The organism is Bacteroidota bacterium, assembly GCA_008933805.1.
In the GTDB taxonomy this organism is placed as follows: Bacteria; Bacteroidota; Bacteroidia; order UBA8524; family UBA8524; genus SB11.
This window is the reverse complement of the sequence record WBUH01000018.1, coordinates 1-57,671: the sequence shown is the minus strand read 5'-3', so window position 1 is coordinate 57,671 and position 57,671 is coordinate 1. Positions and strand designations below refer to the sequence as shown.

The window sequence follows — 57,671 nt, the reverse complement described above, 5'->3', positions numbered from 1 at the left end:
CTACAATTGGATTCGCTAAAGACCTTAAAACATCATTTATTTGTTCTTTAACGTGGTATACGGTTTCTTTTTTGTCAATGTCTTTTAACGCAGCTTCACTAATGCTTTGTAAATTAACACCAAGTGTTGTTTGTATATGCGATAAAAAACCTCCCAACTTTATATCAGCCTTAATGCCTTTAGTAAAATGAAGAAGGTATTTTGCAATCCCCTTAACCAATTTTTTTCTTTTCCTTGCATCACTGGTTCCGCTTATAGATGCGACAAGAGTCTCAAACAAATGCTTAACCAAATCATCCTCATTGTTATACATCCAAGGATTGAACTGGGCTGTATAAAAAGAGTGTTTTAGTTTATTTTCTACACAACGGATAATGCTCGTTTTACCATATCCCCATTTTCCATAAATGCCTATTGTTAGAGGGTCTTTTAAATTACGATATTCAATTTTACCGTCCTTGTTTACTTCGGTTGCTTGGCTATTAATAAAGTCAGCAACAACATTTATAAATGACGTTCGTCCGAGTTTGTCTTCATCAATGATACTAATAGCATCACTTTTGTATAAATCAATTTCTTTGCGCATGAAAGCAATTTTTGGATAAAAATAACTAATAATAAGCGCAGTAGAAATAACAAGAATTCAAGATGTCAACATTAATCGACTTAGTAGGATTAACTCACCCTGCTCCAATTCACCCCGTCTTTGCGGCGGCTTTGCAAGAAATGAAGCAAGGGGCGGTGTTGGGGTAGTTGCAGGTGCATATCGGCTTCTATCAGCTTTTCGGCTGAGTGGCGAGTAATGGTTACCAGCTCTTTATCAGTACTCAGGTCGGTAAGTTTCAAATCGGCAATACCGCTTTGGCGCACACCTTCAATGTCACCGGGGCCGCGCAGTTGCAAATCCACTTCGGCAATCTCAAAACCATTGGTAGTGCGTACCATGGTTTCTAAGCGTTTACGGGCATCGTGACTAAGTTTGTGACTGGTCATCAAAATGCAATAGCTTTGTTCTGCACCGCGCCCCACACGTCCGCGTAACTGGTGCAACTGACTTAGCCCGAAACGTTCGGCACTTTCAATTACCATCACGCTGGCGTTGGGTACGTCTACACCCACTTCAATAACAGTAGTGGCAACCATTATTTGAGTTTCGCCGCGCTTAAACCGCTGCATTTCAAACTCTTTGGCATCGGGTTTCATTTGCCCGTGTACAATGCTCACTTGGTATTTTGGTGCCGGAAACGCCCTTGTAACCGATTCAAAACCGTCCATCAGGTTTTTATAATCCAGCTTTTCGCTTTCTTCGATCAAGGGGTATACAATGTAGGCTTGGCGGCCTTTGGCAATTTCTTCTTCAATAAACCCAAACACCCGCAAACGGTTGTTGTCGTATCGGTGGGCAGTGTTAATGGGCTTACGCCCCACGGGCATTTCATCAATAATACTGGTGTCCAAATCACCGTAGACAGTCATAGCCAGCGTTCGGGGAATGGGTGTTGCTGTCATTACCAATACGTGGGGCATACTGAGGCTTTTGTTCCACAATTTTGCACGTTGCTGCACGCCAAAACGGTGTTGCTCATCAATAATGGTAAGACCTAAGTTGTTAAACTTCACTTTGTCTTCAATCAAAGCGTGGGTACCTACCAATATGTGCAGGGTGCCGTTTTCAAGGGCGGCCAGCATCTCTTTGCGGGCTTTTTGTGGTGTACTGCCCGTTAGCAGGGCGGTATTCAGTCCCAAATCTTCGGCAAACTTGCGGATGTTGTTATAATGCTGCTGCGCTAATATTTCAGTAGGTGCCATCATGCAGGCTTGTGTGCCGTTATCAATGGCTATCAGCATGCACATAAACCCAACTACGGTTTTGCCGCTGCCTACATCGCCTTGCAGCAGTCGGTTCATTTGCTTGCCGCTGCCCATATCCTGCCGTATTTCTTTTACTACCCGTTTTTGGGCATTGGTAAGGTCAAACGGCAATACTTCGTTATAAAACGTATTAAAATAATGCCCCACCTTGCTAAACACAATACCGGGCACATCTTTACGACGCATTCCGCGTATGCGCAGCATTTTCAGTTGTAAAAAGAAAAGCTCTTCAAATTTCAGCCTGAATTGGGCTTTCCGTTGGTCGTTATCGTTAGTGGGGAAGTGGATGTTTTGAAACGCCGTATGTCGGTCAATTAGCCTGAATTCAGAGAGAATATCGGGCGGCAATATTTCCTCCATTTTAAACGCACGGTCATTCATCAGTACTTTAATGGCCTTCATAAGCCCCCTGCTGTCCAATCCCTTCCGTTTAAGTATCTCGGTAGTGCTGTACACCGGCTGAAATCCTGCGTTCCCTTCGGCCAAAAACTCCGAAGCGTCTTCCAGTTCGGGGTGAACGATGTTTAGCTTGCCCATAAACTCGTTGGGTTTGCCAAACAACACGTACTCCTTGCCGGGTCGCACGTATTTTTCAATCCAGTTAATGCCTTTAAACCATACTACTTCCATAAAGCCCGTACCGTCCGTAAACAAGGCTTTCAATCGCTTGGCTTGTTTCTCACCTTCAGTAGTAAAGGATGAAAACCTGCCTTTTACCTGTATGTGGGCAAAATCGCCTTTCAGCTCACCGATTTTATAGATGTGGCTGCGGTCGACATAACGGAAGGGGAAGTGGTTTAATAAATCGCCGTAGGTAAATATGCCCAGTTCTTTCTTTAGGGTATCGGCTTTTTGAGGCCCGATGCCTTTAAGGTATTCAATAGAAGTGTCTAAAAACTGCGGCACAATGCAATGTTAAGAATTTAATGGAACTAACTCAACTTATACAACGTATTAGAATGCGATAAAAGCAGCAAAGGCATTAAGACACAATTTGTTGCTGCCTCGGAAGTGAGTTTTATTGTTTTGCCACGACAGGTTAAAACCTGTCGCTTTTGTGATTACCTCTTGTGAAGGACTTAAGTCCTTCACAAGATGGTAATTGTAAGAGCGGGGGTTTTCAAACCCCTTATTACATCAAATTAATCTTTACACCGCCCCAAACCCAACGGCCGGGCATGGGCACAAAGCCCGCTTCGGTGTATTTAGTTGCTGTGATGTTGTTTACATCAACAAACACGCTGTGTTTACCCATTTTGTATTCGGCACGGGCATCCAACAAGTGGTAGGCACCCATGTTCAAACGTTCGGTATAGCGGTAGCCGGGGGTAATAAACAGATTTTTTACAGGCGATACTGTAAAGCGTGCTTGTAACTGATTTTTAATGTAGTTAAATGCGTAACGGCTGATATATCCCGCGGGTAATTTCAGCGAGGCTTCAATGGCGGTATAGTTGATGGTAATTTGTTTTATAGGCCCGACATTTTGTACCGATGCTTCGGCTTCTATTCCCTCAAAAACAACTTTGTGGAAGTTTTGGGGCTGGTAGGCGGCTGTCGGGGTTTCTTTTACCCAATCAATCAAGTTGTCCGATTGACGGTGAAAAACACCTGCTTGTGCAAACCAACGACCTTTACCGTATTTAACGCCCGCTTCGCTGTTCCAAGCTTGTTCGGGCTTCAAATCGGGGTTGCCGATGTTGCTGGGGCCTTTGTAGTACAAATCGGTATAGGTAGGTACGCGGTAGCTTTTGTTGGTGTTGGCGTAAGCCGTAAAGTAGCGCAAAAACTGTTTTGATACGTCGATACCGGGGAATGCCTGCCAGTTGTAGGTGCTTACGTAGTTAACGTTTACACCGGGATTGATAATAAACCCGTACACATTAAAGTGGTGTTCAAGGTGCAGGTTGTAGAAATTGCGTTTACGCTGGCCTAAATTGGTGCTGTATATTTCATCTTGTCGGGCATCTACTCCAAAACCTGTGATACCCAGCTTTGATTGATACGTGCCTTGCACTTCTGCATTTAGCACGTGGGTATGGTGGCGGTTTTGAAACGTTTCGGGCTTTAGACGAATGTAGATGTAATGGTCGTTGTTATAACGCCAGCTTACCGACCCGTTTAGGGTAAGGTTTTTATGTTTGTACCCCACTTTTGCGTAGGTGAGCAAGGTGTTGGTTTTTTCGTACTCGGTTGAGTTTAAAACGTAGTAGCCGGCTGCACCCATGTTGCGTTGTGAGCCGTTGGCCATAAAGTCAAAAGTTGTTTTGTCGTTCAGTTGGTGAGATAGTTTGTACAACAAACTGGCATTGCCAAAATCATTGCCCGGCCTGTAGCCCGATGAAAGGGTGTAGCCACCGGTAAGCATTTGATGCGTTTTCGAGTTTCCCATAGCAAGGCTTACATCCGCTCCGCCAAAACCGTAATCGCCCCCGAATAGTTTTGCTGAAACCGATTTGCCCTCAGTTTTCTTAGTTACAATGTTAATTACTCCACCAAACGCATTAGCACCGTAAATTTTAGCACCACCGCTGCGTATCACCTCAATACGTTCAATGTAGTCCACATTCAACGGAAGGTTCATCAAATGGTGGCCGGTTTGAGGGTCAATCACCTTCACCCCGTCAATCAAAACAAGGGTTTGGTCAAAGTTGCCGCCGCGCATACCAATATCGGCTTGTGAGCCGTTGGGGCCTCGTTGGCGAACATCAATACCGCCAACATAGCTTAGCAATCCGCTTACTGATTGAACAGGCAGATTGCTGATTTCTTTCGCACTGATAACTGATATGCTGTGCGCTGCCTGCGACAAGGGGACTTGAATGCGGGCGGCGGATACCGTTACCTCTGCTACTGAAACAGTAGTGTCTTTTTGGGCAAAAAGGCTGCTAAAGCAGCACAAAGTACCCACTAAGAGAGTTGTTTTTTTCATTATGTGTGTTTTAAAAAAAAGCGCGGCGAAAATATGAACCCATCTGATACGGCTTTCCACAATCTTGGTTTGGAGGGTATACCACCTATTGTGTATTTTTGGAAAAGCCCGAATAAAGCGCAATGGAACTACAGGAACAAATCAAATCGGTAATCAGGGATGTGCCTGATTTTCCCGAAGTTGGGATACTATTTAAAGACATTACCCCCGTTTTACAAAAACCACAGTTGTGTAGCGAAATGCTTGATTATTTGGCAGAGCAATGTGCAAAACTTAATGTGGATGCGGTAGCTGCTATTGAAAGCAGGGGATTTATGTTCGGGTTTCCGTTGGCCTTGCGTTTAGGCGTTCCGTTTATACCCATTCGCAAGAAGGGGAAATTACCTTATGATGTTGTAAGTCATGATTATACGCTTGAGTACGGCACGGCTTCCATAGAAGCTCATACAGATGCCATAGAAGCGGGAGCGAGGGTATTGATTCACGATGATTTATGGCTACCGGAGGCACAGCAGGTGCTGCTGCCGAATTGATACACAAACTGGGGGGTACTGTAGCAGGGTTTAGCTTTTTAATTGAGCTTGAATTTTTAGGCGGCAGAAACAAACTGTCGGCATATACACCCAGTATCACCACATTGATAGGGTACTAATCAATAAATTAGGTACTTACAAAAGCAGATTTTCTACATTTTGAAGCTAAGGAACCATGCCTGTTAATTTTTTTGTATCAAATATATGCAAGTACGATTATAGTACTAAACAATACGTTAATGCGTTTTAGTATGAATAACGACCTGCTTTTGTCAAAATTAGTACTCATATTATTTCTGCTGAATATCACCGCAGCGGTTGCACAGCCCAATCCTAAGCCCCTGTATAGTAAGCAGGTGTTTTTTGAGTTTAATAAATGGGATATCCGTGCTGAAGATGAAAAGACATTACTTACCGTAGTAAAGGCAATTAAAGCCCAGAAAGAGCCGTATTACATTAATCTTACAGGCCATACCGACAATGTTGACAACAACAAGTATAACTACGAGTTGGGGTTGAAACGTGCGCGCGAAGTAGCTGCCTTTTTGATAAAACGCGGTGCCGATAGTACTAAAATACACTTGTTTAGCAAAGGTGAGGAGTCGGTAAAAAACGATAATTCAACCGACTCGTTGCGAATGCTGAACCGCAGGGTTGAAATACAGCTGTTCAAAGAATCTACTGAAATTACTTCTACTGTAATAGAAAAGCCATCGACAACTGACACAGCAAGTGCTACCATGCAAGTGGTAATGGTAGATTCAGCTACCAGAGTCACTATCAAAGGGCAGTTATTAGTAACTAATAAAATAAGTGCAGCATCTCAGGTATTGATGGATACTTCTACTTTCAGAACACTCATAAAGAGTGGAGATGCCTTTGAAATATCATTCTCAGCAAAAGGCTACCGCACCCGCATCATCACCTATAGCTTCACCACTGATTTTATAAAGCAGAACAAAAACGCCATAAAAGTCTTCATTGTTAAACTTCAAAAAGCTAAGGTAAAGAGCAAAAAAAGCTTTGAAAAGATATATTTTTACGGCAACGAGGCGCGGTTTTTACCATCGTCGGACCCTGAGCTTAAAAGGTTGTTGGCATGGTCAAAATCAGCAGGGGTGAGTGCAATCGAGATAGTCGGACACGTAAACTATCCTTATCATTACAACCAAAACGATACAGGGATGATGCAGCACAACTTCAAACTATCGTATGATAGGGCGCGGGCGGTGTATGATTATTTGGTTGAAAACGGCGTGCCGGCCAATGTGATAACGTACAAAGGAGTGGGAAATACCGAGATGAAATTCCCGATGACGTATGAAGAAAGCGAAATGCAACAAAACCGAAGGGTAGAGGTATTGATATTAGAAGAACAAAAGAATTGAGAATCGTTGTACATATAATGCTGTTACTGCTTTGGGTACCGCTTTGGGCACAGAACGGCAAACCTGTGTACACACGGCAAGTGTATTTTGAATTCGGCAAATACGACTTACGTCCCGATGATAATAAAACATTTACGGCATTCCTCAAGGCTGTAAAAGCCCAAGGAGAAGGGTATAGTATTACATTAATAGGACATACTGATTTAATTGATAATGATAACTTTAATTCAAAGTTAGGGTTTAATAGAGCCAAAGCTGTTAAGGAGTTCTTAATTACCAAAGGCGTACCTGCTACTACTATTAAAATCGAATCAAAAGGTGAGAAATTAGCCCAACAAACAAAGGTTACTGATTCCATTAGGGCACTCAACCGTAAAGTTGAAATGGCTTTGTATGCCGGAAAAGGCGTAACATCTACCACTAATGGCCAAACTGCCGAAATAAAACTAGGTGGTCATATTTACGATGCTGAGACTAAAAAACTCATAAAAGCCACAATATCAGTAACTATTAAAAATCCCAGAGAGGTAGACAGGGATAAGATTAAAACCTACAAACAAGCCGATGAATACGAGCAGGTGGCTATTGCCGAAAGGACTTATAGTGTATATGTAACTGCTGATGGGTATCGTGCTGAAAATTATTTTATTACTATTCCTGCTAATCAAAAAAGCGGAACGATAATTCAGGATGCGTACCTCAAAAAACTTACCATTAAGCGCAGGCTCAGTTATGAGAAAATTTACTTTGTACCTAATAAGGATGAGTTTTTACCGACGGCTGCCGACGAGCTTGAAAAGCTGCTGAAGTTTATGCAGCACGATAGTACCATAAACATTGAGATTAGGGGACATATTAACTATCCTAAAAACCGCACCCCTATGACCCCGTTGGATGAATTCTTGTTTTACGACCTTTCTTTACGCAGGGCGATTGCGGTTTACAATCATCTTACTACAAACGGCATTAGAGCCGAACGTATGAGCTACCGAGGCATGAGCAATAGCGAAATGGTAATGCCCTACGCCCGCACCTTAGAAGAAAGCATGCGAAATATGCGGGTAGAAGTGTTAGTTTTGAACTAATCACTCACTTGAGTGTACAGTCTCTCCAAAACAACTTTGCATGAAAAAACTATTGTGCTTACTGTGTACTCTTTCTATTGTTATATCGGCCAAATCGCAGCATTTCGAATGGGCTGCCAGTATGGGGAAAGCCCAAACCGAGACATTATCAGCCGTTACTGATGCCGAAGGAAACATCACAATGGCATTGTCGTGGCTGGCAAATGGATTAAACCACGTGAAGTACGAAGAAATGTACTGTGTGTTTGATGCCTTTGGCGACACGCTTCGTTTAGAGAAAAGAAACCCAGCTATGTTGGTAATCGTTCAGTTTAATAAGCAGGGGAAGCTTAATTGGCATAAGTCTATTATTGGGCAAAGGAATGATTATGTAGCCGAAACAGCCTTTTTAACCTGCAACAAAAATGGCGACGTATCATTTTTTATGAATGCGGGAGGGTATTATTACGTGAGTGATTGGGCGTTTGAGTCGTTTTTAGAGGACGGTGATTACAAACGAAACGAAGCCACACCAAGTACAATTGGTGATGATGCAGATAAAGATTACGATGCTTTGCAGGACCAGTGGCGGGAAGAGTGGGAAGGGACTATTCAGGTTGATTTTACCAAAGCGGGTAAACTAAAACGTTTATCGCGCATTTTTTCTCACAATGATGTTGAGTTACAAAACGTTGTGGCCGATGCAAAAGGCGGAAATATACTGAGCGGGTTTGTATCTGAAAAATCAATCACAATCGGTAAAACAACCATTAGCGGCCTTACCGCCGGAGCGACCGTAATTATCAAAACGGATAGCATGGGCACGGTAAGTTGGGTGCAACCCATTAAATACTTGGCAAAAGGCTGCTGTACCATATACGATTCTAAATTAACGCAAGCTCCCAACGGTACGATTTTTCTTGCGGGAAGAAGCAATTACGGAATAGAGTTTACCAACGGCAAAAAAGAAGAGTTTGAGACAAAACCTGAGCATACACAATTCAACCCGCCATCGGCTGCGTTTATAACGGCGTTAGCCCCCGATGGTAAATACCTGTGGCACAAGCTGTCGTTCGGAAACAGTCACATCACTGCATTACTGGCTTCAAACGATAATGTGTATGTGAGCGGTGTTATTGGTACTAAAGCCGAAGTGTTTGAAAATAAAGCCGATACCGCTGTGGCCAAGCGGTCATTTATTATGGCTTTAGCGGCAAAAACAGGCAAAACGGTTTGGTTGCAAAGCAATACCGGCAATGGTTTTGTTTCGCTAACCAGCGATAATCAAGGCAATGTATACGGTTTAGGCAAGTACGAAGCCTACCGTTACGGCTATCCTTACGATAAACCCGCGTATTTTCATACCGACACCTTGCGCAGTCGTTGGAGCTCGTTAATTGTAGCCAGCTACGATGCCAAAGGCAATTACCGTTGGGTAAAGAGTACCACATCGGTGTTGTTTGAAAACTCACATTACTACCGTTTGTTCAACGATGGTTGCAATAACCTATTCGTTGCCGGTTCGGCATTTGCAGGACTTAAAATACCTACCCAATACCTTGACGGCGCTTTTATGAAAGGCGAAGCCTATGGAAGCATGGCTTACATCACCAAAATAAAAAACAACGTTAACAAGTTAGACACGAACGTTATTGCCTCTGATAGCAGCAAAAAGCAAGACAATGTATTATTTGCCTACCGCGAAGTGCAAGGAGACGCGATAAAAGGGCAAACAGGCTGTTCAGTTAGTCCCGGACCTTGGACACTTACCGTGTTCCCAAACCCCTTTAGTGCCGATGCTACGGTGAAAATAAGCACTACTTACAACGATGATAATGTGAGCGTATTGGTATTTGACCTGAAAGGCCAACTGCTGGGCACGTTATTAAACGCACAAAAACTTGAAAAAGGCACGTATGAGTATCCGCTCAATGCTTCGTCGCTAAACCTGCAATGGGGCACGTATTTAATAGTGCTGAGGGGCAGTGCTACTATACTTAGCGAGCGGGTTATTTACAAATAACAATCTTTACCGGCATGCAATAAAAAAGGCGGGTTGATCCCGCCTTTTTGTTTATTAGTTTACAGGTTACTTATAGTAATTCAAGAATACGGGCAAGCTCTGTTTCGTTATCAAACGGAATAACCAGTTCACCTTTGCCTTTGCCTTTTGATTTCAGCTTCACTTTCACGTTTAGCTTATCGCTTAGGTTTCCGGTGTAGGTTTCATAGCCCATAATAGCCACTTTTTTAGGCGCCGCTTTTTCGGTAGTCTTAGGTGCAGCGTTATTTTTGGTATGCCTTGCCAGTTCCTCAGTATCACGTACTGATAAACCCTCGTCGATAATGCGGTTAAACACCAGCATTTGTTCGTCGGCATCCTCAATGTTTATAATAGCGCGGGCATGACCCATGCTTAGCTTATTGTCGCGTATTCCGGCTTGTATATCATCGGGTAAGCGCAACAAACGCAGGTAATTGTTTACCGTGCTGCGTTGCTTTCCTACACGCTCACCAACCTCGTCAAGTTTCAAGTTGCACTCATCCATTAAGCGTTGGTAGCTCAATGCCACTTCTATCGAGTTCAGGTCTTGGCGTTGAATATTTTCAATCAAAGCCATTTCCAACATCTCTTGGTCGTTGGCCACCCTTACATACGCAGGTATGCTGGTTAAGCCCGCCAAAATAGATGCCTTGGTGCGGCGTTCACCGCTGATAATCTGATAGCGGTCTTCGTTAATGTTGATGCGCCTAACGGTAATAGGCTGTATTACGCCGTGTACCCTGATAGATTCGGCCAATTCTTCCAATTGCTCTTGGTCAAAGTGCAAACGGGGCTGGAAAGGGTTGGCCTCAATCTGGCTGATTAAAATATTTGAAATTCCCCCGCCTGCGCGCGGGCTTGCAAGGGCTGCGGCTACGTCATCACTTTTCAGCAATGCCGATAAACCTTTACCCAATGCGTTTCGCTTCGGTGTACTCATTATTCGTTGCTCAGTATTTTATCTTCTTCGGCTATACGGGTCAACCCGTTCTTTTGCATAATCTCACGGGCAAGGTTCAAATAATTGATACTACCCTTGCTCTCTGCGTCGTAATGGATAACAGGTTTGCCATGACCCGGAGCCTCGCTTACACGGGCGTTACGTTGTATAATGGTATCAAATACCAATTGTTGGAAGTGCATTTTCACCTCTTCAACCACTTGATTGCTCAAACGTAAGCGGCTGTCGTACATGGTTAGCAAAATACCTTCAATCTCAAGGTTCGGGTTTAGTTGTGTCTGGATAATTTTTATCGTATTCAACAATTTACCCAAGCCTTCCAATGCAAAAAACTCACATTGTACGGGGATAATCACCGAATCAGAGGCAGTTAACGAGTTGGTGGTAATCAAACCCAGCGAAGGAGAACAGTCGATAATGATAAAATCATAATCGGGGCGTATTTTCTCAAAAACACGCTTCATCATGCGCTCGCGGTTGGGTAAATCAACAATCTCAATCTCCGCACCCACAAGGTCAATGTTTGACGGAAGCAGGTCTAAGTAGTCAATATCCGTTTTCAATATCACCTCTTTAGGTGCCATATCGTGGATAATGCACTCGTACAAACCTGTTTTTATAATGGTGGGGTCAAAACCAAGCCCTGAAGTAGAGTTGGCCTGAGGGTCACCGTCCACCAGCAATACCTTCTTTTCCAAAGCAGCTAAACTGGCCGAAAGGTTAATAGCTGTTGTGGTTTTGCCCACACCACCTTTCTGGTTCACTATCGAAATAATTTTTGCCATTCTGTGTGTTCCTATTTTAGATTAAAAAAGTAGCTTCGCAATGTGGCAACACCACAGTTATGAAAGCTACTGAACTACAAAAATACGCCTTACCCTATGCTTATTTATTCACAGCAAAGGGCAAGTTTTCAATACTTATACACATACTTTTTTTGTTCATAGCCTGCAAAAGTGGACAGTCGGACCAGCCTCGGAAAGTGTTTAGGTATAATGTTGATACGGGTTTATCCACACTCGATCCGGCCTATGCCAGAGATGAATTCATTATTTGGGGAGTGAGCCAGTTGTACAACGGATTGGTGCAGCTTGACAGTGATTTAAAAGTACAGCCTGCCATTGCTAAAAGGTGGGAGATAAGCGATAGTGGTAAAACCTATACTTTTTATTTAAGAACTGATGTTTATTTTCATGATAATAAATGTTTTACAAATGGAAAAGGCAGAAAAGTTACCGCCAATGATGTTGCCTATAGCTTAGGCCGGATTATCAATCCTGAAACCGCAAGTACAGGTGCTTGGATACTTAATAATAAGATTGATGTAAAACGGTTTATTGATAATGAATACCAACCTTTTATAATCAAAAATGACTCGGTATTCATAATTAAGTTAACCAAAGCATTTCCGCCGTTCATTACCATGCTTTCAATGCCTTATTGTTACGTTGTGCCTAAAGAGGCTGTAGAGATGTATGGCAAAGAGTTTAGGTCTAACCCAGTGGGAACGGGGCCGTTTCGGTTTAAACTATGGGAAGAGGGTGTGAAACTGGTGCTGGAGAAGAATCCTAACTACTTTGAAATGGATAAGGGCAAGCGATTACCCTATTTGGATGCTGTGGAAGTGAACTTTATTGAGAACAAACAAACCGCCTTTATGGAGTTTGTGCAAGGTAAGCTGGATTTTTTTGACGGTTTAGAAGGTAGTTATAAAGATGAATTGCTTACTAAAAACGGTCAACTGAAACCCAATTACCAAAACCGTTTCAGGTTAGAGGTAAACCCCTATTTGAATGTAGAATACATGGGCTTTTTGATGGATACCATCGATAATGCTCGCGAGGACTTGCCTTGGCACAATATATTGGTTCGCAAAGCCATCAGTAAAGCCATTGATAGGGAAAAGATGATGATGTTTTTGCGTAACAACATCGGTTTACCGGCCAACGGTGGTTGTGTTCCGCCTGCATTGGCGGGTAGTCTGCAAACCCAAAACGTTCAGTACAACCTTACCGAAGCAAGGGAGCTGCTTGCAAAAGCGGGATATCCCAATGGTAAAGGATTACCTGTATTGGTTATCAACACCAACAAAAACTTTGCTGATATCGCCGCGTTCATGCAAAAGCAGCTAAAGGAAATAGGAATACAGGCCGAGATTGAGGTTACACCCGGTCCTTCGCACCGCAGTTCGGTATCAAAAGGAAGGTTACAGTTTTTCAGGGGCAGTTGGATAGCCGACTATCCCGATGCTGAAAACTACCTATCGTTGTTCTATAGCAAAAACAAAGCCCCCAATGGTCCTAACTATACCCGTTTTGTTAATCAGGAGTACGATAAACTCTATGAAATGAGCCTTACACAAACCAACGACACGCTCCGTTGGCAAAACTACAGGGCAATGGATAGCATTGTAAAGCATTACAGCCCTGTTTTACCGTTGTATTATGCTCAATCATTACGCTTGGTGCAACCATGGGTTAAAGGGCTTAAAAACAACGCTATGAACAGTTTAATACTTAAGAATGTTGATATTGAAAAGAAGAATTGATAGTGTTTGGTTACTACTACTTGTATTAGTGGTACCTGCATTTTTCTCATGCACTACCAACAAAATTGTTGCGGATAATTGCATGCCTATTGCTGAGATGTTTGCTTTTGGTGATAGTAGTGATTTTAAATTAGATACAACTGAGATAAACAAAGAGAAACTAAAAAACTTTAAACAGGAAATTGAAAAGTTTCCTCCTGATGAATCAGGAAGTACATTCTTTGTTGTCCCATTTTTTGTAAACAAGATTAGATTCTTCCATTCAAGATGTGGTAGACTTAACGACAACGAGGAGTATACCCTTTTAGTGGAGGCTTATAATCTAATCGTCAATCAAAAATTTAGCACGGCATATAGCCGCAAAGACATTGTAATAGACAGTATTACTGAGAATTTTAAAAGCCTTTGCAGGGTAGATAGTGTATTTGCATCAGCGGTCGGGATCTTTATGGCCGGTCCTTATTATGGTGCTCAAGTAGAAATAAATGAGAGAGTTACTTCAAAAGATTCGCTATTGATTGATGGCGGGACAGTTGTTTTGTACTACGATGAGTTAAATAAAAGTACGGGTATTGGTTTTACCAAGACCGGAAAAGTGAGTCCTGAATGGTTTATAAACCTTACAGAAAACCCCTTTACATTCAATAAATTCGGTAGTTTAAAGAAAACAGTTTTAGGATATGAGATAGGCTTAGACAGCAATAGCGAAGGATGTAAAGTTTATATGAAACCGGATGGGGCTTTTAGGTTTTATCTTTTAAATATGTTTTAATGAAATTATATACCGCAGAACAAATCAGGGCTTGGGATGAATACACCATAACCAATGAACCCATTGCTTCTATTGATTTAATGGAACGGGCAGCCGTAAAATGTGTAAGGTGGCTAATCGGTCATTTTTCACAAAATACTCACTTTGAGGTGTTTTGCGGTATGGGCAATAATGGGGGTGATGGCTTGGCCATTGCACGGATGTTATCCAAAGAGAGTAAAAACATCACTGTTTACGTATTAAAATCTACTGAAAAAGGCTCTCCTGATTTTGAAACCAATCTTAAACGCTTAAAGGAAACAACAGTAATTGTTGTTGAAGTATCTGCACAAAAAGATTTCCCTGAAATTCAAACAGAAAGCATTATTATAGATGCGCTTTTCGGCACGGGGCTTAAACGTCCATTAGAAGGAGTCGCGGCTCAACTAGTAAGGCACATCAACAATTTTTCAAATACTAAAGTAGCGATTGATCTACCTAGCGGTCTGCCTGCTGATTGGGTAGATAATACTGCTGATTATAAAGAGGTTATCCATGCAAATCACACGATTACCTTTCAAGTGCCCAAGCAGTCATTTTTATTGCCCGAGACGGGTAAATACGTTGGCAGCCTTGTAGTTACTGATATTGGTTTATCTAAAGACTATGCAGTGAACACCCAAAGTCAGTACTATTGGGTAGATAGCACTTTGGTGTTACGCTTACTAAAAACACGTAATCGGTTTTCACACAAGGGCACCTACGGACACGCATTGTTAATCGGTGGGTCAATGGGCAAAGCAGGTGCGATGCTACTGGCAACAAAAGCTTGCATTAAAGCAGGGGCGGGGCTTACCACTGCGTTTGTCCCACGTTGTGCGTATACTCCAATGCAAACCGCCGTGCCCGAAGCCATGACAGAAACCATTCAAAAAGAAGACTTACTGGATTTTATGCCCACAAATACCGATGCTTATACCGCTATCGGAATAGGCCCGGGTATGGGGACACAAATAACTACCCGCGATGCCTTGGATGACTTTTTTGCTACCGTTGATAGTAAGAAGTTAGTATTGGATGCTGACGCGCTTAACTGCCTGTCGCTCAATTTTGCCGAACGTAAAAAGGTAAAGCTCCCCGAAGGGGCAATACTCACGCCGCATCCCAAAGAGTTTGACCGTATGTTTGGCGAAAGTAAATCAGCATGGGAACGTTTGAAAAAACAAACTGAGGCAGCTCAGAAGCACAAAGTAACAATTGTACTTAAAGGCACACATACATCCATTGCCGCACCTAATGGAGAGGTATATTTTAACAGTACCGGAAACCCCGGCATGGCCACGGGAGGCAGCGGCGATGTGCTTACGGGGATTATAACAGCACTAAGAGCACAGGGCTATGAATCTATTGATGCTTGTATTGTTGGTGTTTACCTGCACGGATTAGCCGCCGATTTAGCCTTACAAACCGAAAGTACCGAAAGTCTTGCTGCGGGTGACATTATTGCCTATTTAGGCAGAGCCTATAAACACGCTGGTTCATATTAAAAAGAAAAGCCGACCTATCGGCCGGCTTAACGCTAACTAACTTTGATTTTAACAAGCAACTTATGCTGTTTGGTTTACACCATTCAGTGCAAGATTGTTGTTCAAGGTGGTTCCTGAGCATGTGTACACGGCAGTAGCGCTTGCGCCTTTTTGATAAATAAAGGCTTGCGTATCTTGGTTGTCATTTCCTAACATCACCCATATTTTCATCCAAAGGATTGAACCGTCGGGCACCCCCAAACTACCGGGGTCAGTAGTGTAAGTTTGGTCTAAAAATACATTGCCTGTTTGATTAGATTGTTGCAATCGGCCGTTATCGTCCATGTAAACAAATTCTGTGCGGCACACATAGTTGCCTTGTTGGTGTAGCGTAAATTGTCCAACCGGTTCAAGATTCATAGTGGAAAGTCTTATTCTTATATGCCTGCTTTGTTTACCGATTTTTTGCCATCCACCCCCTGTTGGTAGATTAAAACGTGACAAATTTGATAAGAGCGCAAAGGTTAAAACAGCCTATAAATGACTGATTAAAAATTCAGATAAAAACAACTGTATTCATAACAGGTCAGTCTATACAATTTGAAGCCCGGCATACTGTGAGTAAAATCATTTTTTGATGTCGGCAGCTTGGCTATGTTTGTATTGGATTGTTAAAATGAATAAATGAAACACACCACTGTACTTGATTTAATACGGCAAAATCCTTCGTGTGCGCTAGTGTTGGATGAATACGGGATTAATCATCATGAACACGGTGACAAAACCCTTGAACAGATATGCACTGAAAAGCAACTGGATTGTAATCAATTGCAAACCAGTTTAGGTGCATTGGGCAGCCATGTATACAGTATCGATTTCAATTTGGTATCCATACCTTTTCTTATAGAGTATCTTATTAATACGCATCACGATTATGCCAAAACCAAACTGCCTGCCATACGTAAGGTAGTTGCAATGCTATCGCGACACGATGAAGGGTACCGTGAATTGGAGAAAACCTTCCGCAAATTCAGTAACCAAATGCGTAAGCACATAATACTGGAGGAAGAGGTCGTGTTTCCTTTCATTCTAAAACTACAGGCATTGTATGAGAACTACGACAGGGAAGGAGTAGTTGAACTGCTAGGGAAATACAGCACAGAGATTTTGTGTCACAATCACGAGCATGATGAAGACGAAATGCACGAGTTACGTGTTTTGACAAACAATTTCAGATACAAGAGCACGGATGATTTAAACTATCAGATTACCATGCACGAGTTGTTGCAATTACAAACCGATATGGGACAACACGCCAAAATTGAGGAAAATGTGTTGTTTAAGAAGGCCGCTCAAATGGAGGCCGTATTGCGTAAAAAACTAAAAAGCGCTTAAAATAAAAAGCAGGCAGTGCATAAGCACCACCTGCATACCAAAAGAGCGTTTAAATCTGTTGGGTATTTTTTAGCAACAAAAGCAATGGTTATGCAAGTGTTGCCCTTGTAGGTAATATAGTTGTTAGCTTTGCCAACCCCCAAGCAATTATTCTTTCGTATTCCTTAGCCGTGAAGTAGAACCAATACAAAGGTGCAGGTTATGCTGTTGCTGCAAAAGGGCATTTTTGCTTGTTTTGTATTACGGGTATTTTTACCTGTTTTTTGGGTTTGGGGCAAAAAAAATCCCCGCCTTTGGGGCAGGGATTTTATTATGAGTTTATGAAACCTGATTATTTAACTTCGGTTTCAGTAATTACTTTACGGTTTGCGTTTTCGTCAATTTCTTTCACTGTGATACGGTCAGGGTCAACAGTCTTAAGTTTACCAAAGTTTAGTTTCTTCAAACCATCTTTAATCAACTCTTCGTCACCTACAACCACAATCACCATTTTGTCTAAATCAAGAACTTGCTTAGCCAACTCATCAATTTCTTTTTTGGTCAATGAGTTCAACACTGCAGTTTGCTCAGCAGTAAAGTTTTCAGGCAGGTTATAGCGCTCAATCATGTTAAGGAACTGTGCTTTTTGGAACGAAGATTCGTAAGTAAGCGCATCACCTTGTTGAAGTGCGTTTTTAGTATAAGCCAATTCTTCTTCGTTTATACCTGTATTGCGGTATTTTTCCATCTCGCCAATTAGTTCACGAACGGCACTATCAGTAGCAGAAGTTTTAATACCGGCACCAAATACAAACATACCTGGATACTCAGAACCTATAATAGATGTACGGGCACCGTAAGTCCAGCCTTTATCTTCACGTAGGTTTAGATTGATACGGCTGTTAAAGTTACCACCCAATGGGAAGTTCATTACTTGTTTTTTGAAGAAATCACCTTTGTAATCGTATTTATCGCCCATCATACCCATGCGGATTTGTGATTGAGGAGCGTTGATTTTATCAATTACGTAGATGGCTTTCTCAGGTTTGTGGTTGAAAGTTAATACAGGTAGAGTAACGTTTTTAGGAGCCCATTTTTTCAAGAACTCTAGTTTAGGCAACAATCCGTCTTTATCAATGTTACCTACAGCGGTAATAGTAGTAAGAGTAGGAGTGTAGTATTTGTTGTAAAACTCTTTTACGTCTTCCAAAGTGATTTTGCTAAGGGTTTTATCAGTACCATTAGGGCTAGCACCAAAAATGTGGTCGTCACCGTAAATCAATTTGTTAAATGCTTTAGTAGCAGTTAAGCTGGCATTTTTCTCTTCAGTAAAGTAGTTTTCGATTGCTTGATTTTTAACACGTTTAAAGTCTTCTTCGTTAAAACGTGGGTTAAACAGTATTTCTTCAAGCAGTTTAAGAGTTTGATCCAAGTTTTTGTCCAAAGTGCTAACGTTGATAACAGTAGCATCACGACCGGCGCTAATAAATATAGAAGCACCAAGCTTGTTCATTTCTTTTGAAAGTTGCTCAGGAGTATAGTTTTTAGTTCCTTCATTCATCATTTCGGCAGTTAAACGTGCCAAACCGATTTTTTTAGTATTGAAGGCTTGCAACTGGTGACCGCCTTTGATTGAGATTACTAAGTCAACAGTAGGAACTTCAGTAGTTTTAGTACCAATTACTTTGATACCGTTAGGGAACTCAGCTTTGTAGAATTGAGGAATGATAGCAGCTTTAGTTGGTCCTGCAACAGGGCGTTTGCTACGATCGAAGTTATCTTTAACAGGGGTGTAAGTAAGACCTTTGTATTCAGCTTCTTTAGCAGCATCAACTACACCCGGGTATGGGTTACGGCTGAACGATGAATCTTTAAGTTCTATTGGACGTGGTTTAACGTGTACATAGCAAGCGTTACGACTCTTAATGTATTTTTCGTAAACACGGGCAATATCTTCTTTAGTTACAGCGCGGTAGCGTGCAATATCATCTTTAATGTTGTATGATTTGTTACCCAACAACATAGTCCATTGGGTAAGAGTACCGGCTTTACCGCCAACGCTTTCCATAATACGAACAAGAGTAGCTTCCATGTTGGTTTTGGCTGCATTCAAATCGTCGTCGGTTACTTTGGTTGGGTCAAACTCAGCAATGGTTTTCTTTAATAAATCTTCAATCTCTTTTTGTTCATATTTAGGTGAGTAGAAGATTTCAATAGTGAATTCACCGCCCAACTCGCGGCAAGGATGTGAAGCACTGGCTTGAACTGCTTTTTCAGTTTTTACGAAGTTTTGGTACAAAGGCGAGTTGTTGTTACCACCGAAAATCTCAGCAAGAATATCCAACGCAGGCTCGTCTTTATCATAGTTGGGCACTGTAGGGTAAGCTACCAAATCAAGAGGGAAGAACACGTTATCAAGGTAAGTTGCGTGTTTTTCTGAACCCAATATTGTTTTGTCAACCCTCATTTTTGATACGGGTTTGCCTTTAGGAATTGGAGCGAAGTATTTTTCTACCATTGGGTAAACCTCGGTAGGGTTAATATCACCAGCAATTACCAATATAGCGTTGTTAGGTCCGTACCAGCGAAGGAAGAAGTTTTTAAGGTCATCAACAGTTACGCTGTTCAAATCTTCAACATAACCGATAATCGGCCAGCTGTAGGGGTGACCTTGTGGGTAAAGGGTTTGTCCCATAATTTCCACATAAGCCATTGCGTAAGGCTGGTTTTCGATGTTTTGAGATTTTTCGTTTTTAACGGTAGCGCGTTGTACTTCAAATTTCTTTTGGGTAACGCTATCCAACAAAAAGCCCATACGGTCAGCTTCTAACCACAAAGCGGTTTCAAGCATGTTACTGGGTAGGGTCTCAAAATAGTTGGTACGGTCGCTGTTAGTTGTACCGTTCATGTCACCACCTGCACCTTGCACAATTTTAAAGTGCTGCTCATCCCCAACGTTTTTAGAACCTTGGAACATCATGTGCTCAAAAAAGTGAGCAAAACCAGATTTACCCATGCTTTCACGGTTACTACCTACTTTGTAGGTCATTTCAACATGAACAATAGGGTCGCTGTGGTCTTCGTGCAAAATAACGGTAAGCCCGTTGGCCATCGTCCATTTTTCATAAGCAATCCCCAATTCTCCTTGAGCAGGGGTGTAGCGTTCAATTAATGTCCAGCCTGCCGGAGCTTGTGCCTTAAGCACCATGCCGGCAAAAAGGGCCATAAACAGTAGTGATACTTTTTTCATATTAGCTTTAATTTTTCTGAATTTTGGTTACCAAGAGGTATTATTCAAGCTTCAAAAATACATATTAAACTATTAAGCCTGCAAAGTATCGTTTAATGCTACACGATACCCGATGAAAATCACACCTAAATACATAAATACTCGTTGTGCATTAAGAATGTAATGCTCTTTATACCAATTATTTAAATGAGTCTGTTAAGACGGTGTTATCTAACACCCCATTCCCACATTCCAAATCCCGTTTTTTTGTCCAAAGGGTGTCCGCACTGCTTAAGAGTAAGAGCTATTTGTCCCCTATGATGCGCCTCGTGAGCAATCAGATACCCTAAAAATGCTTCGGGGTGAGGCTTAAACCCTTTTATCTTGCCCGTTGCAAAACCCTCTTCAAGTAGTTGCTCCATAACCTTTCCCGAAGCTTCCAAAGCTGCTTTCAGCAATTCTTTATTGGTAGCTTGTTCCTTTTCAATTTTGGTCAATTCACCCTTCAATTTTGGAGAAGCAGCATCAATCCACATCAAGCGCACATTGTGCAGGTGTGCCCATTGCTCACCCACACTGCGGCCTTTACCCAAAGCCTTATCATTAAGAGCCTCCACTTCAATTGCATCAAGGGTATATAAGTTGATACGGTTATTAATGGCAAAGGTTTCTAGTAGAGCATTCATAGTTATCAATAGTAGTAAGCAAAATTAAACCGATTCCTATAAAAATGATAGGCCAGTTGATGGAGTAAATGTTTTAGTAATGTTTGGGTGATGGTATCATAATTTTTGAATAACCGTTTGGTGATGTTGTGATAATAGCATTGCAACCACAAAGAAAAATATATGGGAAAGAAAACAACATTGATTTTTAGCTTGTTACTGTTTGCTTTTATAAGCAATACGGGCTACTCACAAACACATATTCATTACTGGAATTTTAACAACTCGTCAACTGAGACGGATTTGTTAACAGCTAAACTATCCTTGGTGTCGGGTGCATCCATTCAACACATTCAGGGCGGAACAAGTGCCATACAAATAACCAGCAATACAGGTCAGGGTTTTGAAGTAACCAATCCAAACACGCGTAATTCTGATTCTTCGGGGTCGCATTTACGTTTTAACAACCCTATTGGCGGAACCTTAGTGTTCTCATTGCCAACTATAGGTTATACTGATGTGGTGGTTAAATATGCCACCCGTCGCTCAGGTTCGGGAGCCGGTACCCAAAAAATTGAGTACAGTACTGATGGCTCTTCGTACACCGCATTTACCGATATTAATCCTGTAGACGGTAACCCAACCCTGCAAACGTTAGATTTCTCTGCTATTATAGCGGTGGATAATAATGCTAACTTTAAAATACGCATTACGTTTGAACAAGGTCCCGGCGGTACTGTAGGTAATAACCGTTTTGACAATTTCACAGCCGAGGGCACAGGTTCAGGTCCGGATGTAACTGCACCTGTAGTTACGTTTATCCCAGTGGACGGTGCTTTACATTTAGATATTACAACAAAACCTAAAATTTCATTCAACGAGGCAGTACGTTTGATTAACAACACTGCCCTTAGCAATACCAATGTAGATGCTTTGGTAGAGTTGCGTTTGGATAATGCAAGCGGTGCAACTGTTGCGTTTGATGCTACTGTTAGCGGCAATGAGATTATTATCACGCCTGCTGCAAATTTGCTTAATAGTCAGAAGTATTATGTTGCGTTAAAAGCTAATAGTGTGGAAGATATGAGCGACAATGCTGTAGTTGCGTTACAATCAATGTCGTTTACTACAATTGCGGTTCAAACCCAGTTTAATGCAGGTGATTTAGTACCTGTAGCCTATCGTATGAATGCTACTTCGACAGACGATGAAGTAGTCTTGCTAACCTTTGTAGACATTTTACCCGGAACGATGATTAACATCACCGATGCAAAGTACACTGATAATACACCTGCACAATGTGCCGGAGGATTTGTTTGGACTGCCCCTGCAAATGAGTGCATACCTGCTGGCTCAATCATAAACATCAAAAACGATGTTCCCTCAGCTAGTAAAGGCACTATTACAGGTGGTGGTTTTGGTTTAAGTTCAGGTGGCGACCAATTTATAGTATATACAGGTACCGCTGCTAATCCTAAATACATTACTGCGCTTTCATCAAATGGATGGCTTACTGCAAACACCTCATGTTCAGGAAGTAATTCAAAAATACCTGCAACTCTTACCGATGGTCAAAACGCCCTTAACGGTAGCACTATTACAGGTAACGTAACCGGCAATACAGCTAATGCTTACTACAACGGTACCCAAACAGGTACAGCATCTCAATTGCGTGCAGCTATCCTAAACCCTGCTAATTGGGTAGGAGCGGCTTCGGGTACTGCGCCCCAAACATGGCCTACATGGAGTTTCCCCGGACCTCCTTCAGTATTGGGCACTAAAATCATCAACCAAACTACCGTCCAGGTTTTCTTTAGCAGCGATTTGGACAATGCAACAGCAACCAATACATCTAATTTTACGGGTATCAGCGGCTTGGTTAGCATCAGCAGAACCAACAACGGTACATTGGCTGATACGCTTACCTTAACTTATAACACTCCGTTCACTCCCTCGGCTACACTTTCTATCACGGTAACTAATGTTAAAGACAGCGAAGGAAACATTATGCTTTGCCCGTATAAGTTTTCGTTTACTTACAACACCGAGGTTTCTTTTGCTAAATCGTTTATATCGGTTAATGAAAATGCCGGTGTAGCGGTAGTGAATGTCACCATTAAAAACCCTTCAAACTCAACAGTAAATCTTGTGTTAAAAGGTGCTGCGTTTAATACCGCTTCAGCAACTGACTTTAATTTCGTTAATCAAACCCTTACCATTATAGGTACTACTACATCGCATGTTATCAATATCCCTATTGCTGATGATAATCTGAACGAACAGGACGAGTACTTTACATTGGCACTTGAAAGCCCTGTAGGACTATCAATTACTGGCAGCAATTTGTTTACCGTATATATTAAAGATAACGACCACAAAGCACCAGCAGCCAGCAAAGAGGTTGAACTAAACTACGTAACCAGCTACGAACCCGTTGTCGGTTCAAGCACTTGTGAAATTGTAATGTTTGATTCTGCTTCAAAACGTTTATTCTCAATCAGTGCCGTACAAGACCGATTGGATATTTCTGATTTCAGTAACCCTGCCAATATCACGTTGATTAAATCAATTGATATGAGCACTTACGGCGGTATCACCAGCGTAGCTGTTAAAAACGGTATCGTAGCTGCTGCAAGCCCCAATGCAAACGAGCAGTCGGATGGTTCAGTGGTGTTTTTTAATACCAATGGCGATTTTCAAAAGCAAGTTACTGTAGGTGCATTGCCTGATATGGTTACTTTTAGCCCAGACGGTTCTAAAGTAATGACGGCCAACGAAGGCCAACCTAACGATTCTTACACCGTTGACCCCGAAGGTTCTGTTAGCGTGATTGATATCAGTGGAGGCATTACCAATCTTACCCACGCTAACGTTACCACGGTTTCGTTTACCGGTTTTAACAGCCAAGAAACTGCCTTGATTGCATCAGGTGTTCGCAAGCTTAAAGCCACAAGTACACTTGCTCAGGATTTTGAACCCGAATACATTACCGTTTCAGCCGATTCTAAAACGGCTTGGGTTACGTTGCAAGAAAACAACGCTATTGCAGTTATTGACCTTACTAACAACACAGCGACATCAGTTTGGAGCTGCGGTACTAAAGATTTTAGTTTAATGGGTAATGGTTTTGATGCTTCAGACAATAATGGTACAATACTTAATAGCAACTGGCCTGTAAAGAGTTTCTTTTTGGCCGACGGTATTGCCAATTACGCTGTTAACGGAACCACCTACCTTGTTACAGCAAACGAAGGTGATGAGAAAGAATACACTGGTTTGAACGAACGTACCACCGTAGGTGCTATTAAATTAGATTCTACCAAATTCCCGCAAGCACCTATGTTGCAACAAGCGCATAACTTAGGTCGTTTGCGTGTAACTAACCTGCAAGGTGACACCGACAAAGACGGTGACTTTGACGAATTATATATGGTAGGCGCCCGCTCTTTCTCAATCTTTAATGCTAGTAACAATACAAGGGTTTTTGACAGCGGTGATGATTTTGAAACCATTACGGCTGCTGATGCCACTTACGGTGTATTGTTTAATGCTGATAACGAAGGTAACGGACTAAAAGGCCGCAGTCGTGCAAAAGGCCCTGAACCAGAAGGCGTAACCTTGGCCTCAATTTCGGGTAAAACCTTTGCTTTTGTAGCGTTAGAGCGTATTGGCGGAGTGATGGTGTACAACATTACTGACCCAACGTCTCCAACTTTTAGCGATTATAAAAACAACCGTAGCACCACCAGTTTTACCGGCGACCATGGTCCTGAGGGTATTATTTATGTTAGCCCTAAAGCTAGCCCAACTGGTAAAGGCTATATAATTGTGGCTAACGAAATAAGCGGTACTATTTCAGTATATGAAGTAAAAAGCAACTTGCCTGTATTGCCAAACGGTGTTCAAGAGGTTGAGAACAGCAAATGCAAGTTATATCCTAACCCAGCAGCCAATGAAGTAACCATTGACTACACCGTTGAAAATGCTCAAGAAGTATCTTTTGAGGTGTTTGATATGGCAGGCAAAATGGTGTTTGCCCAAACAATGCCCGCAGGAGCTAATACAGTTTCAATAAGCACAGCTACTTTGGATAACGGCATCTACTTTGCCCGCATAGTAGCCAATAAACAAGTACTTTCTACCGAGAAATTGGTAATTGTAAAATAACCTATCAATAGCTTTTAGTATGAGCGCAATCCAAACGGGTTGCGCTTTTTTGTTATTATTTACTAAAACCATATTTAGAAAATATAAATTGCTGTATAATTTTAATTAGTTGATTTGTATTTGATTAGCAAAAAAATGTTGCTGATAATATATTTATATGATACTTTTAAAATTCTAATTGCTATTTGGAAATGATACTAGAAAAAATTGCAAAAACAATTAAAAGAATTAAAGATATTGAGTTGTCTGTAAAGTATTTCGTAATCCCTTTAATAATCGGAATTTTTGTACAACCGCTCATCGTTGACGCATTTTGTACTCATTTCAGAAAAAGTACACAAAATAAATTCATGTTTAGAATTGAAAAGAAGGACGGTAGTATTGATGTTTTTCGTCAACAAAAGATTCATATCCTTAACAAGGATACATATGAAAGTGATGAAAATGGATACATCACAATGGAGGGCGAAAGTAGCACAACTTTCTTTAATCTTATTAAATGCGAAAAATGCAATACAGTTGACACTTTCACTTACATTATAAATAATCCCGATGATACTCTAGAATACAGTGGTAAGTTTCCAGCAGATCTAACAATTGACAACATTGCCACACCATTTATCATAACCTTATATGAAAATTAAATTTTTGCTCTTACTATCACTTATTTTCATTTGTCAATTTTCTAAATCTCAAAATAATGATTCTAAAACCAAATCAAAATACCTTAAAGGTATTTTGATTAATAAGGAAGGGCATGAGATACCAAGTAATTTGAAAATTGAAGTCACTTACAATGATAAAAGTAACAATACTTTTACTAAAGAAATCATTACCAAAGCAGGAGGAGCCTTTAGCGATGAAACTATTGGGTTACCTAATCTATTGAAATTTAAAATTAAAGATAAAGAGTTTGTTCTTGCTGAACCAAAACAAACCCTTAGGGAAGTTGGAATGGTAGTTTTAGAGATTGATCACGCTCCCATATTTAATGAGAAAGTTATCCAAAAGGGAAACAGGAAAGTTTCATTCATTGAATTCATTGAGGAAGCGGATTCAATACAATTAAGAAAGCTTGAGAAAATAATCAATTTTGGAAATAGAGGTATACTCGAGGCTATACTGAATGTAGGGGAAAAGGTTGATAAACTTGCCGAGCAGCTTAATTATAGAGAACCCTTGGAAAAATGCAATGAAAACATGCAGTACTTAACAGAAAAATATTTGCGGCAAATATTCATTGATAGTATTTTAAAAACAGACACGGGGCAATATCTTAGAATGATTAGGGATCTTGATTATGAGAGGAAAATGCTACATAACAAAGTAGACTTACTTAGTTATAAATTCTCTTTTTATGGTTGCCAAACGATCTCAGATGATAAAAAGAGAATTGAATTTAGGATCTTAGTCCAAGACAGCCTTAATAGGCCTGTGAAAATGGATATTCCAATTAAAGTTGCAATCGAGAAGATCACAGGTTTAAAGAGTGAAAATGGAGCTTCGTTAATAAAAAGTGCCACCGGTGATTATTACTTTGAGACAATAGTCAAAACAAACCCTTTTGCAACTATTGTTTTTCAGGCAAATGAGGAAGTGTTTTCTTCAAGCAAGTCAGATTATAGAATTAAAGTTTATTACATTCACTCATCAAGAAATAGTCATTTAAAACTTGAAGCAAACTTATTTGATTTGAAAACAAACTGTTTTCAATCAAGATCAGAAAATATTGATAGAGTTATCGATACGCTAAGATTTAATAATTCAATTGTTTATGCTAAGATTATTAGGAAATCGAACGAACAGAAAGATATTTTTTTCGAAATAAACCATTTGACTCAGCAAAAAATTGATTTAAAAGGAAGTCGACAAAAATGCAAGTTCAAGTTTCAAAAAGGGTTAAACACATTAACAATATCAAATGAAAAAAGAGAGAGCCTTGATATTTATTTTTTTAACAAGAGAGATAAAAAATCAAGCATGCAAAAGGTTGAAGTAAGTGAAGATTTCGGCAATCAATCATTCTTGGTTTATATCGAATAGTAAAAAAGTCCGTTGCGATACTTTCACAACGGACTTTTACTATTAGTAGGAAGCTGTTACTTGTTCAACTTAGCAAGCTCAGCAATTTTTTCTTCTAGTTCTATTTCGGCACCTTCTTGGTAGCCGGGGTGGCTGTAATACAAATTACCTTTTTGGTCGTACACAAACGTGTAAGGAGGGTCAAGAACGTTCATGGCACGTTTTAGGTCTGATGCCACATCTAACAATATTTTGTAGCCCACCCAGTTTTTAGCTTCAACAAAGGGTTTTACTTTTTGCGTAGTACGAGAATCGTCGATAGAAACAGCAATAAACTCAATATTGTATTTCTCTTTCCATTCTTCAATCACATCGTTAATATTGGTAAGCTCTTTCAGGCAGGGCCCACACCAGGTAGCCCAAAAATTAATCACCACAATTTTTCCGCTATCGGCCACTTCTGATACTTTAATAGCATTACCATTAAGGTCTTTCAAAGTAATATCGGGGATACGGTTTTGAGCCATTGCAGGCACGGCAAACAAAAAGGCCAAAATGGGTATTATCAGTTTCTTCATTCGGTGTTAAATTTTATACAAGTATATAGGTTTCAATAAAAATGCCAAAACCTATCTCAAATCACCGATAAAATATTTACCAAGCAGTTTAGCGCAGCAACATCACGTTTCCACGGTGGTTGTAGTTACGCAACTGTTTGTTTTGAAGTCCTTTAAACGATAATTGCCAAGCGTAGGTGCCGCTTGTGGCTGCTTGCTGTTTATAAGTGCCGTCCCAACCGTAGGCGGGGTTGGTGCTTTCAAACATTTTTGCTCCCCAACGGTCAAATATTTCAATTTTGTAATCAGTAATGTCTGAAAATACAGGGGCAAACACATCGTTTTTCCCATCACCGTTCGGGCTAAAAGCATTGGGCATATAAAAAGTAAAGTCGCATAACCGTTTCACGGTTGCACCATCTCCGGCCTTACAACCGTTGTTATCTTCCACCATCACAAAATAATCTCCCGCTTTGCTCACAATAATCCATTGTGTGGTATCGCCCGTAGGTGTCCATTTATAATAGTTGTGTCCTTTGCCCGCATCCAGTTTCAGCAATTCCGAGCTATCATCACAAATAGAATATTCATTGCCAATATCCACCAACAGATTGGGGTGTTCAATTACTACAATACTGTCTTCTCCGCTGCATAGTCCGTTATCTACCTTTACCCAATACGTGCCACCCTTTTTCACAGTTATCTCAGGCGTAGTTTCACCGGTACTCCACAGTTGTTTTGGGCCTTTACCGGTGGGGGTAAGCACAATACTATCTCCCTTGCATACCATTGTGTCATTGCCCAGCGAAACTTCATCGGCAATAACAATGATTACCCGTTTTGCCATAAACAATTCAATACCGCATCGGTACCAGTCTAAGGTGGCTACATAGCTGTTAATACTGCTGTATTTATGCTTCGGGCTTAATAATGATGAGGTGTTTTCTTCGGGAGGACAGGCGAAGTCGCTAAAATTCCATCGAACAGAGTCGGCAGTGAAATTACTGTGAATGGTAAACTTTACGCTGTCACCCAAACAAGTGTTTGTAAACGAAAAGGTGATTCCGTAGTTAGGCGCATCAATAAAGTGTTTGCTGGTATCGTTGATAAAGTTGGGGAACTCAAAATTACTATTGCGCCCGATACCCAAATTCAGGGCATCTTTTTTATAGCCGCAGGTAGCCGCGGGGTTGTTCGGAAACTCAATCACATCAATAACAGGTGAGGGGATTGAATTATCGTGAGTGGTAATGTATAATTTACCATCGGGGCCAAGCATTAAGTTATTAAGGTTTTGCGCATCGGTGGCTGCAATGCCCCAGCTGCTAAAATTAGTGCCGCTGTATTGCACCACTTGGCTCTCCATATACGAGTAAGCAACATATAATTTACTATCATCGGGAGAGAACGCTATACCATATGCATAGTCCCATTTGGCGTCTCTGTGCAATGTGATAGGATTGCTCAATTGTCCGCAAAGCTTATCAAAATCAAAAACTTGTGCAAAAGCATTTAATGAATCGGCGTAGTGGGTAATTACAATCTTATCGCCTTTGGCATTGCTGACTAAATCACCAAAGTTTCTGCCCAAAATGCCTATTTTGATTTCAGTGGGTATTGGCTTTATACCTGTTTCGGTAATAGGAAAACAGAAGAACGAGTTGTTTGCCACATCTCCGTTGCTATGGGTAACCAACCAGTAACCGTTATTTACCGATTGCTTTACTGCGGTGAAACTGTAGGAAATTTTTTGGGCTACAATGTTGTTTTTAGAAATTACATTTCCCTGCCCGCTGTTTTCGGTCACATCTACTATTGAGTAGCTAAGCGTTTTTGTGGCATTAACCGTAAAGATAAAGTATTTGCCCTTCTGGCCGGGAAAAGGGACAATCAATGTGCCCTGAGCGTTAATTTCATTGATTAATCCACTACCGTTGGGCATCAATGCATGAAATTTGTTCCAAACACTCACTCCGTCGGTATAAAACAATAACTGGCCCGTAACTTCATCAGAGATAGTGGCTGATGCACGAGTTTTCATGGCACAATCATTTGCAACGGTTGGTTTTGGATTGGTGCTGCCAAATTTTATCGCTGCGTTATTGCCAAAGTACCAGTTATCACGCTCGTGTTGAGCCAATGCAACGGCAGCCGTTAATATAAAAAACAGAAAAAAGCCGCCCTTTAAATTTTTCATAGTTGGTTATACAATGTTAGGCATTAGTTTTATGTGCCTTACACGTTTTAGACAAGCAAAAGTTTTTAAAGGTTGCGTTGCTCTAATTATTTATACCCGAAATTAGTTTGCATCTGAACTTTTGAAGCCATTACTTCGTTACCACAAAAAACAAATGCTTCGCAGGCCGCAAATAATACTGTTGCTGATAGCCCTTTTTGCTTTTGCAGGGGTGTGCATCCATTTTTGTTGCCAACCCAAAAGCAGCGAAGGCAGCCCTGTGGCATTGGCCTACCTCAATCACCACGATACCGTAAAGTATGTAGGCATGAACACCTGCCGAGCTTGCCACGCTGATAAACACAGTACGTTTGTCCATACGGGCATGGGCTTATCGTTTGATAAGGCTACTCCAGAAAAAAGCTCGGCTAACTTTAAACACGGGGCTGTGTATGATAAATACCGTGATTTTTACTACCAACCTTATTGGGCAGGAGATGAATTTTACATTAAAGAATATAGGCTTGAGGGGAAAGATACCGTACACAAACGGGTAGAGCGTATCAGCTACATTGTTGGCTCAGGGCAACACACCAACTCACACATTATTGAAACCAACGGGTATTTAAACCAAGCCCCGCTTACATGGTATGCCCAGCAAGGCAAATGGGATTTACCCCCCGGTTTCGAAGACGGCCATAATACCCGGTTTAGCCGGATAATAGGCTTGGAGTGTATGAGTTGCCACAACGGGTTGCCCGGTTTTGTACAAGGTTCAGAAAACCGTTTTACCAAAATACCCGGTGGTATCGACTGTGAGCGTTGCCACGGACCCGGCCAATTGCACGTAGCACAAATACAAGCAGGCAAGTTGGTGGATACCGCCAAAGAAATAGATTACACAATAGTAAACCCCCGCAAGCTAAGCTGGCAACGCCAGATTGACCTTTGCCAACGCTGCCATTTGCAGGGCAATGCAGTATTGAAAGAAGGGAAGGAGTTTACCGATTTTAGACCCGGTATGGTGCTTAGCGATTACTTTGAAGTGTTTATGCCCCGCTACGAAGGCAGCGATACAGCCTTTATAATGGCCTCTCATGCTGAAAGATTGCAAATGAGTAACTGCTTTATAAACAGCAATAAAAATGCGGCGCAGGGTAAAATGCAGTTAACGTGTATTACTTGCCATAACCCGCACGTATCGGTTAAGGTAACGGGCAAACAAGTGTTTAATGATGCTTGCATCAACTGCCACCAACAGCAAACTTGTACCGAAACAGAAGCGATACGCAAAAAGGCAAACAACGATTGCAGCAGTTGCCATATGCCCAGTACGGGAACTATTGATATTCCGCACGTTACTGTGCACGACCACTACATCCGTAAACCTGAAAAGAAAACATTAAGTGCTGAACAAGCTAACAAAGTAGCCCGTTTTATAGGCATTTACTCGGTAAATAACCCAAATACCGATGCATTGACCAAAGGGAGGGCGTATTTAAGCTATTTTGAGAAGTTTGAGCCCTCAAAATATGAGTTATTAGATTCGGCATTGTTTTATCTGCAAAAAGCCAATGCACCCGCCAAAGAGTTTATACATCATGCCTTTTTAAAGATAGATTATACCCAGTTGTTGAAATACGTCCCGAAAGCAGAAAACCCCGATGCTTGGACGGCCTACCGAATCGGGCAAGCCTATTACAGCACTGCAAACAGCAAAGAGGCTGAGAAATACTTTGCCATTGCTGTGGCAAAAGCCCCGCAAAATATTGAGTTTACAGCCAAGTTGGGGACAGTAAAACTTGAACTGAACAAAACCGATGAAGCTAAGAAGTTGTTTGAAGAGTTGCTGAAAGCCTATCCTAAACATACGCAAAGCCATACCAATCTTGGGTATTTGTATTTCTTGCAGGGAAACATCGCTAAAGCCAATGAACATTACGATAAAGCCGTTACTCTTGACCCTGACTACGAGCCTGCGCTATTAAACAAGGCCGGACTTTATAATTACCTGAAAGAATACAACAAAGCCCGACAGATTTTACAACGTATTCTTAAACGCAACCCCAACAACCAGCGGGTGAAACAAATGCTGGAAAGCCTCAAAGGATTGTAGTAAATTCTTTCATAAAATACATTTAGTAAAACTTTAGCAAAGTCATTATAACACCTAATAAATGAGTAAAATATATCGTTCAAGCTTTTTGTCAAACCCTAATTTGTATTTTGCTTTATTACTTGTAACGGGTGTTATAGGTTTCTATTTTGGTATTAGGGAAATGCGTGCAGTATTTCTAGCTAACTTGATACCTTTGGTAGGTTTGTTTATCAATAACCTTTATCCGCAAGTATTAAAATTAGTGTATGACCAAACCGATGATACACTTACATTATCAATCTCAAAATACCTGTTTATAAGAAAGACCGTTACAATTTCTAAAGACCAACTGAGGATAAATTTCCATGATTATCCCAAAAGTTTTGCACAACCTCTGGAGGTGACTTTGATAACTGCTGATGGTACTGTTTATGTAATGAATACTAAGTTTTGGGGACGTAAACAACTGAAAAGAGTGCTGAAAGAGGTTTGGCAAATTGATGTTGCCAGCCCTAAGGAATCCGCTAATAAATAATGAGCATACGAGCCGAAATAATGGACGCTGAGTACTTTGCAAAGCAATATTGTTTTGCTGTACCCGGCCTGTTATTGCAGCCGTATGTGGAGTGCTACTGGCAGTTGGACTTAAGAAACGGAGCACCTGAAAACGATTATTGGGAGCAAATATTTGCCAATTTAAATGCTTCGTTGGTGTTTAATTTGGGTAGCCCTTTTGGTATAAAGAAACAAGAAGGCACGGATGAATGGAGTTTTGCAAAGAGTATTGTGGTAGGGCAGCGTAACCAACCGGTAATGTACCACCATGCCGAGGGTAATTTTTTGTTGGGCATTAAGTTTAAGCCTGCCGGACTTAGCTCATTGCTTGCTGTTGATGCTCAGGAACTAAACAACGGGTTTGTATTGATTGAAGAGCTTGCCAAAACTGCCGAGTTGGAAGAAAAACTGGCTAACGACACTCTTTTTGAACAACGCACGCAACGGTTAGAAGTGTTTTTAACCGCGTTATTGGCCAAAAACGAGGCGAAGAATTACCGTCATCATTACCTGCACAAGGCAATCAACCATTTTCAGCAGGCGCAAGGGGCATATAATGTAAATCAACTGGCAAATGTATTAAGCCTCACACCTAAAACACTTACCCGTTATTTCGTACATAGCGTAGGGCTTACCCCGAAAGTAAGTGCCCGTATCATCCGTTTCAGAAAAGCATTGCCGTATTATGTGGCGTATGGGTCGGCCTATCCTTATGAAGAATTGGGTTATACCGATTTCTCCCATTTTATAAAGGATTACAAAGCCTTTGCCCAAAAAGAGAATAAAAAAGGGTAGTGTTATTTACCTGTGGCTAATCCCATAGGGATTTTAGGCTCTTCGTATTCGTAATAAGTAAGGTATAGTTTTTTGGTTACCTCAATACCTGTTTCATCAACATAAGTGATGTTATACTCCTCGTCAAATACGTTTCCTGCAAAACCTTTTGGCTTGTAGGGGCAGCAAGCTTGTACACGGCTATATTTAATCGGTTTTTTCTTACTGTCGCGCAAAAGATTCAGATAATCACGCACATTGCCAAAACCTCCCTTTTTTCCTGTGCCCACTTTTATAGGGTTTTTAGCCGTAAAACCATACGTAGCATCGGTACTGGTTTGGGTAAGTTTGGTAATAGTGTTTAGCTTAGGGCGGTTTTTAGCGGTATCGCTGTAGTATTTTCCTTTGTCACCCACGTCTACGCCCATTTCAACCAATTCTAAAAAGTCGCTGGCGGCACTGTCAAACATATTCATGCTTTCATACATGTGCGCTCGGTGGTATAAAGCTTCAGAATTGCTGGCTTCAAACTCAAGCGCATTACTGTAATAGTTTACGGCGGTGTCGTAGTGGGTAAGACGTTTGTAACAGCTTCCGATGGCGTTATAGGCTTTTACATAATCAGGTTTAAACGTAAGCACCAATTTAAAATCGGCCAAGGCTTCGTTATAGTTACCCAGTTTAGATTTTGCAATGCCACGGTTAAACATACTAAAGTAATCGTCGGCTTTCAGGCGGATGGCCATATCAAAATACCCGATGGCCTCTTTATAGTTACCCCGTTGTGCGTATTTCATTCCGTCGTTATAATAGTCCTCAGCACTGCGCTGTGCAAATGCACCAATGCTTAATAGCAGGGCTATTGTGTATAGGGCAGCTCTTTTCATAGATGGCAATTTAAAATTTTAACGAATTTTAAGTACACAATATTTTACCACACAAAATGGGCTTGTGCTGCGAATGAATACAAAGTAATGGGTAAAGGTGAACGGGAGAGGACTACTCTAATTGCAACCCTTTGATGATATGTTCTATCTGATAATCTTCCATCGGGTCGAAGGTGTCTTTCAAATCACCGCCAAAAACCTGTGCTGTAGTGCTCCATAAAAAGGTTTCAAACCCGTTGGTAAAAGCATCCAATATTTCGTAAGCAGTTTTACCTGTCTCGCGATACAGTAGCTTGGTAAGCAAAACACCTCGTGAGCGGGGCATATTCTTTAAGAAGCCTGTAAACTCTTCTTTAAAAGCTTTTTCTGATGCTTTTAGGTACTCTTTACGCTCTTTGCCCTTTAACTGGCGCAGGTTGTCTTCCATCAATTGCAGGCGGAAGGCAGCCATTTTTGCATACGGGAATACTATCTTGATATTGTATATCAGCAGCAAGTATTTTTTCTTGGTTTCAGCGTCATCCAACTCGCTATACGTTACTTCTGAAAACTCATATACGGGTATAGAATCTCCGTCAACATATTCATAACGGATTATCTTTTGTGCATCAGCATCTTTGTTGCTTAACATAAGCAAAGCAAAAGCGGCTATAAACAGTGCGATATGTTTTTTCATAGTGGTAGGTATTGGCCTGTGTATTACACCTATTCAATTTGTGTGCCAGCAGTTTTTGGCTTCACAGGAGTTTTTATGAAATAAAACGCAGCACCTATACCGATAATTATCATTCCGATAGAAATAAATTCGGCTTGAGTGGCTTGCATGCCCATAAAATCAATAACGTTGTTCACACGTATCTGCTCAATTGTAAAACGCTCTATACCTGCAAACACCATGTACAAACAAAAGATGAGTCCGGGCGCTTTCAAACGTTTACGTAAGGCCCAAATAATACCAAACAATACTAAGCCCATGGCTACTTCATACAAAGGTGTTGGGTATACAGGGTCTATCAAGTAAGGAGTATTACTAAAATCACATACCTGCCCCATGCTGTTATCCAAATTAGGGTAGGGGTTGCACTCACGGTTTACGTTGTTAGGATAGTTATATGCCCACAGCCAATCGGGTAAAGCACTCATCCAACCCGGTTTTGGGGCTTTGTTTACAATACCCCAATCGCCGTCGCCTGATACATGGCAGCCCATTCTGCCCATTGCATAGGCTAGCATCATAGCCGCGCCACCCGCATCAATCATGTGTCTCCAGTGAATATCAAACCTGCGTACGTACCACAAAACGCCAATGGCACCGGTTATCAAACTTCCGTAGTAAGTAAGGCCGCTAAAAGAGAGTATCGCGCCCATAGGGTCGGCGTAAAACTCGCTCATGTTTTCAAAGATGTGAAACAGTTTTGCACCCGGTAAACCTGTGATGGCGGCCACAAACGTAATATTACCCATCATTTGATGGGGTAGAAGAGTCTCTTCAACTTGGCGGGCAGTTTTGCCTTTCATTTTCTGTCCCTCGCGGTACACAAAATAGGCGCCCAACGCTCCGGCAGCCAAACCACCCAATAAATTACCCTCGGTAGACAGTAAAAACGCCTGAGGGTTTGAGGTTAATCGGTCGAATGAAAAAATACCCTCAACAATCTTAAAACCGGCAATGAAGTAAAAAATAAAATTCATTGCATAATCGTAGGTTCCGGGGGCTTTATCTACCCATACTTTGCGGGTAAATGAGCGTAAAGTTCCGTTTGCTTCCAGTCGTTTCAGTTCTTTGGTCATTACCCAGTAAGCCGCAAGAAATGAGAAGGCCATGAAAAGCCCGAACATTTGAATGATTTTGAAAAGGGGTATTTCTATCCCAAACCAGTCTTTTACGAGAAAATATAAATTAGGGTACACGTTGTCTAATCTTAAATTTCGGCTAAGATATGGCTTGTTGTGGCTAAGTGCCAAACAGCCGTCAATTTTTTAACAGGAGTTACTGCCAAACGATTGCTTAACCCAAAAATAAGCCATTAATAGCGCTGAATACTACCCAATAGTATATTGATGACCGTTGATTATTATTTTGTATAAGCGTTTGAAAATCAATTAAAAAAACAGCAGATATTCTTTTGGTTTTGTTTTACTTTTCTTAACATTGTATAGCAATTGCTTTTCAAACCACTATCAATCAATTCTATCAATCAATGAAAAAACTAATCTTAATTGCATTGGTGTTAACAGGGTTAACTGCCAAAGCACAGTACTTCCAACACGTTTACGGCCTAAACAATGATGAGTACGGATTAACCGGTGTTAATACAACCGGCCCCATGCCCATCGGTCAGTTTATGACAGGCTTAACACTGTCGTGTTTGCCGGTAAGATCCATTCCTGCAACCTATACCGATATTAACGGTAATGTTCCGGGTGGTCCGTTCTTTAATGAAAACTATGTGCTTACCGACCCCGGAACCGGTGTAATGTTAAATACCATTGGATTTCCGCAACCCTTAGAGCTGCAAACCTGCGCAGGTAGATTGGGTATTGTAGGCGGTTTTAGCAATCACCCTTCTATTCCTGAAAACGGTGTGTTTTTTATGCATTTAGCACCGGGCGGTGGTGTAGGGGCTATATTTACCTTTACCCCTATTGCTGGTTCAGGCTTCATTATCACTGACGTACAAGGAATCGAAAGGTCGATTAATTTCCCCGGCGATTGGTTTGTAACAGGTTCATGCTTAGACCCTGGAGGAAACTCAAAAGTATTTGCTATCAGGTTTAATGAATGTACAGGAGCAATGGTATGGGGACAGATTTATGATATTTTACCTCCAGCTGTGCATGCCTACGGACGTGATATTGCTGAAAACTTAATTCCTGTTTTTGGCCCTCCGGGAGCAGCTATTGTGGGTAAAATAAATACAGTGAATGGTGATGACGATGCCTTTTTATTTCATATTGATGCCAACAATGGCTTTCCAGCACCACACCCTGTAATTATTACCGGTTTCCCTAACTCAAACGAAGAGTGGAGAAGTATTAAAACTGCTCAAGCAGGTATATGGCCTCCGGGCTTTATTTTGGGTGGTTATACCAATATAAACGGTAATTATGATTTCTTGATTACTCGTATGGATCCGCTTATTGGGCCGCTGTTCTTAAATATTTTTGATGTAAGTTTTGCCCCCGGAAATGACAACTATTGCTACGATGTTATGGAGCGCCTTAACTCTGCTTGCCAGTATGAATACTATGCGGTAGGTAATGCACGCAATAGCATTTTTGGTAATGCCGACGTAATGGTGGTGAAAATGGATCCATGGGGTAACGGTGTACCCGGTGGCGAATTTATATACGGCGGAGGCGGTGATGATTTTGGTAATAATTTAGACCAACGCAATTTGGTGCCTTGCGGCCCTCCTCCTCCAAATTTTGACGGTTTATCAATCTTTGGTTCTACAAACAACAGTTTCGCAGTTTTTGGCGGAGCAGATATGTACATGATTAGGGCTTATTATAATGGTATATCAGGCTGTAACGAGGCTTTCTTTAATCCTCTTCAACTTGGCGGTTTGCCTCCAATGCCTCAAATGCCTGTGAACCCGATTATTAATCTTAACCCTAATATGAACATTACTGCCTTCCATTTTAACATGAAGGATCAACCGCTATGTTTTGCACCTGTAATAGGCGGCGGTAGTAATGCCCGTGTTGCACCTAAAGAAGACAAAACTGCCGATGATGCTATGTTAATTATGCCTAATCCAACTGCAGCAGGCTCTAAAGAAGTAACACTGCAAATTGATAGCGACGTAACAGGCGATGCTACAATTGAAATTTATGACTTGCTTGGCAAATTGTATTACAGCAACAAACACACGCTATCAAAAGGTATCAATAAACTGCCTGTTGATATTAGCAGCACAAACATGGCTGCCGGCATGTACAGTGTGAAAGTACTTGGCCAACAACAAAATAAAACGGTAACACTTATTGTAAAATAAACTCTCTACTGTTTTTCCTTTTTCTAATTAGGGCGGCACATTGCCGCCCTTTTTTATGGTTATAAGTGAGGTTTTTTAGGTTTAAGCCGGTTTTAACATACACATTATACTTAAGTAAACTATTAATTATCAATAATTAAAGCGCGGCTTACAACTGATTGTTAATAAACAGGGCAGGGGAAACATTACCGTTTTTGGTATATTGCAGGTAGTTCATGCTACATCTGCCAAACTTAATAACCGATCTTGCCCTTATACTGGGAGCAGCCGGTGCAATAAGTCTTATCTTTAAACGACTTAAACAACCGCTGGTTCTTGGGTACATTATTGCGGGGTTTTTAATAGGTCCCAACTTCTCGCTTTTCCCAACTGTAATTGAAATTGACAACATTAGAACATGGGCCGATATCGGTGTTGTGTTCTTATTGTTTAGCCTTGGCCTTGAGTTTAGTTTTAAAAAACTGATTAAAGTAGGAGGGGTTTCAGCTATTACCGCCTTTATTGAGGTAGGGGCTACTATGCTGATGGGATATTTGCTGGGCAACTTATTAGGATGGAGCGGCATGGACAGTTTGTTTTTAGGCGGGATACTGGCCATAGCTTCCACTACTATCATTATCAGAGCTTTTGACGAGTTGGGTGTAAAAAGTCAAAACTTTACAGGTATCGTACTTGGTGTATTAGTGGTTGAAGATTTGGTGGCTGTAGTGCTTATGGTAATACTCTCTACCGTAGCTATCAGCCAAACTTTTGCAGGCGGTGAAATGGTGGCCTCATTAGTAAAACTGGTATTTTTTCTAACCATTTGGTTTTTGGCAGGTATCTTCTTTATACCCACATTCCTTAAAAAAGCCAAAAGACTGATGAACGATGAAACCATGCTGATTGTATCATTAGCCTTGTGTTTGTTGATGGTGGTATTAGCTACCGCAGTAGGCTTTTCATCAGCATTGGGCGCATTTATCATGGGTTCTATCTTAGCCGAAACGGTTCATGCAGAAAAGATTGAACATTTGGTGAAACCCGTAAAAGACTTGTTCGGGGCAGTGTTCTTTGTGTCAGTAGGTATGCTTATCGACCCTCAAATATTAGTGCAATATGCATTACCCATTGCGGCAGCCACTTTAGTGTTAATTATTGGTAAACCTTTGTTTGTAAGCATTGGGGCACTTATTACCGGTCAGCCGCTAAAAACATCGTTGCAAGCAGGCATGAGCTTGTCGCAAATCGGCGAGTTCTCATTTATTATAGCCACCTTGGGTGTTTCGCTAAAAGTAACCAGCGGTTTTTTATACCCTGTTGCAGTAGCCGTCTCTGTTATCACTGCCTTTACTACACCCTACATGATAAAGCTGTCTTCACCGGTGTATGAGTTTTTTGAAAAACTACTGCCTAAACGTTGGAAAGACAGTCTTGAGAAATACGGTGCCCAAACCCGAACAGTAACTGCTGTAAGCGATTGGCGAAAAATACTTAGAGCCTCAATCTTAAACATTATAATATTTTCAGTGGTTATTACCACTATCATATTACTATCTATACAATACGTAGTTGTAATTTTTGAAGGCTATAAATGGGGAATGGCAATAACAGCTGCCCTTACGTTATTAGTTCTTGCGCCATTTTTATGGGCATTATCATTGCGCCGCACTCTACATGAGGCATACGCACGTGTATGGATACAAAACAAAGGGCCATTGGTCGTTTTGCAACTATTCAGGATAGCGCTATCGGTGTTCTTTATCGGTTTTTTGCTGGATAGGTTGTTTTCGCCCACTACTGCGCTGGTTGCGGGAGCCATTATTGTGATAGTATTATTATTAATGTCAAAAAAGATAGAAGCCTTTTACGGTAAGATAGAGTTACGGTTTTTAAACAACCTGAACGAACGCGAACGTAATAAACCCGCACTTGCCCCGTGGGACACTCACCTTGCTGATTTTGTGATTCCGGCAGGGTATGAGGGTGTGGGTAAAAGCTTGCAAGAACTTTCGTTGCGGGAACGTTTTGGGGTAAATATTGCAAAAATTGAGCGCGACGTGTTTATAATAGTAGCGCCTAGTCGTGATGAAAAACTATATCCCAACGATCATATTTCTGTAATAGGTACGGATGAACAGTTACAGGATTTTAAAGCCGCCATTGAGCCTAAAGACGGTATCATTAATGACTTTTTAGCAGCTAAACAGCAAATTACGCTAAAACAGGTACTAATCAGTAAAGAGTCGGAGTTGATAGGTCAAACTATTCGTGATTCAGGCATCCGCGAACTTACCAAGGGTTTGGTAGTAGGAGTGGAGCGTGATGGCTTGAGAAGCTTAAACCCCGAATCGCATTTTGTGTTTAAAGAAGGTGATATTGTTTGGATGGTAGGCGATGCAAGGCGTTTGCAAGTAATAATCAACGAAAACAGTTAGCGGCCGGGGAATACCCCAAACCGCTAACCAACAACTACATATTTATTCTTGTTTTCTTAGTTTAAACAGTAAAAAGGCTGCAATAGCAAGGCTAATACTTTCTGTAACCAACCATTGTGATACAAAAGCATTAGGAGCACCATCGGCCACAACGCCTGATAAACGGCCTACCACAAAGCCAATGGTGTACAAAGTAACTAGTCCCAATGCTTCACGCCTCATTTTATAGGCTCCCCAAAAACAAAACAACCCAAAAACAAGGTGCATACCACCATACACAGCACGCATTGAGCTAAGTGCGCTGCTATTATTCAATTCAATCCCTACATTAGCTAATACTGCTTGGGGATTGGTAAGGGCTTCAATCCCCACCTTGGCAAAAGCCAATCCCATTAATGCCAAAAAAACGGTAGCTGAAATTTTTATCGCTTTCATAATGTTTATAATTATTTAGCAAAACTACCGTGGCAAAAACAGGCGGCTTGTGGTAAATTACGCCAAAAAACAAACCATTTACGCCAGCATACATGTGGGTTAGTACCAGTGTGATACGTGATATTATTTATGGTTCGGCACGATTCGGTGCCGCCATAAACACCATTTGTGAGCAAGCAGATATTGATAAAGCTTTGCTTGACGATGCTACCGCTATTATTGATTTTGAACAAGCCCAAAAAGTATGGCAGGTGGCAGTGGCAGAATCGGGAGATACGCTTTTGGGGCTGAAAATAGGTATTGAAACCACTACCAGTGTAGTGGGCATGGTGGGGCACTTAATGCAAACCGACCGTACTTTGATAGACGCCTTTAATCATTTGTGCCAATACACTACGGTATTTACTGAGATGTTTGAATACCGCACCGAACTTACTCAAGAGTATTTTATCATTTACCTGAACCCGATACCTTATTGGACAGAGCATTACCCTGATACTGCGCGACAAGCTGCCGACCAAGCAGTGGCGGGTGGCTTAAACGTTTGCCGTTTGTTAACCGGTAAATCAATGAAGCCATTATGGATTGAATTGACTGCGCAGAAAGACGAGGCAGCAACATACGAACGTTTACTGGCTGCCCCTGTGCGGTTTTTACAATCTCAAAACAAAATAGTTTTTGATGCTGCAATAGCGAAATGGCCTGTCTTAAGTTATAACCATGATTTACAGCAATTGCTCATAAACCTTGCTGACGAAGCACTTGAAAAGGCTCAAAACAGCCCCAGTTTTACCCACTTGGTACAAAAAACCATAACAGGCCAGTTTTATAATCAACTGCCAACACTTGAAGAGGTTTCGGCTTATATGAATGTATCACCACGCACATTGCAACGGAAATTGCAGGCCGAGGGTACCGGGTTTTTGAAAATTGCTGAAGGACACCGTAAAGAACTTGCACAACGATTAATAGATACCCGTAAATATACTGTGAACGAGGTGGCCTACATGGTAGGCTATACGGATTCTTCGGTGTTTAGAAGAGCTTACAAACGATGGAACGCCAAACATTAACTCAATACTAATGAAACAACTTCCTTTATTTTTTGCACTCGCTTATTTGCTATCATGGATAATTTGGCTGCCACTTTATTTGCCGGCATTCGGAATAACGGGTTTACCCGTTTTGCCTTACCATCACGGTATTGGCGGCTTAGGGCCTCTTTTAGCAGCATTTATATGTACGTATTACTTTAACAAACAACAAGGCGTTAAGGAACTGGTAAACAGAATGTTTTCAGTCCAAAAATGGCCTTATATAATAGTAGCCTTGTTTGCCCCGTTTGTATTGTTTTGCCTAGCAGCAGGTATCGACTATTTGCAAACAGGTAATCTGGTTGATTTTTCTCAAGTAGGTAAAAACAAAGAGTTTCCTGAACTGAACCTCTTTACTTTTTTAGCCTATAATCTTTTGTTTTTTGGTTTTGGAGAAGAAATAGGATGGAGGGGTTTCGCCCTGCCAAGGTTTCAGCAAAAATACAACGCCCTTGTTTCTGCCACCATACTTACATTGTTTTGGGCTGTTTGGCATTGGCCGGCATTTTTATACCGTCCCGGTTATACCGAAATGGGCATGGCCGGAATTATAGGTTGGGTGCTTAGTTTGTTTACAGGTAGCGTCCTGTTGTCGTGGTTATATAACTCTACAAAAGGCAGGCTGTTGGCTTGTGCTATTTTTCACTCAACCATTGATATTGCATTTACCAGTGGTGCAGTTAATGCAAACATTACTAATATGATGGGAATGCTTATTACTTTTTGGGGAATTGCAACCCTTGTAATATTCGGCTACAAAAAGCTATCGAAACAAGAGAAAAATATTTTGTAACCGCGCATTGAATTTTGCTATTTGTGTTTGATATTGCGTTAAATGTCAGAAACTAACCACAACCACAGTCGACTTAAAGAACGTGAAGAAAAAGTGTGTCTTAATTGCAACGCATCTTTATTCGGTAGGTTTTGTCAAGAGTGCGGTCAGGAAAATATTGAACAAAAAATTCCGATTGGCACTGCACTGTTAGAGTTCTTAAATGCATTTACTTTTTACGATTCTAAGTTCTTTAAAACATTTATCCCGCTTATTATCAAGCCGGGTTTCTTAGTAAATGAACATAACAGCGGGAAACGCACTCAATACCTAACACCTGCTAAAACTTATTTTTTCCTGAGTTTTATCTTCTTTCTGATACTCTTTAGTATAGAGTCTACGCAAGAAGCTGAAATTGTTGCTGTTAGTAGCTCATCAAACACTGACAGTGCTTCCAAAGAGGCTAAGGCTGAACATAAACTATTAGCCATCACAACCGATTCCATTACAACTATTCATAAGTATGATAGTGTTCAAAACTCTCTTCCCGAAGACAAAAGAGACGGTGCAATTAAACGCTGGTATAATACCAAGGCAATAAAGGCGATAGAAAAAATGCAGAATGATCCTACAGCATTAGAAAAAAGCGTCAATAAACAGTTTAATAATAATCTGCCGCAATTAGTTTTTGTTCTTGTTCCTATTGTAGCCTTAATCTTAAAATTGCTATACCTGCGAAAGAAAATTTACCTGGTTGATCATATTACCTTTTCACTAAACATACACGCTTTTGTATTCTTATCGTTTACATTTATGATATTGGTGAGCATTATCTTCGGTTTGGAAGAAAGCACATTCATGGCCATACTGTTTTTGTTGATATTAGTAGTGTATGTGTTTATTGCCGTTAAACGGGTTTACAAACAAAATTGGTTCTACACCTCTTTAAAAACACTGCTGCTAAGTGTTTTATACTGTTTTATCTTTAGCCTTGGAGTATTAGTTAATACCCTGTATTCATTAATTTCAGCGTCTTAATTTTTAAGATAAACCTGAAGTACAGTTTTAGTATAGACTAGTAATATCCTCAACTCCCAAAGGTTTGGTTACCGTAAAGCCTTCGGCATATCGCACGCCTATAAACCTGCCCATATCTAAGCAACGGCCTTCAATTGAATCCAGAAAATGAGGGACAGAAATTGGTGTTTGAGGTTCAGTAGATTCGGGATCGAAAAACTGTGTCTTAAATGCTTTTATCGAAGCTACTTTGGTTTCGTAATACGGGGTAATGTCCACCACTACATCCGGTTTATATAAAAAGTCTTGTATGTAGCGTAATACTGTTTTAGGTCTCCAAGGGGCTTGCTTTTCGCCATTATTAACGGTTTCAATTTTTGCCAACCCTGAGATAAAACACGACGAAACCACCAAGTCCCCGCCGCGTCCATGGTCGGTATGACGGTCGCTCACAGCATTGCACAAAACAATATCAGGGCGGTATTTGCGCAACATCTCTACAATCTTTAATTGATGTTCGCCATCGTTGGCAAAAAAGCCGTCCTTCATGCCCAAATTTTCACGGGCAACAACTCCCAGTATTTTTGCTGATTCAGCAGCCTCTTGCAGCCTTCCTTCAGGGGTTCCTCGCGTGCCTAACTCTCCTTTAGTAAGATCAACTATTGCAACTTTTTTGCCCATTGCTACGTGTTTTGCAACCGTGCCCGAACAGGCGAGCTCAACATCATCAGGGTGTGCGGCAAAGGCCAGAATATCAACTTTCATCAATTCTTACAAATTTTAAGGGTAGTGGTGCCTTGCAGGCTTTCAATTTTCAGCAAATATACACCTGTAGCCCATCCTTCCGCATCAATTTGTAATTGCGTATCTGTAGTACGCTTTTCAAAAATCTTTCTACCTTCAATAGTTGTTATTTCGCAATTAACTATTTGATTATCAGTGTTTTTAAAATCAATGTAAAACTTGTTTTTTGTAGGATTAGGGTACACCAATACCCCATTGCTTGCTAAAACTTTACCTGTTGATGTAGTCCCTTTCACCGCTTGTAAAGCCGACAATGCATCTACTTTGCCCCAGCCGTAAACATTGTTAGGGGTAGTTCCGGTGGCGGTATCACTTGCTGCCGTATTGTGCAAAATGGTTCGTATTTGTTCGTTAGTAAGTGATGGGTTTATTTGCAGCATTAGTGCTACAATACCGGCAACCTGTGGTGCGGCCATTGAAGTGCCCCCCATACCACCGTAATAGTTAGTATCGTTGCCAATAATGCTAATGTAAGTGCTGCTGGTGGTATCAAACGCATAGCGGTTTAGCGCTGATGAAATCATAATACCGGGTGCAACCACATCAGGCTTTATGCGGCCATCTACAGTAGGGCCTTGACTTGAAAAGTTTGCCAAATAACCGGGCAGGGCATAGGTAGAGTGAATATTGGCCCAGGCATCCGTCCATATAAACGAGGTAGCATACGCCCCCACACTAATAATTCCTTTTGCAGTTCCTCCGTTTTCACCTACTATATAATCATTATCACCCATTTTCATGTTTGAGAATGGTTGGTAGCCTCTAACCATACTATCAAACTCTCCTGAAGTCCACCTATCAACCCCTCCTGAATTCCAACCGTGTAAAACTGCATTGGCCGAAGTGAAACGAGCTACCACATAATTAGTATTAGGGTGGTTGTTGTATGCTTTAACAAGTATGTTTGATTTTCCGTTTAACGGTGATGCAGCGATACATTCAAAAATTGCTGACAATGTATCGGTTCCGTTTGTAAACATTGCTTCTGAATAGCTATTAGAACTGCTGCTCACAAAGGGTAAATAGCCTAATAAGTTACCCAAGGTATCAAACAGGTTTAATTGAATTGAAAACTCGCTGCCGGCATTCGCCCAAAAATCAGCGTAAATACTTTCGTAGGTTGCATCGCGTTTAATGGCTTCACCTATCCAAGCAGATACAGTATCGCCTGTAAAAGTATGTCCAAAGTGCATATTGCGACCTCTTTCGTTACCGGCTGCACCCACAATTACTTTGCCTTTGCCTATCAACCCATCAACAGCTTGGTCAAACAACGAAGTTCCGTCGTGCGGACCCGTGTGCATTCCCCAACTAAGGTTAATCACCGCAGGTTTTCCAACCGAATCTGCATACTTAAAAATGTATTCAAAAGCATCAATAATAGCAGGGTTAGCTACTAAATAATCTCCCCTTGCTCCTGAAGGGATGGTGTCGTTACTATACTTAATCTGTACAAATACCAACTCTGCATCGGGAGCATTGCCAGCTTGGTTGTAGTTGGGCGTGCCGTAACCAGAACCAGCCGCAATACCTGCCACATGGGTGCCGTGGGTGCCATCGTAGTTTTTATAATCTATTTTGGTAACATCGGTATATAAAGTTCCGTATGAATAGCCCTGTGGCGGTGTGCCCAAACTTATTGTTTGATCCCAAAAACGAACAACACGGTTTTTAGTACCCATTTTATCTAAAAACGCGGGATGATTTAGCTGAAAACCCACATCAACAATACCCACAATTACCCCTTTACCCGTAACCGCCTGCTGAAAACCGTAGGTTGTATAATCGTTGTGCAGGGGCGAAACCCTATTAACTTTTAGCGATAACGAATCGGTAACCCGTTTTGGCTGGGCAATGGCTAGTGTTGCGCTAAAAACGGACAGTAAAAGCAAAAAGGCTTTTTGGGTGGTTTTCATATAATAGGTAGACGGATGTAATACTAAATTGGTGAGAATGAACAATTGCAATGTTAAGAAAAAAGAAGGTAGAGGGTACAATCTTAATCGACAGATGGTAACGTAAACAAAAATGAACAGCCTATTTGTATTGCCATTTGCACCTTTGCCCGCAAATGGTTTATTTTGCAATCGTATTCTATACTTATGAAAAAGAACCTTACTGTTGTAATAGCACTTGTAGTAGCCGGCGTACTTGGCCGCTTAATACCACATTGGCCTAATTTTACTCCTGTGTTGGCAGCCGCTTTATTCTCGGGTGTTTATATCAAAGATAAAAAATGGGCGTTTTTGGTGCCTGTGGCTACCATGATTATCAGCGACTTATTTTTAGGTTTTCACCCCACCATGCTGTTTGTATATGTATCAATGGCAATTATCGTATGGATGGGCACTATGATTAAGAAACCTGCTGTAGGCAACGTATTGCTTGCATCGGTAGCAAGTTCAGTATTGTTTTTCATCGTTACTAACTTTGGCAGCTGGGCTGCTGACGCTTACGGTTTGTATGCCGATGATTTCAGCGGCTTAATAGCCAGCTACACTGCGGCTTTGCCTTTTGCTGCTAACCAAATTTTACCCGGTCCTGTATCGTTTGCTACTAACGGGCTCTATTCTGATTTGATTTACAACGGTGTTTTGTTTGGCGGATATGCACTTGCTAAACAATACGTACCTGCATTAAAGCTGCAAACAGCTTAATTATATTTGGTGTAAAAGAGATTTAAAAAGCCCGCAAAAGCGGGCTTTTTTATTGCTATTTATGCAAGTCTGGTATCAGCATAGTAACTGATTGCATCACTTAAGAATTGGTTAAAACCCTCGGCAATCCCTGCGTAAAACCTGCTATCTTCAACATACAATGCGGCAAGACCTTTATATGCTTGTGGTATGTTTTCTTTAGCAACAGCTCCGCCCCACATTTGCAAAATGTGTTCGTAGTGTCGGTCTATTTGCTGTTGCACGGCATCTTCATTGGGGGTAAGGTGCATCAACTTTGCAATTGACAATGCAATCTCTTCGCCTTCCGCTTTTAGTGCTTTCAACTGCTCTTTACTCAATTTACGCAGGTTATTTTCCGAGGTCTCAACGGTTTCTTTCCCGTATTTATCCATAGCCTCCAATCTCATACTTTCAGCCTGTTCTTTGGTAAAGCCTGCATATAGCTCCTCATTTGTCCTCATAGTTTGTTCTCCTTTTAATGTTAAAATGGTTTTGTCAATGGTGGTCAACAAAATGTCCAGTCGGGTCTTTCGTTCCATAATAGCTTTGCGGTGGCCTTGCAATGCCGTCAGGTAATCAAACGTTGGATCGTCTAATAACTCCTTTACATCCCGCAACGGAAAATCAAGCTCCTTATAAAAGAGTATCTGTTGCAACCGTATCAACTCTTTTTGCCCGTAAACCCTGTACCCCGCGTCGGTACGTTCTTTGGGCGTAAGAAGTCCCAATTCATCGTAGTGGTGAAGCGTGCGCACACTTACCCCTGCCATTTTTGAAAGTTGTTTAACCGAGTACCGTTCCATTGTGTTGCCGTAATTCAATCACAAACTTAGACCACCACGTAACGTTAGAGTCAAGAAAAATTTTTAGTTTTTTTAAATCAAATACTCCCGTGAACTATATTTATAGTATGAAACCTTACTGTTTACTATTTGTTTCGGCACTACTATTTGCAGCCTGTAAACCCAACTCTGGTATACAAAACCAAACCCCGGTTGCATCAAAAACTATTGATACGGTAATTGTTGACTCGTGGAAGAAGTTTTACGACAGTATAGGCATACAAGGTTGTTTTGTGTTGTACAGCCCAACTGATAGTACCGTTAGGGTTTTTAACCCGGAGAGAGCCGCGACAAGATACACACCGGCATCAACCTTTAAGATTTTCAACTCACTGGTAGCACTGGAAACCGGTGTGATAAAAGATACAAATGAAATTATTAAGTGGGACGGTGAAAAGCGAGGGAATGAAAACTGGAACAAAGACATGAACTTGAAAGAAGCCTTTAGGGTTTCGTGTGTGCCCTGTTACCAAGAGTTGGCCCGAAGAGCAGGGCAGACCCGTATGCAACATTGGCTTGACACTGTAGGCTATGGCAACAAGGTAACAACCCCGAATATTGATGATTTTTGGTTAGAAAAAGGACTAGAAATCAGCCCCTATGAACAAATTGCTTTTTTAGAACGATTGTATAACAATGCTTTGCCGTTTAGTAGCAAAACAATGAACACGGTTAAAGAAGTGATGTTGGTACAAAACGTTCCTTATACAATGCGCGCAAAAACCGGTTGGGGGTTGCGGGTAGAAAACAGCACCGGATGGTATGTAGGCTGGGTAGAGAAAGACGGAAAGCCCTACTTTTTTGCCAACAACATTGAGTTTAGCAAAGACAATCTTGTTCATTCACGAATTGAAATCAGCCTGGCAATACTTCGTGCCGAAGGCATCATAAAATAGCAGCAAGCTCAATTCTTTTTAAGATACTCTAAACGCCGCTGTTCACAAGGGGTTATGTTCTCATGCCCAATAAATACGAGGTTTATAACCTTTGTTACAATAACTACGGGCATTTCACGTGCGTTAACCTCTGCTTAAAATAGAAAAAAACACATCATAATTGATGAAAATCATGTTTTTTATGTTGTAAAAACAGTACTAAATGCCTCTAAACTTTGCCAGCCTCTACAATTTTTTACAATGTAACAAAGCAAGCATCACTGACTATAGAATTAACCGTAGGGGATGAAAGGATTAAATCGTAACTGACTGATATACAAAAAACAAGCCGCTCCCGGAGTAATTGGAGCGGCTATAGGCTTAAGGTAGGATTGATGGGATATTAAACTCTCTTTCCTTTTTCTACAGCCAAATTACAAAAAAAATTAACAATACATACAATAAAATGACATTTATTTTTTATAAAAACATAATTCATTGATTAACAATGTATATAATACTAAATACAAAATCATTCTAAACAACAAAAAAAGAAAGTTAAAGACACCTCTATTCAAAAAAACCTCGTTTATTTAAGTTATATTTATAACAATCCGTGGGAGTTGGATGTAGCAGAGAAGTTGCAATCAGTAATAAATCAACGAGTTACTATTGCGGATAGGGGAGTAGCGATTGAAAGCACTTGTATAGAGTGTTTACTGAAGCTATACAAACAAAAAAGCCGCCTTGAGTTAACAAGACGGCTTATATCATACCAGAGTATTGTTTTAAGCTGTTTGTGTTTGGTTTACAGCAAAACGAGGTGCTACGACCAACTCTTTACCTCCGTGGCTGTAATCATAAAAGCCGCGACCCGATTTTACGCCAAGGTTCTTAGCTGTTACCATGTTCACCAACAATGGGCAAGGTGCATATTTAGGATTTCCAAAACCTTCGTACATTACCTCAAGTATTGCTTTGCAAACATCCAAACCAATAAAATCAGCCAACTGCAATGGTCCCATTGGATGTGCCATACCCAGTTTCATTACAGTGTCTATCTCTTCAACCCCTGCAACACCTTCATATAATGAATAGATAGCCTCGTTTATCATCGGCATCAAAATACGGTTTGCAATAAACCCGGGATAGTCGTTTACCAACGTAGGTATTTTACCAATCTCTTTTGATAGAGACATAATGGTATTGGTAACTTCTTTTTCAGTATCGTAACCTGCTATTACTTCAACAAGCTTCATCACAGGTACCGGATTCATAAAGTGCATACCGATTACTTTACCGGGGCGGGTGGTAACGGCTGCTATACGGGTAATTGAAATTGAAGATGTATTGCTGGCAAGAATAGCATTTGCAGGGGCTACTTTATCTAGCTCTTTAAAGATTGACGTTTTGATATCAAAGTTTTCAGAAGCAGCCTCAACTACCAAATCAGCATTGGCTGCACCTGATGAAAGTTGGGTATGCGTGGTTATATTGGCTAATGTTGCAGCTTTTTGTTCTTCAGTTATCAAGCCTTTGGCAACCTGCCTGTCAAGATTCTTGCCTATAGTTGCAGTTGCACGTTGCAATGCAGCTTCGTTAACATCTACAAGTGATACATTAAAGTTGTTTTGGGCAAAAACGTGTGCAATACCATTGCCCATTGTGCCCGAACCTATTACGGTAATATTTTTCATATATATAATATAGTATGATGATTTTGCGCAAAACTACCACTTTTTTAAGTGCGGGCAACACTCCTGTAAAATTGTACAGCAACCACTTAAGCAGGCAATCTTTAGCACCAATACAACCCATTCTTGCAGTGTTAGTGTTTTCCACATCACTTGTGGGCATTCTTTTGCGTTAACAAAAGGTAAAATGAACTATTTTAGCGGCTTCGTTAAAGTATTATGGCAGAGGAGAACAACCTGAACGACGAGTTGGGAGAAAAAATAATCCCCATTAACATTGAAGATGAAATGAAGACCGCATACATCGATTATTCGATGTCGGTAATTGTTTCACGCGCACTACCTGATGTGCGCGACGGTTTAAAGCCCGTACACCGCAGGGTATTGTACGGTATGACCGAGCTTGGCTTAGGTAGTGGCCGTCCGTATAAAAAATCAGCACGTATAGTAGGAGAGGTATTGGGTAAGTATCACCCGCACGGAGACGGTAGCGTTTACGATGCAATGGTGCGTATGGCCCAGCCTTGGAGCATGCGCTATATGTTGGTTGACGGACAGGGTAACTTTGGTTCTATTGACGGTGACCCACCGGCAGCAATGCGTTATACCGAAGCGCGTTTGAGAAAACTGGCAGAGGAAATGATGACGGATATTGATAAAAATACCGTTGACTTTACTCCCAACTTTGACGACTCTTTGGAAGAGCCATCAGTGATGCCCGCTAAAATCCCTAACCTTTTGGTGAACGGTGCAAGCGGTATTGCAGTAGGTATGGCCACAAACATGGCTCCTCACAACCTTACTGAGGCTATTAATGCTACTATAGCTTACATAGATAACCGCGACATTGAGATAAGCGAACTGATGACCCATATTAAAGGTCCCGATTTTCCAACCGGGGGTACTATATATGGTATGAACGGTATTAAAGATGCCTTTGAAACAGGTCGCGGACGTATTGTTATCCGTGGTAAAGCCCACTTTGATACTACCAGAACCGGTAAAGACCAGATTGTAATTACAGAAATACCTTTTATGACCCAACCCAACCAGCTTATTGTAAAAGCGGTGGATTTGGTAAATGAAAAGGTAATAGAAGGCATATCGGATGTAAGGGATGAGAGTGACCGTGACGGTTTGCGCATCGTTTTTGACTTAAAAAAAGATGCTATTCCTAATATCATCCTAAACCAACTTTATAAATACACACAACTTCAAAGCTCATTTAGCGTAAACAACATTGCCCTTGTAAAAGGTCGCCCGATGTTGCTGAACCTGAAAGACCTTATTAAGCATTACGTTGAACACCGCCACGAGGTAGTTGTTCGTCGTACTCAGTATGAGTTGGATGAAGCAAGAAAACGTGCCCATATTTTAGAAGGCTTGTTGATTGCTCTTGACCACTTGGACGAGGTAATTGCGTTGATTCGCGGTTCTAAAACGCCCGATGAAGCCCGTGAGGGATTGATGGAAAAATTCCAGTTGAGCGAAATACAATCGCGTGCCATTTTGGATATGCGTTTGCAACGTTTGACAGGTCTTGAGCGTGATAAAATACGCGAAGAATATGCTGAAATAATGAAGTTGATTGATTATTTAAACAGCATATTGGCCGATGAAGGTTTGCGTATGCAAATCATTAAAGATGAATTGACTGAAATGCGCGATAAGTATGGCGATGAACGCCGTACAGATATTGTACCCGCATCTGATGATATAAGCATTGAAGATATGATACCTAATGAGCAGGTGGTACTAACCATTAGCCACATGGGTTACATTAAACGTACAGTGCTTACTGAGTTTAGGGTACAAAACAGGGGAGGGCGCGGTAATAAAGGCGCTGCCAACCGCGACGAGGATTTCATTGAGCATTTGTTTGTAGCAACTACGCACAACTATATGTTGTTCTTCACCGAAAAAGGTAAGTGCTACTGGCTGAAAGTGTATGAAATACCCGAAGCAGGCCGTGCTGCAAAAGGCCGTGCAATACAAAACCTTATTAACATTGAACCCGATGATAAGGTAAAAGCCTTTATAACGGTAGAGAACCTGAAAGATGAAGAGTATTTGCAAAACAACTTCATCATCATGTGCACCCAAAAAGGTATTATCAAAAAAACCACCCTTGAGGCATATTCACGCCCACGCCAAAACGGTATTAACGCTATTACCGTTAGAGAAGGAGATATACTGCTTGAAGCCCTGTTGACTGATGGTAAATCAGAGATAATTATGGCTAAACACAGCGGTAAGGCAATCCGTTTCAACGAGAGTCTTGTGCGCCCTATGGGTCGTACTGCCAGCGGTGTTACCGGTGTGAAACTTGAGAACGCCAACGATGAAGTGATTGGCATGATAAGTGTAAATCCTACTAATACAGACACTACAATAATGGTGGTATCTGAAAAAGGTTACGGAAAACGTACCGACTTAGAGGATTACCGTATTACAGGAAGGGGGGGAAAGGGTGTAAAAACTCTTAACATCACTGAAAAAACAGGCAACCTTATCGGTATAAAAGACGTTACTGATGAAAACGACTTAATGATTATTCTAAAATCGGGCATGGCAATTCGTATGCACGTTGCAGATTTAAGGGTAATGGGCCGCGCCACACAAGGGGTGAGGTTGATTAAGATGAGTGATAAAGACGAAATTGCTTCGATAGCCAAAGTAGAAAGGGATGAGGACGAAGAAGAATTGAACGGCGAAGAAGGAATGAACGGAGAAAATAGTACACCAACCGATAATACAGATAACACTGAAAATACCCCCGAATAGTATATTGCGGGCAGTTTTTTGATATAGTTTCAACACACACTAATAATTTATGATGAAAAAAAGAGTAGTTCTAACACTTGTTACCGCGCTGATATCAGTAGGGGCTTTTGCTCAGAATTATAAAATTACAGATGCAGAAATATCTTTAACTAACGGTAACCTTGAAACCGCGAAAGAAGATATTGACGTGGCAGCTTCAAACCCCAAAACAGCAAACAGTCCATGGATGTGGAAAGTGAGAGGGGATGTTTATTACAACATTTCGGTAGATTCTTTATATACCCATTTGGCTCCAGAAGCAGCTTCTGTTTCACTTCAAAGCTATATCAGCAGTGTTGAAGCCGATAAATTAGAGAAAAAACAAAAATACACTGAAGATGCCCTTAAAGGGCTTCGTCAAGCCAGTGTTTCTGCATATTACAGGGCATACGCACACTATCAAGAAAGCAATTTTAACAAAGCACTTGAATATTATGAGCTATTGCTTAAAGCTTATGATACCGATGCTGAAGGAGGTGTAGCCAAAACATTGCAACAAGCCAAAAACGATATCGTTCAATACTGTGCAAACCTTGCTATTAAAATGAATGACAAGGTACAAGCTAAGAAGTTTTTGAACATGATGATTGATGATCCTAAGTACCTTAGTGCCAATGCATACCTTCAAATGTCAAGTATGATGATGGAAGACGGAGATACCACCGGTGCGTTGGCTATTGTTGACAAAGGCCGTAAGAAAATACCCGATAACAAAGACCTTTTTAACCAAGAGATTGCTATTTACTCACAATTGGGTAAAACCAACATATTGGTTGAAAAACTATCAGAAGTGATAGAAGCAGAGCCTAACAACATTTTGTACCGCTACTACAGGGGTACCATTGTTAGCGATATGGCTTCTAAAATTATGGAGGGTGGTCCTGCTTTTTCTGATTCTGCCAGTGCTTCACGGCGTAAATTACGTTTATCTAAAACGCCTGCCGATAAGAAGAAGTATCAAACTGAAATGGATGCCTTTATTAAAACAAGGGATAGCATCTATACACTAGCAATGGCTCAATTTGACTTGGCAGAGAAAGACTTTAACGAAGCTTTGTTGATTGATCCTAACTATTTTGATGCGTTGTTTAACCTTGGTGTATTGCACTTTAACAAAAACAAAGTGCTAGTTGACAAATACAACTACTTGGATTTGAACACACCCGGTGCAAACGAAGAATCTAAAAAGTTGGAAGACGCCATGAAAGCCGGTTACGAAAAAGCTCTTGAGCAATTGCTTAAAGCTTATGAAGTTCAAAGTACCGACCAAGGCGTATTGCTTGCTTTGCAACAAACTTACTCACAGCTGGGTAACAAAGAGCGTTCAGAAGAGTTCCGTAAACTAAGAACAGGAGAGTAATCCTAAATATATTGAAAAGGGCTTCGTGCCCTTTTTATTTGAAACAACTATTTAACATAATATAAATTATAGAATATAAATACAGCCGCACATACAAAGCCAACCTATGCTTGAAATATTTGCTTAATTTTATCGCACACATACATGTGTTGTGCGCCATATTACAAAACCCGAAATGAACAAAAGAATAAAATTGATTTTCTTACTACTCATATTGACACTGAACTTTTCATGTTTTGAAAAGAAGTCAACAGCAAAAGAAACAAACAAGCTAGAATCGGCAACGACTTCAAAAACCGACACCTTGAAATTTACTTCGGGAATACGTGCTATCTTTCAAGACAGCAAAGGCAATTATTGGCTTGGCAGTCATAATGAAGGCGTAAGCTTTTACAATGGGAAATCTTTTGAATACTTTACAACCAATGAAGGTTTATCCGACAATCAAATCCGTTCAATTCAAGAAGACAAGAATGGGAAAATTTGGTTTGGAACGGCAAAAGGCGTAAGCGTGTACGACAAGGGAAAGTTTACTAATTATACGACAATAACCAACGAGCCAGTATTTGATTGGAATAAAACCAATGGGGATTTATGGTTTTATGCAAGTGCAGAAGATGGAATAAACCGTTTTGACGGAATGAATATGAACTATCTAATTTTCCCAAAACCTAAAATTCCTAGTCCTGATAAATCTTATGGTGTTACGGGTATCTCAAAAGATAAAGACGGTAAAGTTTGGATTGCAACTTATTCAGCATTGTTTAATTACGATGGTAAAATGATAAATGTGCTAGACAATAAAAATCTGAAACTTAAAGACGATGAGGTTTTACACATAAGAAGCGTATTAGCAGATTCAAAAGGTCGACTTTGGATAGGAAACAACGGAATTGGGGTACTACTTAAAAAAGGAGATTCTATAACTCACTTCTCGAAAGAACAAGGGAAACTAATTCCAATGGATGAGTTTAAAGCGAACGCTCAAAGTAAGCAGTTTGTTAAAAACACAGTACTACAAGCTGTTTTTGCCATTATGGAAGATAGTCAAGGAAATATTTGGTTTGGAGATAGAGATTCTGGAGCATGGAAATATGACGGCAAAACACTAACAAACTATAGTATTGACAGAAAATTAAACTCGCAAATGATTTGGTGCATTTACGAAGACCAAAACAAAAACTTACTTTTTGGGATGGCTGAAGGTGGCGTTTATAAATTTAACGGAAAATCGTTTGATAAGTGGCATTAAAGTATAACGACATATACTTCAATATTTGGAAGCGAACTTGAAGTTGATGCGGAATATTGAAAATTTTAAACTGTACGTGTAGAGATTTACACTTTTAGCATTCCACGAAATCCACGGGCTGCGTAATACGATTCGGCACCGTTGTGATACGTAAAAACATGGTTGTATCTGCAATCGCAAAAAATTGCTCCGCCAAGTTTACGGATTGCAGCCGGAGTTTGTACCCAGCTGGATGTTTTTAAATCAAACTTGCCCAACTGCTGCAATTGTTTGTATTGTTCTTCGGTAAGTACTTCTATACCCATTTCGGCGGCCATGTTTATAGCACTGTTGCCGGGCTTGTGCTCCTTACGTGCGTTTAACGCTTCATGATCGTAGCAAATACTTCTACGTCCCTTGGGACTTTCGGCCGAGCAATCCATAAAAATGTACTCGTTGGTCTGTTTAACATAATCTACCACGTCGGGTTCTCCACCGCTGATTTCCATTTCATTCAACGACCACAACTTCTCTACATTAGCCTCCAATTTTGCGTGGATATTCGCCCATGAAAGCCCTTTATGTCTATTCATGTTTTTATCGAAGCGAAGCTTCAAAACTTCCAATAAATCAACGAAATGTGCCACGGAAATAGCTTTCTTTTTCATTGCTAAAAATATGTTCTTGTGTTAACGTTGATGTATTTTTTACTATCTCGCAAACCGCTGCGTCTAACTCGCTCACAACAAAATCAAGCTGTAAAATCAGTTCTATATTGTCAGGGTCTTGCGGGTTGTCTTTGTTAATTAAATTAACTACCCCAAGTATGTTTGCAATGGGTTTTCTTACTATGTGCGATTGCAGAAAGGCAATTTCGGTAAGTTGTTCATTTTTAAGGCGCAATTGCTCTTCCGATTTTTTACGAAGTTCAAGTTCTGTTTTAGCTTCATTTAGTGCCTTCACCAATTCCTTAACGGCCAAATACTGTAAAAAACAAATCAGGATTACATTGATGGTGTTAAATATCCAGTAAATCATCGGTGTTTTGCCAATAGGTTCTGTAAGCGGCAACAGTGAATAATATTCAGCAAACACTAAGCCCAAACCGCCCAATGTGGAGGTTATCCCGAAAAACCATACTGCTTTGCGACCCAATGTTAATCCGGCAACCATTACCACAACAGGTAGTATTATCATTCCGTGTGCACGCATACCGCCACCCGTCCACGAAGACCCAAAAATTAGAAGCAACAGAAAAACCACATAAACTAATGAGCTAAGGTAAATATACCCTCTTCTTGCCGGTTGATAGGCCAAAAAACCGGAAGCGTAAATTGATAGCAAAATTAAAAAATAACGAGAAGTGTTATGAGGCTGAACAAACATGTTTGTGATTAACGAAACCGTTTGCATAGCACTAATGCATAGAATTATGTTTATCAGAACTGATTTTTTCCGAAGTGCTTCAGCAAGCTCGTTTGTTGTTTAAATATAATGTATTAAGT

43 protein-coding genes and 1 pseudogene (1 of these 44 running past the window's edge) are annotated in these 57,671 nt (G+C 40.9%); 24 read left to right on the top strand and 20 right to left on the bottom strand.

Annotation, left to right across the window (positions count from 1 at the left end):
* From F9K23_15685 to F9K23_15675, 3 genes are all read right to left on the bottom strand, one after another.
* Positions 1–586, bottom strand: the 5' portion of a protein-coding gene (locus F9K23_15685; protein KAB2913909.1) for an AAA family ATPase. The gene continues 791 nt to the left of window position 1, outside the view; only the first 586 of its 1,377 coding nucleotides appear in the window; the start codon lies at positions 584–586; its stop codon lies off the left edge, out of view.
* 89 nt (positions 587–675) lie between these two features.
* Entirely contained in the window at positions 676–2,778 is a 2,103-nt protein-coding gene (gene recG, locus F9K23_15680; protein ID KAB2913908.1) for an ATP-dependent DNA helicase RecG, read from the bottom strand.
* A 226-nt stretch (positions 2,779–3,004) separates the two neighbouring features.
* Positions 3,005–4,804, bottom strand: a complete 1,800-nt coding sequence (locus tag F9K23_15675) for a TonB-dependent receptor (protein ID KAB2913907.1) — start codon at positions 4,802–4,804, stop codon at positions 3,005–3,007.
* A gap of 122 nt (positions 4,805–4,926) precedes the next feature.
* Between F9K23_15675 and F9K23_15670 the strand changes: the two are divergent.
* The 4 genes and pseudogenes from F9K23_15670 (at position 4,927) to F9K23_15655 (ending at position 9,812) form a co-directional block, all read left to right on the top strand.
* Positions 4,927–5,456, top strand: a pseudogene (locus tag F9K23_15670) (adenine phosphoribosyltransferase).
* 120 nt (positions 5,457–5,576) lie between these two features.
* The gene (locus tag F9K23_15665) at positions 5,577–6,725 is read left to right on the top strand and encodes an OmpA family protein (protein KAB2913906.1); all 1,149 of its coding nucleotides are present in this window, start codon (positions 5,577–5,579) and stop codon (positions 6,723–6,725) included.
* A gap of 17 nt (positions 6,726–6,742) precedes the next feature.
* The gene (locus F9K23_15660; protein KAB2913905.1) at positions 6,743–7,810 is read left to right on the top strand and encodes an OmpA family protein; all 1,068 of its coding nucleotides are present in this window, start codon (positions 6,743–6,745) and stop codon (positions 7,808–7,810) included.
* A gap of 40 nt (positions 7,811–7,850) precedes the next feature.
* Positions 7,851–9,812, top strand: a complete 1,962-nt coding sequence (locus F9K23_15655; GenBank protein ID KAB2913904.1) for a T9SS type A sorting domain-containing protein — start codon at positions 7,851–7,853, stop codon at positions 9,810–9,812.
* 70 nt (positions 9,813–9,882) lie between these two features.
* Here F9K23_15655 and F9K23_15650 read toward each other — a convergent pair whose 3' ends face one another.
* Both F9K23_15650 and F9K23_15645 read right to left on the bottom strand, forming a co-directional pair.
* Positions 9,883–10,776 carry a ParB/RepB/Spo0J family partition protein gene (locus F9K23_15650; GenBank protein KAB2913903.1) on the bottom strand — a complete coding sequence of 298 codons (894 nt, stop codon included), beginning with the start codon at positions 10,774–10,776 and terminating at the stop codon, positions 9,883–9,885.
* Positions 10,773–11,579 carry a ParA family protein gene (locus tag F9K23_15645; protein ID KAB2913902.1) on the bottom strand — a complete coding sequence of 269 codons (807 nt, stop codon included), beginning with the start codon at positions 11,577–11,579 and terminating at the stop codon, positions 10,773–10,775. Before F9K23_15645 ends, F9K23_15650 begins: the two co-directional genes overlap by 4 nt.
* A 59-nt stretch (positions 11,580–11,638) precedes the next feature.
* On the opposite strand from F9K23_15645, the gene F9K23_15640 reads away from it, so the two are divergent.
* Genes F9K23_15640 through F9K23_15630 form a run of 3 tightly spaced genes read left to right on the top strand, consistent with a single transcriptional unit; the run spans position 11,639 to position 15,640 of the window.
* On the top strand, positions 11,639–13,342 hold the full coding sequence (locus tag F9K23_15640; GenBank protein ID KAB2913901.1) for an ABC transporter substrate-binding protein: 1,704 nt from the start codon (positions 11,639–11,641) through the stop codon (positions 13,340–13,342).
* Positions 13,326–14,114 carry a hypothetical protein gene (locus F9K23_15635; GenBank protein KAB2913900.1) on the top strand — a complete coding sequence of 263 codons (789 nt, stop codon included), beginning with the start codon at positions 13,326–13,328 and terminating at the stop codon, positions 14,112–14,114. The genes F9K23_15640 and F9K23_15635 overlap by 17 nt, the downstream gene beginning before the upstream one ends.
* Complete coding sequence (locus F9K23_15630; GenBank protein KAB2913899.1) at positions 14,114–15,640, top strand: NAD(P)H-hydrate dehydratase; 1,527 nt, start codon at positions 14,114–14,116, stop codon at positions 15,638–15,640. Before F9K23_15635 ends, F9K23_15630 begins: the two co-directional genes overlap by 1 nt.
* 60 nt (positions 15,641–15,700) lie before the next feature.
* Here F9K23_15630 and F9K23_15625 read toward each other — a convergent pair whose 3' ends face one another.
* Positions 15,701–16,039 (bottom strand): hypothetical protein, encoded by a 339-nt coding sequence (locus F9K23_15625; protein ID KAB2913898.1) that lies wholly within the window; start codon positions 16,037–16,039, stop codon positions 15,701–15,703.
* A 264-nt stretch (positions 16,040–16,303) separates the two neighbouring features.
* Between F9K23_15625 and F9K23_15620 the strand changes: the two genes are divergently transcribed.
* A complete protein-coding gene (locus F9K23_15620) occupies positions 16,304–17,014 on the top strand; it encodes a hypothetical protein (protein ID KAB2913897.1) in 711 nt (236 codons plus the stop codon).
* A 331-nt stretch (positions 17,015–17,345) separates the two neighbouring features.
* On the opposite strand, the gene F9K23_15615 is transcribed toward F9K23_15620, so the two are convergent.
* Both F9K23_15615 and F9K23_15610 read right to left on the bottom strand, forming a co-directional pair.
* Positions 17,346–20,243: an insulinase family protein gene (locus F9K23_15615; GenBank protein ID KAB2913896.1), complete on the bottom strand. Its 2,898-nt coding sequence runs from the start codon at positions 20,241–20,243 to the stop codon at positions 17,346–17,348.
* A gap of 206 nt (positions 20,244–20,449) precedes the next feature.
* Positions 20,450–20,908 carry a hypothetical protein gene (locus tag F9K23_15610; GenBank protein KAB2913895.1) on the bottom strand — a complete coding sequence of 153 codons (459 nt, stop codon included), beginning with the start codon at positions 20,906–20,908 and terminating at the stop codon, positions 20,450–20,452.
* Between the two features lie 162 nt (positions 20,909–21,070).
* Here F9K23_15610 and F9K23_15605 point away from each other — a divergent pair, with 162 nt between their 5' ends.
* From F9K23_15605 to F9K23_15595, 3 genes are all read left to right on the top strand, one after another.
* Positions 21,071–25,054: a T9SS type A sorting domain-containing protein gene (locus F9K23_15605; protein KAB2913894.1), complete on the top strand. Its 3,984-nt coding sequence runs from the start codon at positions 21,071–21,073 to the stop codon at positions 25,052–25,054.
* A 191-nt stretch (positions 25,055–25,245) separates the two neighbouring features.
* Positions 25,246–25,698 (top strand): hypothetical protein, encoded by a 453-nt coding sequence (locus tag F9K23_15600; GenBank protein ID KAB2913893.1) that lies wholly within the window; start codon positions 25,246–25,248, stop codon positions 25,696–25,698.
* Positions 25,688–27,097 (top strand): hypothetical protein, encoded by a 1,410-nt coding sequence (locus F9K23_15595; GenBank protein ID KAB2913892.1) that lies wholly within the window; start codon positions 25,688–25,690, stop codon positions 27,095–27,097. The genes F9K23_15600 and F9K23_15595 overlap by 11 nt, the downstream gene beginning before the upstream one ends.
* A gap of 56 nt (positions 27,098–27,153) precedes the next feature.
* Here F9K23_15595 and F9K23_15590 read toward each other — a convergent pair whose 3' ends face one another.
* On the bottom strand, positions 27,154–27,654 hold the full coding sequence (locus tag F9K23_15590) for a TlpA family protein disulfide reductase (GenBank protein ID KAB2913891.1): 501 nt from the start codon (positions 27,652–27,654) through the stop codon (positions 27,154–27,156).
* An 88-nt stretch (positions 27,655–27,742) separates the two neighbouring features.
* A complete protein-coding gene (locus F9K23_15585) occupies positions 27,743–29,830 on the bottom strand; it encodes a gliding motility-associated C-terminal domain-containing protein (GenBank protein ID KAB2913890.1) in 2,088 nt (695 codons plus the stop codon).
* 121 nt (positions 29,831–29,951) lie between these two features.
* On the opposite strand from F9K23_15585, the gene F9K23_15580 reads away from it, so the two are divergent.
* From F9K23_15580 to F9K23_15570, 3 genes are all read left to right on the top strand, one after another.
* Positions 29,952–31,925, top strand: a complete 1,974-nt coding sequence (locus F9K23_15580; protein ID KAB2913889.1) for a tetratricopeptide repeat protein — start codon at positions 29,952–29,954, stop codon at positions 31,923–31,925.
* 61 nt (positions 31,926–31,986) lie between these two features.
* Positions 31,987–32,442: a hypothetical protein gene (locus F9K23_15575; GenBank protein ID KAB2913888.1), complete on the top strand. Its 456-nt coding sequence runs from the start codon at positions 31,987–31,989 to the stop codon at positions 32,440–32,442.
* The gene (locus F9K23_15570; GenBank protein KAB2913887.1) at positions 32,442–33,257 is read left to right on the top strand and encodes an AraC family transcriptional regulator; all 816 of its coding nucleotides are present in this window, start codon (positions 32,442–32,444) and stop codon (positions 33,255–33,257) included. The genes F9K23_15575 and F9K23_15570 overlap by 1 nt, the downstream gene beginning before the upstream one ends.
* A gap of 2 nt (positions 33,258–33,259) precedes the next feature.
* On the opposite strand, the gene F9K23_15565 is transcribed toward F9K23_15570, so the two are convergent.
* The 3 genes from F9K23_15565 to F9K23_15555 all read right to left on the bottom strand — a co-directional run bounded on the left by F9K23_15565 (position 33,260) and on the right by F9K23_15555 (position 35,962).
* A complete protein-coding gene (locus F9K23_15565; protein KAB2913886.1) occupies positions 33,260–34,123 on the bottom strand; it encodes a tetratricopeptide repeat protein in 864 nt (287 codons plus the stop codon).
* A 112-nt stretch (positions 34,124–34,235) separates the two neighbouring features.
* Positions 34,236–34,799: a DUF4294 domain-containing protein gene (locus F9K23_15560; GenBank protein ID KAB2913885.1), complete on the bottom strand. Its 564-nt coding sequence runs from the start codon at positions 34,797–34,799 to the stop codon at positions 34,236–34,238.
* Positions 34,800–34,828: 29 nt separating this feature from the next.
* Positions 34,829–35,962, bottom strand: a complete 1,134-nt coding sequence (locus F9K23_15555; protein KAB2913884.1) for a diacylglyceryl transferase — start codon at positions 35,960–35,962, stop codon at positions 34,829–34,831.
* A gap of 362 nt (positions 35,963–36,324) precedes the next feature.
* On the opposite strand from F9K23_15555, the gene F9K23_15550 reads away from it, so the two are divergent.
* Both F9K23_15550 and F9K23_15545 read left to right on the top strand, forming a co-directional pair.
* Entirely contained in the window at positions 36,325–38,124 is a 1,800-nt protein-coding gene (locus F9K23_15550) for a T9SS type A sorting domain-containing protein (GenBank protein ID KAB2913883.1), read from the top strand.
* A gap of 215 nt (positions 38,125–38,339) precedes the next feature.
* A complete protein-coding gene (locus tag F9K23_15545) occupies positions 38,340–40,541 on the top strand; it encodes a sodium:proton antiporter (protein ID KAB2913882.1) in 2,202 nt (733 codons plus the stop codon).
* A 42-nt stretch (positions 40,542–40,583) separates the two neighbouring features.
* On the opposite strand, the gene F9K23_15540 is transcribed toward F9K23_15545, so the two are convergent.
* Positions 40,584–40,976: a DUF4345 domain-containing protein gene (locus tag F9K23_15540; protein ID KAB2913881.1), complete on the bottom strand. Its 393-nt coding sequence runs from the start codon at positions 40,974–40,976 to the stop codon at positions 40,584–40,586.
* Between the two features lie 92 nt (positions 40,977–41,068).
* On the opposite strand from F9K23_15540, the gene F9K23_15535 reads away from it, so the two are divergent.
* Genes F9K23_15535 through F9K23_15525 form a run of 3 tightly spaced genes read left to right on the top strand, consistent with a single transcriptional unit; the run spans position 41,069 to position 43,880 of the window.
* Complete coding sequence (locus F9K23_15535) at positions 41,069–42,049, top strand: AraC family transcriptional regulator (protein ID KAB2913880.1); 981 nt, start codon at positions 41,069–41,071, stop codon at positions 42,047–42,049.
* A gap of 10 nt (positions 42,050–42,059) precedes the next feature.
* Entirely contained in the window at positions 42,060–42,863 is an 804-nt protein-coding gene (locus tag F9K23_15530) for a CPBP family intramembrane metalloprotease (GenBank protein ID KAB2913879.1), read from the top strand.
* 42 nt (positions 42,864–42,905) lie between these two features.
* Entirely contained in the window at positions 42,906–43,880 is a 975-nt protein-coding gene (locus F9K23_15525) for a DUF3667 domain-containing protein (protein KAB2913878.1), read from the top strand.
* Between the two features lie 27 nt (positions 43,881–43,907).
* On the opposite strand, the gene bshB1 is transcribed toward F9K23_15525, so the two are convergent.
* Positions 43,908–44,624, bottom strand: a complete 717-nt coding sequence (gene bshB1, locus F9K23_15520) for a bacillithiol biosynthesis deacetylase BshB1 (GenBank protein KAB2913877.1) — start codon at positions 44,622–44,624, stop codon at positions 43,908–43,910.
* Complete coding sequence (locus F9K23_15515; protein KAB2913876.1) at positions 44,624–46,579, bottom strand: S8 family serine peptidase; 1,956 nt, start codon at positions 46,577–46,579, stop codon at positions 44,624–44,626. The genes bshB1 and F9K23_15515 overlap by 1 nt, the downstream gene beginning before the upstream one ends.
* Positions 46,580–46,765: 186 nt before the next feature.
* On the opposite strand from F9K23_15515, the gene F9K23_15510 reads away from it, so the two are divergent.
* Entirely contained in the window at positions 46,766–47,320 is a 555-nt protein-coding gene (locus F9K23_15510) for a hypothetical protein (protein KAB2913875.1), read from the top strand.
* 59 nt (positions 47,321–47,379) lie between these two features.
* Here the strand turns inward: F9K23_15510 and F9K23_15505 are convergent, their stop codons facing one another.
* Entirely contained in the window at positions 47,380–48,144 is a 765-nt protein-coding gene (locus F9K23_15505) for a MerR family transcriptional regulator (GenBank protein ID KAB2913874.1), read from the bottom strand.
* Between the two features lie 107 nt (positions 48,145–48,251).
* Here F9K23_15505 and blaOXA point away from each other — a divergent pair, with 107 nt between their 5' ends.
* Positions 48,252–49,079: a class D beta-lactamase gene (blaOXA, locus tag F9K23_15500; protein KAB2913873.1), complete on the top strand. Its 828-nt coding sequence runs from the start codon at positions 48,252–48,254 to the stop codon at positions 49,077–49,079.
* A 767-nt stretch (positions 49,080–49,846) separates the two neighbouring features.
* Here blaOXA and F9K23_15495 read toward each other — a convergent pair.
* Positions 49,847–50,755, bottom strand: coding sequence for a 3-hydroxybutyryl-CoA dehydrogenase (locus F9K23_15495; protein ID KAB2913872.1), 909 nt, complete (start codon positions 50,753–50,755; stop codon positions 49,847–49,849).
* Positions 50,756–50,971: 216 nt separating this feature from the next.
* Between F9K23_15495 and gyrA the strand changes: the two genes are divergently transcribed.
* From gyrA to F9K23_15480, 3 genes are all read left to right on the top strand, one after another.
* The gene (gene gyrA / locus F9K23_15490) at positions 50,972–53,536 is read left to right on the top strand and encodes a DNA gyrase subunit A (GenBank protein ID KAB2913871.1); all 2,565 of its coding nucleotides are present in this window, start codon (positions 50,972–50,974) and stop codon (positions 53,534–53,536) included.
* A 49-nt stretch (positions 53,537–53,585) separates the two neighbouring features.
* On the top strand, positions 53,586–54,935 hold the full coding sequence (locus F9K23_15485; protein KAB2913870.1) for a hypothetical protein: 1,350 nt from the start codon (positions 53,586–53,588) through the stop codon (positions 54,933–54,935).
* Between the two features lie 175 nt (positions 54,936–55,110).
* A complete protein-coding gene (locus F9K23_15480; protein KAB2913869.1) occupies positions 55,111–56,187 on the top strand; it encodes a diguanylate cyclase in 1,077 nt (358 codons plus the stop codon).
* An 86-nt stretch (positions 56,188–56,273) separates the two neighbouring features.
* Here the strand turns inward: F9K23_15480 and F9K23_15475 are convergent, their stop codons facing one another.
* The gene (locus F9K23_15475) at positions 56,274–56,834 is read right to left on the bottom strand and encodes a DUF4256 domain-containing protein (protein KAB2913868.1); all 561 of its coding nucleotides are present in this window, start codon (positions 56,832–56,834) and stop codon (positions 56,274–56,276) included.
* Positions 56,797–57,483, bottom strand: a complete 687-nt coding sequence (locus tag F9K23_15470; GenBank protein ID KAB2913867.1) for a hypothetical protein — start codon at positions 57,481–57,483, stop codon at positions 56,797–56,799. Before F9K23_15470 ends, F9K23_15475 begins: the two co-directional genes overlap by 38 nt.
* Between the last annotated feature and the right edge of the window lie 188 nt (positions 57,484–57,671).

Excerpts from the sequence above, each read along its gene's own strand:
- F9K23_15675 (KAB2913907.1), bottom strand. The coding sequence starts at position 4,804 with ATGAAAAAAACAACTCTCTTAGTGGGTACTTTGTGCTGCTTTAGCAGC.
- F9K23_15665 (KAB2913906.1), top strand. The coding sequence starts at position 5,577 with ATGCGTTTTAGTATGAATAACGACCTGCTTTTGTCAAAATTAGTACTC.
- F9K23_15660 (KAB2913905.1), top strand. The coding sequence starts at position 6,743 with ATGCTGTTACTGCTTTGGGTACCGCTTTGGGCACAGAACGGCAAACCT.
- F9K23_15655 (KAB2913904.1), top strand. The coding sequence starts at position 7,851 with ATGAAAAAACTATTGTGCTTACTGTGTACTCTTTCTATTGTTATATCG.
- F9K23_15645 (KAB2913902.1), bottom strand. The coding sequence starts at position 11,579 with ATGGCAAAAATTATTTCGATAGTGAACCAGAAAGGTGGTGTGGGCAAA.
- F9K23_15640 (KAB2913901.1), top strand. The coding sequence starts at position 11,639 with ATGAAAGCTACTGAACTACAAAAATACGCCTTACCCTATGCTTATTTA.
- F9K23_15630 (KAB2913899.1), top strand. The coding sequence starts at position 14,114 with ATGAAATTATATACCGCAGAACAAATCAGGGCTTGGGATGAATACACC.
- F9K23_15625 (KAB2913898.1), bottom strand. The coding sequence starts at position 16,039 with ATGAATCTTGAACCGGTTGGACAATTTACGCTACACCAACAAGGCAAC.
- F9K23_15620 (KAB2913897.1), top strand. The coding sequence starts at position 16,304 with ATGAAACACACCACTGTACTTGATTTAATACGGCAAAATCCTTCGTGT.
- F9K23_15615 (KAB2913896.1), bottom strand. The coding sequence starts at position 20,243 with ATGAAAAAAGTATCACTACTGTTTATGGCCCTTTTTGCCGGCATGGTG.
- F9K23_15610 (KAB2913895.1), bottom strand. The coding sequence starts at position 20,908 with ATGAATGCTCTACTAGAAACCTTTGCCATTAATAACCGTATCAACTTA.
- F9K23_15605 (KAB2913894.1), top strand. The coding sequence starts at position 21,071 with ATGGGAAAGAAAACAACATTGATTTTTAGCTTGTTACTGTTTGCTTTT.
- F9K23_15600 (KAB2913893.1), top strand. The coding sequence starts at position 25,246 with ATGATACTAGAAAAAATTGCAAAAACAATTAAAAGAATTAAAGATATT.
- F9K23_15595 (KAB2913892.1), top strand. The coding sequence starts at position 25,688 with ATGAAAATTAAATTTTTGCTCTTACTATCACTTATTTTCATTTGTCAA.
- F9K23_15590 (KAB2913891.1), bottom strand. The coding sequence starts at position 27,654 with ATGAAGAAACTGATAATACCCATTTTGGCCTTTTTGTTTGCCGTGCCT.
- F9K23_15585 (KAB2913890.1), bottom strand. The coding sequence starts at position 29,830 with ATGAAAAATTTAAAGGGCGGCTTTTTTCTGTTTTTTATATTAACGGCT.
- F9K23_15575 (KAB2913888.1), top strand. The coding sequence starts at position 31,987 with ATGAGTAAAATATATCGTTCAAGCTTTTTGTCAAACCCTAATTTGTAT.
- F9K23_15570 (KAB2913887.1), top strand. The coding sequence starts at position 32,442 with ATGAGCATACGAGCCGAAATAATGGACGCTGAGTACTTTGCAAAGCAA.
- F9K23_15565 (KAB2913886.1), bottom strand. The coding sequence starts at position 34,123 with ATGAAAAGAGCTGCCCTATACACAATAGCCCTGCTATTAAGCATTGGT.
- F9K23_15560 (KAB2913885.1), bottom strand. The coding sequence starts at position 34,799 with ATGAAAAAACATATCGCACTGTTTATAGCCGCTTTTGCTTTGCTTATG.
- F9K23_15555 (KAB2913884.1), bottom strand. The coding sequence starts at position 35,962 with ATGTTCGGGCTTTTCATGGCCTTCTCATTTCTTGCGGCTTACTGGGTA.
- F9K23_15550 (KAB2913883.1), top strand. The coding sequence starts at position 36,325 with ATGAAAAAACTAATCTTAATTGCATTGGTGTTAACAGGGTTAACTGCC.
- F9K23_15545 (KAB2913882.1), top strand. The coding sequence starts at position 38,340 with ATGCTACATCTGCCAAACTTAATAACCGATCTTGCCCTTATACTGGGA.
- F9K23_15540 (KAB2913881.1), bottom strand. The coding sequence starts at position 40,976 with ATGAAAGCGATAAAAATTTCAGCTACCGTTTTTTTGGCATTAATGGGA.
- F9K23_15535 (KAB2913880.1), top strand. The coding sequence starts at position 41,069 with ATGTGGGTTAGTACCAGTGTGATACGTGATATTATTTATGGTTCGGCA.
- F9K23_15530 (KAB2913879.1), top strand. The coding sequence starts at position 42,060 with ATGAAACAACTTCCTTTATTTTTTGCACTCGCTTATTTGCTATCATGG.
- F9K23_15525 (KAB2913878.1), top strand. The coding sequence starts at position 42,906 with ATGTCAGAAACTAACCACAACCACAGTCGACTTAAAGAACGTGAAGAA.
- bshB1 (KAB2913877.1), bottom strand. The coding sequence starts at position 44,624 with ATGAAAGTTGATATTCTGGCCTTTGCCGCACACCCTGATGATGTTGAG.
- F9K23_15515 (KAB2913876.1), bottom strand. The coding sequence starts at position 46,579 with ATGAAAACCACCCAAAAAGCCTTTTTGCTTTTACTGTCCGTTTTTAGC.
- F9K23_15510 (KAB2913875.1), top strand. The coding sequence starts at position 46,766 with ATGAAAAAGAACCTTACTGTTGTAATAGCACTTGTAGTAGCCGGCGTA.
- F9K23_15505 (KAB2913874.1), bottom strand. The coding sequence starts at position 48,144 with ATGGAACGGTACTCGGTTAAACAACTTTCAAAAATGGCAGGGGTAAGT.
- blaOXA (KAB2913873.1), top strand. The coding sequence starts at position 48,252 with ATGAAACCTTACTGTTTACTATTTGTTTCGGCACTACTATTTGCAGCC.
- F9K23_15495 (KAB2913872.1), bottom strand. The coding sequence starts at position 50,755 with ATGAAAAATATTACCGTAATAGGTTCGGGCACAATGGGCAATGGTATT.
- gyrA (KAB2913871.1), top strand. The coding sequence starts at position 50,972 with ATGGCAGAGGAGAACAACCTGAACGACGAGTTGGGAGAAAAAATAATC.
- F9K23_15485 (KAB2913870.1), top strand. The coding sequence starts at position 53,586 with ATGATGAAAAAAAGAGTAGTTCTAACACTTGTTACCGCGCTGATATCA.
- F9K23_15480 (KAB2913869.1), top strand. The coding sequence starts at position 55,111 with ATGAACAAAAGAATAAAATTGATTTTCTTACTACTCATATTGACACTG.
- F9K23_15475 (KAB2913868.1), bottom strand. The coding sequence starts at position 56,834 with ATGAAAAAGAAAGCTATTTCCGTGGCACATTTCGTTGATTTATTGGAA.